The organism is Citrobacter freundii ATCC 8090 = MTCC 1658 = NBRC 12681 (assembly GCF_011064845.1).
GTDB classification, from domain to species: domain Bacteria; phylum Pseudomonadota; class Gammaproteobacteria; order Enterobacterales; family Enterobacteriaceae; genus Citrobacter; species Citrobacter freundii.
Genome location: NZ_CP049015.1, coordinates 3,098,571 through 3,156,241 on the forward strand (window position 1 = coordinate 3,098,571; position 57,671 = coordinate 3,156,241).

At 51.8% G+C, this 57,671-nt stretch carries 44 protein-coding genes and 1 pseudogene (2 of these 45 cut by a window edge); 27 read left to right on the plus strand and 18 right to left on the minus strand.

Annotated features, from left to right (window positions below; translation table 11 throughout):
* The 3 genes in view from wzc to G4551_RS15160 are tightly spaced (at most 5 nt apart) and all read right to left on the minus strand, a layout consistent with a single transcriptional unit that may run on beyond the window.
* A protein-coding gene (gene wzc, locus G4551_RS15150) for a tyrosine-protein kinase Wzc (protein WP_003841788.1) crosses the window boundary here: on the minus strand, window positions 1-1,032 show its 5' end (the start). It extends 1,131 nt beyond the left edge of the window; the window shows 1,032 of its 2,163 coding nt (coding positions 1-1,032); the start codon lies at window positions 1,030-1,032; the stop codon falls past the left edge of the window.
* Window positions 1,029-1,478, minus strand: a complete 450-nt coding sequence (gene wzb / locus G4551_RS15155; protein WP_003841786.1) for a low molecular weight protein-tyrosine-phosphatase Wzb — start codon at window positions 1,476-1,478, stop codon at window positions 1,029-1,031. Before wzb ends, wzc begins: the two co-directional genes overlap by 4 nt.
* A gap of 5 nt (window positions 1,479-1,483) precedes the next feature.
* Entirely contained in the window at window positions 1,484-2,623 is a 1,140-nt protein-coding gene (locus tag G4551_RS15160) for a polysaccharide export protein (RefSeq protein WP_003841784.1), read from the minus strand.
* Between the two features lie 655 nt (window positions 2,624-3,278).
* Here G4551_RS15160 and G4551_RS15165 point away from each other — a divergent pair.
* Complete coding sequence (locus G4551_RS15165) at window positions 3,279-4,862, plus strand: TerC family protein (protein WP_003841782.1); 1,584 nt, start codon at window positions 3,279-3,281, stop codon at window positions 4,860-4,862.
* 44 nt (window positions 4,863-4,906) lie between these two features.
* Here G4551_RS15165 and asmA read toward each other — a convergent pair whose 3' ends face one another.
* From asmA to udk, 3 genes are all read right to left on the minus strand, one after another.
* Window positions 4,907-6,760: an outer membrane assembly protein AsmA gene (asmA, locus tag G4551_RS15170; protein ID WP_003841780.1), complete on the minus strand. Its 1,854-nt coding sequence runs from the start codon at window positions 6,758-6,760 to the stop codon at window positions 4,907-4,909.
* Window positions 6,761-6,786: 26 nt separating this feature from the next.
* Entirely contained in the window at window positions 6,787-7,368 is a 582-nt protein-coding gene (gene dcd, locus G4551_RS15175; protein WP_003036774.1) for a dCTP deaminase, read from the minus strand.
* A 91-nt stretch (window positions 7,369-7,459) separates the two neighbouring features.
* On the minus strand, window positions 7,460-8,101 hold the full coding sequence (gene udk, locus G4551_RS15180) for a uridine kinase (protein WP_003841777.1): 642 nt from the start codon (window positions 8,099-8,101) through the stop codon (window positions 7,460-7,462).
* Window positions 8,102-8,416: 315 nt separating this feature from the next.
* Between udk and G4551_RS15185 the strand changes: the two genes are divergently transcribed.
* A complete protein-coding gene (locus tag G4551_RS15185; protein ID WP_003841774.1) occupies window positions 8,417-11,746 on the plus strand; it encodes a diguanylate cyclase in 3,330 nt (1,109 codons plus the stop codon).
* Here G4551_RS15185 and alkA read toward each other — a convergent pair.
* The gene (gene alkA, locus G4551_RS15190) at window positions 11,714-12,583 is read right to left on the minus strand and encodes a DNA-3-methyladenine glycosylase 2 (protein WP_003841772.1); all 870 of its coding nucleotides are present in this window, start codon (window positions 12,581-12,583) and stop codon (window positions 11,714-11,716) included. The genes G4551_RS15185 and alkA overlap by 33 nt on opposite strands.
* Before the next feature lie 136 nt (window positions 12,584-12,719).
* Between alkA and yegD the strand changes: the two genes are divergently transcribed.
* Window positions 12,720-14,072 (plus strand): molecular chaperone, encoded by a 1,353-nt coding sequence (yegD, locus tag G4551_RS15195; RefSeq protein ID WP_003841770.1) that lies wholly within the window; start codon window positions 12,720-12,722, stop codon window positions 14,070-14,072.
* Window positions 14,073-14,171: 99 nt separating this feature from the next.
* Here yegD and G4551_RS15200 read toward each other — a convergent pair whose 3' ends face one another.
* Window positions 14,172-14,231: a type I toxin-antitoxin system Ibs family toxin gene (locus tag G4551_RS15200; RefSeq protein ID WP_106672390.1), complete on the minus strand. Its 60-nt coding sequence runs from the start codon at window positions 14,229-14,231 to the stop codon at window positions 14,172-14,174.
* A 279-nt stretch (window positions 14,232-14,510) separates the two neighbouring features.
* Here G4551_RS15200 and G4551_RS15205 point away from each other — a divergent pair, with 279 nt between their 5' ends.
* From G4551_RS15205 to trhP, 8 genes are all read left to right on the plus strand, one after another.
* Window positions 14,511-15,758, plus strand: coding sequence for an MdtA/MuxA family multidrug efflux RND transporter periplasmic adaptor subunit (locus G4551_RS15205; RefSeq protein ID WP_003841769.1), 1,248 nt, complete (start codon window positions 14,511-14,513; stop codon window positions 15,756-15,758).
* Window positions 15,758-18,880, plus strand: a complete 3,123-nt coding sequence (locus G4551_RS15210; RefSeq protein ID WP_003841766.1) for an MdtB/MuxB family multidrug efflux RND transporter permease subunit — start codon at window positions 15,758-15,760, stop codon at window positions 18,878-18,880. The genes G4551_RS15205 and G4551_RS15210 overlap by 1 nt, the downstream gene beginning before the upstream one ends.
* Window positions 18,881-21,961 carry a multidrug efflux RND transporter permease subunit MdtC gene (gene mdtC / locus G4551_RS15215; RefSeq protein WP_003841765.1) on the plus strand — a complete coding sequence of 1,027 codons (3,081 nt, stop codon included), beginning with the start codon at window positions 18,881-18,883 and terminating at the stop codon, window positions 21,959-21,961. It abuts the gene before it with no gap.
* Window positions 21,958-23,370: an MFS transporter gene (mdtD, locus tag G4551_RS15220; protein WP_003841763.1), complete on the plus strand. Its 1,413-nt coding sequence runs from the start codon at window positions 21,958-21,960 to the stop codon at window positions 23,368-23,370. The genes mdtC and mdtD overlap by 4 nt, the downstream gene beginning before the upstream one ends.
* Window positions 23,370-24,773 (plus strand): envelope stress sensor histidine kinase BaeS, encoded by a 1,404-nt coding sequence (gene baeS, locus G4551_RS15225; protein ID WP_003841761.1) that lies wholly within the window; start codon window positions 23,370-23,372, stop codon window positions 24,771-24,773. Before mdtD ends, baeS begins: the two co-directional genes overlap by 1 nt.
* On the plus strand, window positions 24,770-25,492 hold the full coding sequence (gene baeR / locus G4551_RS15230) for an envelope stress response regulator BaeR (protein ID WP_003036797.1): 723 nt from the start codon (window positions 24,770-24,772) through the stop codon (window positions 25,490-25,492). Before baeS ends, baeR begins: the two co-directional genes overlap by 4 nt.
* A gap of 135 nt (window positions 25,493-25,627) precedes the next feature.
* Complete coding sequence (locus tag G4551_RS15235) at window positions 25,628-25,960, plus strand: YegP family protein (protein WP_003841759.1); 333 nt, start codon at window positions 25,628-25,630, stop codon at window positions 25,958-25,960.
* Window positions 25,961-26,119: 159 nt separating this feature from the next.
* Entirely contained in the window at window positions 26,120-27,481 is a 1,362-nt protein-coding gene (trhP, locus tag G4551_RS15240; RefSeq protein ID WP_003841757.1) for a prephenate-dependent tRNA uridine(34) hydroxylase TrhP, read from the plus strand.
* Between the two features lie 531 nt (window positions 27,482-28,012).
* Here trhP and G4551_RS23765 read toward each other — a convergent pair.
* Both G4551_RS23765 and G4551_RS15255 read right to left on the minus strand, forming a co-directional pair.
* A complete protein-coding gene (locus G4551_RS23765; protein ID WP_032941239.1) occupies window positions 28,013-30,784 on the minus strand; it encodes a hypothetical protein in 2,772 nt (923 codons plus the stop codon).
* A gap of 525 nt (window positions 30,785-31,309) precedes the next feature.
* A complete protein-coding gene (locus G4551_RS15255; protein ID WP_003840221.1) occupies window positions 31,310-31,804 on the minus strand; it encodes a replication endonuclease in 495 nt (164 codons plus the stop codon).
* A 27-nt stretch (window positions 31,805-31,831) separates the two neighbouring features.
* Between G4551_RS15255 and G4551_RS15260 the strand changes: the two are divergent.
* A pseudogene (locus tag G4551_RS15260) lies at window positions 31,832-32,104 on the plus strand (tyrosine-type recombinase/integrase); the annotation flags it as partial.
* Window positions 32,105-32,308: 204 nt separating this feature from the next.
* Here G4551_RS15260 and clpA read toward each other — a convergent pair.
* The gene (clpA, locus tag G4551_RS15265; protein ID WP_003036804.1) at window positions 32,309-34,585 is read right to left on the minus strand and encodes an ATP-dependent Clp protease ATP-binding subunit ClpA; all 2,277 of its coding nucleotides are present in this window, start codon (window positions 34,583-34,585) and stop codon (window positions 32,309-32,311) included.
* A 30-nt stretch (window positions 34,586-34,615) separates the two neighbouring features.
* Window positions 34,616-34,936, minus strand: a complete 321-nt coding sequence (gene clpS, locus G4551_RS15270; RefSeq protein ID WP_003036810.1) for an ATP-dependent Clp protease adapter ClpS — start codon at window positions 34,934-34,936, stop codon at window positions 34,616-34,618.
* A 323-nt stretch (window positions 34,937-35,259) separates the two neighbouring features.
* On the opposite strand from clpS, the gene cspD reads away from it, so the two are divergent.
* A complete protein-coding gene (cspD, locus tag G4551_RS15275; RefSeq protein ID WP_003036813.1) occupies window positions 35,260-35,484 on the plus strand; it encodes a cold shock-like protein CspD in 225 nt (74 codons plus the stop codon).
* A 74-nt stretch (window positions 35,485-35,558) separates the two neighbouring features.
* On the opposite strand, the gene macB is transcribed toward cspD, so the two are convergent.
* A complete protein-coding gene (gene macB, locus G4551_RS15280) occupies window positions 35,559-37,505 on the minus strand; it encodes a macrolide ABC transporter ATP-binding protein/permease MacB (protein ID WP_003840216.1) in 1,947 nt (648 codons plus the stop codon).
* On the minus strand, window positions 37,502-38,617 hold the full coding sequence (macA, locus tag G4551_RS15285) for a macrolide transporter subunit MacA (RefSeq protein ID WP_003036818.1): 1,116 nt from the start codon (window positions 38,615-38,617) through the stop codon (window positions 37,502-37,504). The genes macB and macA overlap by 4 nt, the downstream gene beginning before the upstream one ends.
* A 159-nt stretch (window positions 38,618-38,776) precedes the next feature.
* Here macA and G4551_RS15290 point away from each other — a divergent pair, with 159 nt between their 5' ends.
* A complete protein-coding gene (locus G4551_RS15290) occupies window positions 38,777-39,724 on the plus strand; it encodes a VirK/YbjX family protein (RefSeq protein WP_032941235.1) in 948 nt (315 codons plus the stop codon).
* Here G4551_RS15290 and G4551_RS15295 read toward each other — a convergent pair.
* Window positions 39,721-41,379, minus strand: coding sequence for an ATP-dependent endonuclease (locus G4551_RS15295; RefSeq protein ID WP_003840210.1), 1,659 nt, complete (start codon window positions 41,377-41,379; stop codon window positions 39,721-39,723). The genes G4551_RS15290 and G4551_RS15295 overlap by 4 nt on opposite strands.
* 371 nt (window positions 41,380-41,750) lie before the next feature.
* Between G4551_RS15295 and aqpZ the strand changes: the two genes are divergently transcribed.
* From aqpZ to G4551_RS15320, 5 genes are all read left to right on the plus strand, one after another.
* Window positions 41,751-42,446, plus strand: a complete 696-nt coding sequence (aqpZ, locus tag G4551_RS15300; protein ID WP_003840208.1) for an aquaporin Z — start codon at window positions 41,751-41,753, stop codon at window positions 42,444-42,446.
* A gap of 144 nt (window positions 42,447-42,590) precedes the next feature.
* Window positions 42,591-43,490: a LysO family transporter gene (locus G4551_RS15305; protein ID WP_003840206.1), complete on the plus strand. Its 900-nt coding sequence runs from the start codon at window positions 42,591-42,593 to the stop codon at window positions 43,488-43,490.
* Between the two features lie 155 nt (window positions 43,491-43,645).
* Window positions 43,646-45,298: a hydroxylamine reductase gene (gene hcp, locus G4551_RS15310; RefSeq protein WP_003840204.1), complete on the plus strand. Its 1,653-nt coding sequence runs from the start codon at window positions 43,646-43,648 to the stop codon at window positions 45,296-45,298.
* Between the two features lie 10 nt (window positions 45,299-45,308).
* Entirely contained in the window at window positions 45,309-46,277 is a 969-nt protein-coding gene (hcr, locus tag G4551_RS15315) for an NADH oxidoreductase (RefSeq protein WP_003027256.1), read from the plus strand.
* Between the two features lie 199 nt (window positions 46,278-46,476).
* The gene (locus G4551_RS15320; protein WP_003840200.1) at window positions 46,477-48,090 is read left to right on the plus strand and encodes an FAD-NAD(P)-binding protein; all 1,614 of its coding nucleotides are present in this window, start codon (window positions 46,477-46,479) and stop codon (window positions 48,088-48,090) included.
* Window positions 48,091-48,166: 76 nt separating this feature from the next.
* On the opposite strand, the gene G4551_RS15325 is transcribed toward G4551_RS15320, so the two are convergent.
* A complete protein-coding gene (locus G4551_RS15325; RefSeq protein WP_003840198.1) occupies window positions 48,167-48,601 on the minus strand; it encodes a DoxX family protein in 435 nt (144 codons plus the stop codon).
* A 153-nt stretch (window positions 48,602-48,754) separates the two neighbouring features.
* Between G4551_RS15325 and poxB the strand changes: the two genes are divergently transcribed.
* The 4 genes from poxB to G4551_RS15345 all read left to right on the plus strand — a co-directional run bounded on the left by poxB (window position 48,755) and on the right by G4551_RS15345 (window position 54,063).
* Entirely contained in the window at window positions 48,755-50,473 is a 1,719-nt protein-coding gene (gene poxB / locus G4551_RS15330; protein WP_003027264.1) for a ubiquinone-dependent pyruvate dehydrogenase, read from the plus strand.
* A 36-nt stretch (window positions 50,474-50,509) separates the two neighbouring features.
* Window positions 50,510-51,511: a low-specificity L-threonine aldolase gene (gene ltaE / locus G4551_RS15335; RefSeq protein WP_003840196.1), complete on the plus strand. Its 1,002-nt coding sequence runs from the start codon at window positions 50,510-50,512 to the stop codon at window positions 51,509-51,511.
* A 10-nt stretch (window positions 51,512-51,521) separates the two neighbouring features.
* Window positions 51,522-52,952, plus strand: coding sequence for an SDR family oxidoreductase (locus G4551_RS15340; RefSeq protein WP_003840194.1), 1,431 nt, complete (start codon window positions 51,522-51,524; stop codon window positions 52,950-52,952).
* 97 nt (window positions 52,953-53,049) lie between these two features.
* Window positions 53,050-54,063, plus strand: coding sequence for an NAD-dependent epimerase/dehydratase family protein (locus G4551_RS15345; protein ID WP_003840192.1), 1,014 nt, complete (start codon window positions 53,050-53,052; stop codon window positions 54,061-54,063).
* A gap of 105 nt (window positions 54,064-54,168) precedes the next feature.
* Here G4551_RS15345 and G4551_RS15350 read toward each other — a convergent pair whose 3' ends face one another.
* Together G4551_RS15350 and G4551_RS15355 are read right to left on the minus strand one after the other, a co-directional pair.
* Window positions 54,169-54,999: an N-acetylmuramoyl-L-alanine amidase gene (locus G4551_RS15350; RefSeq protein WP_003027275.1), complete on the minus strand. Its 831-nt coding sequence runs from the start codon at window positions 54,997-54,999 to the stop codon at window positions 54,169-54,171.
* Window positions 54,996-55,319, minus strand: coding sequence for a heavy metal-binding domain-containing protein (locus G4551_RS15355; RefSeq protein WP_001160725.1), 324 nt, complete (start codon window positions 55,317-55,319; stop codon window positions 54,996-54,998). Before G4551_RS15355 ends, G4551_RS15350 begins: the two co-directional genes overlap by 4 nt.
* A 126-nt stretch (window positions 55,320-55,445) precedes the next feature.
* Here G4551_RS15355 and G4551_RS15360 point away from each other — a divergent pair, with 126 nt between their 5' ends.
* The 4 genes from G4551_RS15360 to artQ form a co-directional block, all read left to right on the plus strand.
* Window positions 55,446-55,961: a lipoprotein gene (locus tag G4551_RS15360; RefSeq protein WP_003840189.1), complete on the plus strand. Its 516-nt coding sequence runs from the start codon at window positions 55,446-55,448 to the stop codon at window positions 55,959-55,961.
* 225 nt (window positions 55,962-56,186) lie between these two features.
* Window positions 56,187-56,915 carry an arginine ABC transporter ATP-binding protein ArtP gene (gene artP / locus G4551_RS15365; RefSeq protein WP_003027295.1) on the plus strand — a complete coding sequence of 243 codons (729 nt, stop codon included), beginning with the start codon at window positions 56,187-56,189 and terminating at the stop codon, window positions 56,913-56,915.
* 16 nt (window positions 56,916-56,931) lie between these two features.
* Window positions 56,932-57,663, plus strand: a complete 732-nt coding sequence (gene artI, locus G4551_RS15370) for an arginine ABC transporter substrate-binding protein ArtI (RefSeq protein WP_003027298.1) — start codon at window positions 56,932-56,934, stop codon at window positions 57,661-57,663.
* Window positions 57,664-57,669: 6 nt separating this feature from the next.
* Window positions 57,670-57,671, plus strand: partial view of an arginine ABC transporter permease ArtQ gene (gene artQ / locus G4551_RS15375; RefSeq protein WP_003027301.1) — a 2-nt sliver only. 715 nt of this gene lie beyond the right edge of the window; only 2 of the gene's 717 nt are visible here; its start codon straddles the right edge of the window (only 2 of its three bases are visible, at window positions 57,670-57,671); its stop codon lies off the right edge, out of view.

A 57,671-nucleotide genomic window follows, 5' to 3' on the forward strand; every position in this document is an offset into this window, starting at 1 on the left:
CAGCGTGCGGTACGCCGGGTGCGCTTTGGTGAACAGCTTGGAAATCTCCGCTTCTTTAAAGGTCAGTTCATTCAGCTGCGCGTCGATATTCACCATCGAATCCAGCACCGCTTTGGCTTCCAGCGGCAAATCCACGGAGTCTTTATCCTGACGGAAGGCGTTCAGCTTGTTTTCAGCAACATCCAGGTGGTTACGCACTTCGGGCAACTGCTTGGCCAGAAACGCCAGACTTTTGGCGGCCTCTTCGGATTTACGTTCCACGTTTTGTTGCAGATAGTTACGGGTAATACTGTCGAGGATCTGGCGGATTTGCTCGCGGTCTTCACCGGTAAAAGTCAGGCTCAATACACCGGTATCTTTGCCTGTTTCCGCCACCATCAGATTATTTTGCAGGGTGTTTATCATGCCCAGCGTGGAGAATTTACGGACGGTAAATTGGCTCTCCGGGCTGGCATGAATCGCCTCAACCAGCATCGTCACGCCATCGTGTTCCAACACCTTGCCGACTTGCCCCCGAACGCTAAAACCCCCGTCACTCACCAGTTGATAACTTTTGTCATTCAGCACATTGAGCGTGAAGGTCTGTTCATTCATTGCCTTTGGCAGCGTGAAGGTAGTCACATTAACCGTTTCGTTCTGACGGCCCATCAGCCGGTCCCAGCCCGCGCCAAAAATAGGGAACGTATCTTTGGTAACGCCGATATCGAGGTTGAGATCGTCTACCGTTTTCCCTAATACCAGTCGTGACTGAATGAGCTGAATTTCCGCTTCCGAGGCCGGGGGTTTGTTCGACAACGCCGAGCCAATATCCTGCACCAATGAATTTCCAGTATTTTGCTCAATTTGCACCAGCGCGTCCGCACTATAGATGGGGGTGGCGAACAGTGTGTAGACCGCGGCACACAATGCAAAAGCCGCGGTAATGCCAAGTACCCACCAGCGGGCTTCCACCACCGTTGCGACCAGACGACCAATATCGATTTCATCATTGCCCGTTACCGGCGCAGCAGACTGTTTTACTTTTTCTGTCATCGTTTTCCCTGCTCTGCGTTCAGTGCCTGAGCCCATTGGCGGGCAGACCGTTCAAGTAATGTGTACACCGCGTCAAACGCATCACGGCTTTTACGATATGGATCGGGAATTTCGCGCTCGCTGTCCCAGTGACCAAAAAGCATCACTTTGCCGCGCATCTCCGGCACCATTTCACACAGGGCAGAGATATGGCGCTTTTCCATGGCCAGGATCAGGTCATACTCCCGGCACATTTGTCCCGAGATCTGCCGGGCACAATGATTATCCAGTGACAGGTTGTGCGCCTGCGCCACACTAATGGCGCACGGATCCGCGCCTTTCCCCACCAGCGCCCCAAGACCGGCAGAAGAGACCGTCAACGCCGGGTGAAATTGCCTTAACAAGCGCTCTGCCGTCGGAGAACGGCAAATGTTCCCCACACAGACAACTAAGATTTTGTTAAACATGACGATTACCAGTTGTGAAGGTCGCTGGCCGTGTCCGTCATATAGCGAACACCGCTAATAGTCGGCAGCAACTGATTGATCAAACGGTTCCAGCGAGCAACCGGCGCAGTAGTGACGTACACCACATCGTATGGCTGGAGTCGGAATGATGTTGCCATCACCAGCGACGTCGCATCGGACATATCAAGCTGATAGATATTGGCGATCTTGCCGTTGTTCCCGCCCTCGCCTTTCAATGGCCGAATAACGAAAATACCGCTGGCATTGGAGGTGGTCAGGTCAATACCTTCGGCATTGCCCAGCGCTTCGGTAAGCGTCATGCCACTGAAGTCCATTTTGAGGGTGCTCTGTTTTTTCACTTCCCCCATTACAAAGACTTTCAGATCGTCATTACGCGGGACAAACAGAATGTCGCCCGGATAGAGCAGTCGGTTCTGGCTCAGGTCGCCATTTTGCATCAGTGCTTGCAGTGAAATGCGTTGCTCCTGCCCTTTATGAGTCAGCACAACGTTGCGCCAGTCTGCCGCTTCGGTGAGACCGCCAGCGGCGTTAATGGCATCGAGAATGGTAAGCGGCACGTTGGTGATGGCCTGCTGACCGGATTTGTTCACCTGTCCGGAGACATAGGCCTTCTGCGAGCGGAAAGCGGCGATATTAACGTCCACCTGCGGGTCAGCAATGTACTTCGCTAAGCGCCCGGTAATATCACTACGAATCTCTGCCAACGTTTTCCCTACCACGCTGACTTTGCCGATGTAGGGGTAAAACATCGTGCCATCAGGTTGCACCCAGTTACCGGTATCGCTTGAGCTACGGTACTGCCCGGCTGGTGTGGTGAGTTCAGGATGGTCCCAGACTGTCACATTCAGGACATCCCCCGGACCGACCCGGTACTGATACCCGGCAATCTCCTGGTCCAGCGACATATTAGGTTGTGCAACATTTGGTCGAGGACGTAATTGTTCTACCAGTCGTGGGGTGAGTGGATAAACATTCACCATGCGATCGATATCAAAATCAGCGTCCTGCTGTTTAATCACATCTTTGCCCATCGTAGACATATTGCTGCCCGGAAGCACGGTACAACCGTTTATCAAGATTACCGATACCAATACTGGTATCAATTTAAGTTTGGATTTCATCATTGATTATTTATCACTTTGGCAGAGTAATTATCACATGCAATCTAAATAGCGACTTCGCCTGTACGTATTTACCTTGCCGTTAATTGAAATGGAATTTAACTGGCATCAGTCCTAAAAAAATGAATTCATCTGCGGTCTCTTGACAGAATAATTTAGGCTTGTTTCAGGCGACCAGACACGCTACCGCCCCTGGCTTCACTAGCTACCAATGCACTGATTAATTTAAATTTTTATCTTCTCCTTTATTTTCATCACATTTACAGCGGCAACGCATCGGGAATACGTGCCACTGGTTAATGAGGAAATATTTATCTTTTGATTATTACCGCAAGAATTGTTGCAGCTAAGCGAATATCAGGCAAGAAAACAAACCACCAATACCAAGCTTTTAAGATTAATATTAAGCGTTGGATTTGTATATTTTTAGGATTTTATTGATGTTGACAATATTGATATAAAAACATCCCACCTGCGATATTTCCTAAATATATCTAGATTAATGAAATAATTTCCTGTAGTTACATTAAGGCTATTATCCTGCATCTGTTCTAATATAATCGACAGAGAAATCCCCTCTCGCCATTGCATTTTTCGCCAGTTTTACCCATGATCGAATTGTGACAATTGTCATACAACTATGGGTATAGCATTTACTATGGAATGGATTGCCGATCCGTCAATCTGGGCCGGACTGGTCACGTTAATCGTGATCGAACTTGTTCTTGGCATTGATAATCTTGTTTTTATTGCCATCCTCGCGGAGAAACTACCTCCTGCCCAGCGGGATAAGGCGCGTATTACCGGGCTACTGCTGGCGATGGTTATGCGCCTGCTGCTGCTGGCATCAATATCCTGGCTGGTAACACTGACCACGCCGCTGTTCAGCATTCGCGATCTCAGCTTCAGCGCCCGCGATCTGATCATGCTGTTCGGCGGTTTCTTCCTGCTGTTTAAAGCCACTATGGAGCTCAACGAACGGCTGGAAGGAAAAGACAGCGACAATCCCACCCAGCGTAAAGGCGCTAAGTTCTGGGGTGTGGTCGCGCAGATCGTGGTGCTGGACGCCATATTCTCTCTCGATTCCGTCATTACCGCTGTTGGGATGGTCGATCACCTGGCCGTGATGATGGCTGCGGTGATTATTGCCATCAGCCTGATGGTGCTGGCGAGCAAGTCGCTGACGCGCTTTGTCAACAGTCATCCAACTATCGTTATTCTGTGCCTGAGCTTCTTGCTGATGATTGGTTTTAGCCTGGTGGCCGAAGGGTTTGGTTTCCATATCCCGAAAGGTTACCTGTACGCGGCCATCGGCTTCTCGGTGATGATCGAAGCATTGAACCAGTTGGCTATTTTTAACCGTCGTCGCTTCCTCTCAGCCAACCATACTCTGCGCCAGCGCACCGCCGAAGCGGTAATGCGGCTGCTGAGCGGGCAAAAAGAAGATGCCGAACTGGATGCCGAAACCGCGGCAATGCTGGCGGACCATCATGAAGGTCAGATTTTCGCGCCTCAGGAGCGGAGGATGATTGAACGTGTGCTGAACCTTAATCAGCGTACCGTCAGCAGTATCATGACCTCGCGTCACGATATTGAACACATCGACCTCAATGCTCCCGAAGCAGAAATCCGCGCCTTACTGGAAAAAAACCAGCATACGCGTCTGGTGGTCACTGGCGAAGACGGGCAGGAAGAACTGCTTGGCGTGGTGCATGTCATCGATTTGCTGCAACAGTCTCTGCGCGGCGAGCCGCTCGACCTGCGCGTCCTGATTCGCCAGCCGCTGGTGTTCCCGGAAACTCTGCCGCTACTTCCGGCGCTTGAGCAGTTCCGAAACGCCCGGACGCACTTCGCGTTTGTAGCCGATGAATTTGGTTCCGTCGAAGGGATTGTGACGCTGAGTGATGTGATGGAAACCATCGCCGGCAATCTGCCAAACGAGGTAGAGGAAATCGACGCCCGCCATGATATTCAGAAAAACGCCGATGGTTCATGGACCGCTAACGGGCATATGCCGCTGGAAGACCTGGTGCAGTACGTCCCTATCCCATTAGATGAAAAACGTGAGTATCACACCATTGCCGGGCTTTTAATGGAATATTTGCAGCGCATCCCAAAAACCGGGGAGGAAGTCCAGGTTGGCGACTATCGGCTAAAAACCCTGCAGGTGGAAAATCATCGCGTGCAAAAAGTCCAGCTGATACCGCTACACAGTGAAGAAGAGATGGATTACGAGGTGTAAGTCACGAGCCGGATGGGGCATTAGCCACCATCCGGCAATATGAATCAGAGCTTATCCAGCAACTTTTTAACATCTTTGCCGTTGCGGGAATCTTTATTGCGATCGGCCCAGTCATTCAGGCGACGTTTTGCTTCATCCTGCAGATGTTTACGCAAAAGCTGATCAACTTGCAGACTGTAGTTCAGTGACTGCCATTGACCATAGACTCTGAGAGGAACCGGGGTGGCCTTCAGGAAATTAATCAACTTACTTTCGCCATCCCAACCGCCCAGCACGCGAATGTTAAACAGCGTGTCGCAATTCTGCTTCACCAGATCTAACGTTCCTTTGCCGGTCAGTGCCAACATAGCGGACTCCCCTACCATGTTATCCAGCGTCACCTCACCGTTATCCAGCGTCATATCGGTTACAAAACGATCCAGACGGGTCACGTTCTCCATATTTTGCTGGGCTTTAGCATCTCCACCGCTACGCTCGACGGCCTGCTGTATCATCTGCTGGAAGTTCATCCCTTCCATTCGCGTATCGTTCATTTCGACATGGGCCTGCCCTTGCCAGCTGTGACGAAACGCCTGGGCGTCAATATCCGAGCCGGAAAAATCCCCCGCCAACGACAGCTTGCCGATGAGTGCGATGGGGTAATCAAAGGCCTTCAGAATAGTGCCAATTTCAACACCTTCCAGGCGCGGATGAAATACCGCTCGCGGTTCTCCCTTTCTGGCATCCAGCGTACCGGGCAATGAGATCAGCCCGCCATCACTTTTTCCCTGCAACTGTGCAATGTTCAGTAAACCGAACCGGTTGTCTATTTTTGCCGAGACATTCTCAAACGCCATTTTCCGCCACAGCACCTTGTCAGCCTGCAAAGCGATGTCTGCCGAAAAACCCTTGAGTCCCTGATACGAAACAGCATCAACCTGGGAAGCAATAACGGGGCGCGCCAGCGTTGACTGACTCTGACCTTGCTGAACTTCACCTTTTGCTGTCACCGCTGCGTCATGTTGTACGAGCAGGTTATCCAGATTGAGCTGACCAAATTTTAGGTCAACGGCCCATTCCGGTTTTTCCAACAAGGCCACATGCGCTTGCCCGGAGAAAGAAGAGTCATTAGCGGTCAAATTTATCTGGCTAAATGAAAGCTGTTTTTTCTCTTCCAGCCATTGCGCCTGAAGATGTCCCTGACCGTTGATCCCCTGCGGCGGCAGATCGGCCCCCTGCAGTTGCCAGCTTAACTGTTCAATATTCGCAGATAAGTTGTGCGGATAATCGGAGGCATCGACCGTACCGTTAAAGGATAACGCGAGATCGCGCTGATCGCGGTTCACACGCCCGGAGAAATCAAACGTGCCGCGGTGCTGGCTATCTTGTTCCATCTCCAGACGAATATCGCGAACGGTAACCTGTTCATCGTCTTCATGTTGGAACACCAGAACACTGTCGGCAACACGCAGACGGGCGATATCAAACGACCATCCTTTGTCTTCCGCCAGATCGGGCAACATATTGTCTTTTGGGGCAACGGGTGCATCTTTGCCGCGTACCGCCTCAGTTTGCGGGGTCAATTGAATCACTGCGCCTTTGAGCATCACCTGCTTCACGCTGAGCTGGTGGCTCAACAGCGGCCACAATGCAACGTCGAGACGCATATTATCAGCACGAACCAGGGGTTCGCTGGCGCCTTCAGCCGTTAACATCACTCGCCCTGAGAGGATACTCAGTTGCGGCCATACGTGCCAACGCAGGGGGCCATCCAACTGCAGCTGATACCCGCTACGTACGGCAACCTGCTTGACCATATACGCGCGGAAATCATTCGGATTCACCAACAGTACTAACGCAGAAAAACCGGCCACCAGCACGACCAGAAGAATCATCAGCGTCGTCAGAAATCGTCTCATGCTATCCCCAATAGACTGATAAACACTCAGTCTTTATCGATCCGGCTGGCAACGGCGCCCTGCTGGTCGCGATATTTCGCATCCTGACGACGGTTGTAGGGTCGCGCTGCCGGACCGGAAAGCGGTTCGAAACTTAACGCGCCAATCGGCATCCCCGGACGCAGAGCCAGCGGTAATTTTCCGGAGTTGTAAAACTCCAGTACGATACAGCCAGACCAGCCCGGATCGATACGGTGAGCGGTGACGTGTACCATCAGTCCCAGACGAGCCAGCGAAGAACGGCCATCTAACCAACCGACGAGATCGGAAGGCAGTGTCACGGATTCGAATGTTACCGCCAGTGCAAGTTCCCCCGGATGCAGGAAAAAGGCTTCGCCGTCTTTGAGGACGATTTCATCACTCATCACGCGATCCAGCGCGGCGCTGACTTCATCTTTCGGTCCGCTTAAATCGATATACGCCGCCGTATGACCGCGGAACGTACGGAATTTGTTGCCAAGGCGCACATCTACCGTGGCGCCATTGATTCGCTCGACAGGAGGGCGTGGATTGATCGACAGGCGACCTTCATCCAACCAGGCTTCAATATCTCGGTCACATAAACGCATGGCACTTTCTCCTTTCGTGCTTCAAACCCTTAATGCCAGGTGCGTTAAGGGTGAACCAGGTTATCACTGAACGGTACACAATTCGCTGAACTTATTCAAAGAACTGACTGATTTTAGCCTTCAGAATATCGATGGCGATGCGGTTTTTACCCCCGCGCGGCACAATGATGTCGGCGTATTGTTTTGAAGGCTCAATAAATTGCAGGAACATTGGCCGGACGGTTTTCTGGTATTGCGCCATCACCGAATCCATTGAACGACCACGTTCGTTCACATCCCGCTTGATACGGCGCATCAGGCAAATATCCAACGGCGTATCAACAAAAATAGAGAAGTTCATCTCGTCACGCAAACGCGCATCCGTCAGCAGCAAAATGCCTTCCAGGATGATGACTTTCTTGGGTTCGATATGAATAGTGTCTTGCGTACGCGTGTGCTCAACATAGCTATATACCGGCAGCTCAATGGCGGAGCCGCGTTTCAGCGCTTGCAGATGTTGAAACAGCAGGCTGTGGTCCATCGCGTTCGGATGGTCGTAGTTGGTTTTTACACGTTCTTCCATCGACAGATGGCTTTGATCTTTGTAATAGCTGTCTTCGGGAATAACGCCAATATGTTCGTCACCGACTTGTTCACGCAATTCGCGATAAAGAGTACTGGCAATAAGGCTCTTGCCGGAAGCCGATGCGCCGGCAATGCCGATAATGACGCACTGATGGGACTGATCAGTCATAAATTTAGCGACCTGATTAACCTGGATGTAAGGAAGGGCGGCGCCGAAACGCCAAACGCGGCAATTATAGGGATTTCAGCGGCGCGATGCCACCCCAGGCTGCACCAATGCTGTCCCTGTCGCAAATTAAAATGGTCAGATTTAGAACAGCCGCTATATTTATTCACCTGCCTTAGGAATTAATAGCTTGGGAGTGTTAATTTATGAGCAGCTGGCGTATAAATTGTAAATTGTTTGTACTAGCATAATCCCAGATTAAATGTGATGCGTCCGGCATCTCTGCTGGGCGACAACGGCTATTTGGGTAGAGTGGTAATGAGTAAACAATCCCAACATGTTTTAGTTACCTTACCCCATCCTCTACTGCGCCTGGCCAGTTTAGGTCTGGTGGCTTTCATCTTTACGTTGTTTTCGCTGGAACTGTCACGTTACGGCGCACAGCTTGCACCGCTGTGGTTTCCAACCTCTATCATGATGGTGGCTTTTTACCGTCACGCTGGAAAGATGTGGCCTGGGATCGCGCTGGCTTGCTCATTCGGTAGCATCGGCGCCTCTTTACTCTTCTTCCCCGGACAGTCGCTTAATTTCTCCTATACGGTCATTAACATTATTGAGGCTGTTGTTGGCGCAATGTTATTGCGTAAACTGCTGCCCTGGTACAATCCCTTACAAAATCTTAACGACTGGGCGCGTCTGGCATTTGGCAGCGCGGTTGTTCCGCCACTGCTGGGCGGCGTATTGATGTGGATGTTGTTGCCGAAGGAAACTACGTTAAATACCTTTCTCATTTGGGTACTGTCAGAATCCATTGGCGCACTGGCGTTGGTGCCGTTAGGTTTGCTGTTTAAACCACATTACCTGCTGCGCCATCGCGACCCGCGATTATTGCTTGAGACCCTGATTACGCTTCTGGTGACCTTAACGTTCAGTTGGCTATCCATGATGTACATTCCATGGCCATTTACCTGCGTTATTGTCCTGCTGATGTGGAGCGCTGTCCGTCTGCCGCGTATGGAGGCGTTTTTAATATTCCTCAGCACCGTGATGATGGTTTCGCTGATGCTGGCCGCCGACCCTTCACTGCTTTACACCCCGAAACAGAACATGATGACGGACATCCCCTGGTTGCCGTTTTTGATGATCCTGTTGCCCGCCAACATGATGACCATGGTGATGTACGCGTTTCGAGCCGAACGCAAGAACATTTCAGAAAGCGAGTCACGCTTTCGCAACGCCATGGAATATTCCGCGATTGGCATGGCACTGGTTGGCACCGAGGGGCAATGGCTACAGGCCAATAAAGCCTTGTGCCAGTTTCTGGGCTATAGCCAGGAGGAGCTACGTTCGCTGACCTTCCAGCAGTTAACCTGGCCGGAAGATCTGAACAACGACCTTGAACAACTCAACATGCTGGCACGCGGAGAGATTAATAGCTATTCCATGGAAAAACGCTATTACACCCGCGCGGGCGACGTCGTCTGGGCGTTGCTGGCCGTTTCGCTGGTGCGTCATAGCGACAACACTCCACTCTACTTTATCGCGCAGGTTGAGGACATTAACGACCTGAAGCATACCGAGTGGATTAACAAACGGTTGATGGAACGCATTACCCTCGCCAATGAAGCCGGGGGTATTGGGATTTGGGAATGGGAACTGCAGCCTGACGTGATCAGTTGGGATAAACGGATGTTCGATCTGTATGAAGTTCCCGCACATATCAAACCCAGTTGGCAAGTCTGGTATGAGTGCGTTGTACCCGAAGATCGCGAGTACGCCGAAAATGTGATTCGTGATTCGCTGGCCGCGCGGGTTCCGTTTAAGCTTGAGTTTCGTATCGCAGTAAAAGATGGCATACGCCATATCCGCTCGTTGGCCAACCGGGTGCTGAATAAAGACGGTGAAGTTGAACGCTTACTTGGTATCAATATGGATATGACCGAAGTGAAGCAGCTTAACGAAGCGCTGTATCAGGAAAAAGAGCGCCTGCACATTACGCTGGACTCAATCGGCGAAGCGGTAATTTGTATTGATGTCTATATGAACGTGACCTTTATGAATCCGGTCGCTGAGAAAATGAGCGGCTGGCAGCAGGACAGTGCCATCGGCATTCCGCTATTGACGGTACTACATATTACTTTTGGCGAGAACGGTCCGCTGATGGAAAATATCTACAGTGCTGACATGTCGCGTACGGCAATCGAGCAGGAAGTGGTCCTGCATTGTCGTAACGGCAACAGTTATGACATTCAGTACAGCATCACGCCCCTCAGCACCCTTGACGGCGGTAGCATTGGTTCGGTGTTGGTTATTCAGGACGTCACAGAGTCACGGAAGATGCTCCGCCAGCTTAGCTACAGTGCCTCACATGATGACCTGACGCAGTTGGCAAACCGGGTCAGCTTCGAAAACCATCTAAAACAATTGCTGCATTCAGTACACGACACGCGCCAGTGCCATGTACTGGTTTTTATCGATTTGGATCGTTTTAAAGCGGTGAACGACAGCGCGGGTCATGCCGCCGGCGATGCCCTGCTGCGTGAACTCTCTGCGCTTATGCTCAGCATGTTGCGATCCAGCGATATGCTGGCGCGCCTTGGCGGCGACGAGTTTGGTCTGTTGCTGCCGGATTGTAATATCGAAAGCGCCCGCTTTATCTCAGGACGCATCATCAGTGCTATTAACAATTACCAATTTATGTGGGAAGGCCGTTTGCACCGTATTGGCGCCAGTGCGGGAATTACGCTGATTGATGAGAAAAACCATGTCGCGACTGACGTTATGTCTCAGGCCGATATCGCCTGCTACGCGGCGAAAAACAGCGGCCGTGGGCGAGTCTGTGTCTATGAGCCTCAGCAAAGCCAGGCCCATGCCGCGCGTAGCCAACTGTCATTGGATGAACAAAGACACACTATTACACACAACCCTATGCTGATGATCGCCAGAGGCGTTGCTTCTCCGCGTATACCGGAGACTTTTAGCTTCTGGATTATCTCGCTTCGCTTAGGCACCGCTGAGGGTGAAATCATTGAAGATCAAGCCTTCCATGCCGGGTTGGTCGATCCCACGTTGAGTCAGGCGCTCGATCGTCGGGTATTCGGCGAGTTCTTCCAGAGTGCTGCCCCGGCTGTCGCCAACAAGGGCCTCAGTATTGCCCTGCCCCTTTCCGCCGCCGGCCTGCTCAACACAGAACTGGTAGATGAGCTGCTAGAGCACTTGCAACGCAGCCCGCTACCGCCACGATTGCTGCATCTGACCGTTCCATCAAGTGTCATCAAAACAAGCCCAACGCAGGCGGTATCCGCCCTGCATCGACTGCGGCAGTACGGTTGTCGAATTGTGTTAAGTCAGGTTGGTCGCGACTTAGAGCTTTTTGACAACCTGAAATATCACATTGTCGATTACCTGTTACTCGACAGCGAGCTAAGTGCCAGCGCTCCCGGCAACTTGATCGACGAAATGTGGGTGTCCATTATCCAGGGTCATGCTCAGCGCCTGGACATTAAAACCATCGCCGGTCCGGTGCAACTGCCGCTCATCATGGATACGCTTTCTGGCATCGGTATTGATATGATTTATGGCGATATTATTGCCGACGCCCAACCGCTGGATCTGCTACTGAATACCAGCAATTTCGCCATCAACTGACGGTTGCCAACCATCCGTATACCAGATATGCAACAGCGCATAGGAGCGCCAGGGTTTCCAGCGCTCTGCATACCGCCGGATCTGGGCTGGTGTCATGCCGGGAAAACGCTGCTTAATCAGATAATCATCCGGCAGAAAAACGTCCTTCGCCTGCCAGCCGCGCAGCGCAAAGTAGTTGGCGGTCCATCGCCCTATCCCGGGAAATGTTTGTAGCTGCTTAACGCCTTGTTCGATATCGGCAGGGGCTGTTGTCGCGAGCGTTCCTTCAAGGGTTGCATGAGCAAGGTGAATCAACGCTTCAGCGCGTTTGAGCGGCATTCCTAACGTTTTCAGGTGCAGCGGATCGGCGTTGGCAAGCTCTTCTGGAGAGGGAAAACACACATACTCGGGCGCATCCTCCAGTGTATTGCCATAAGCGTGCGCTACTTTCGCTGTCAGTTTCGCGGCCATCGCCACGCTGACTAACTGTCCTAAAATCGCCCGTACCCCTTGCTCAAAAGCATCGACACATCCCGGCAGGCGCAATCCCGGACGCGCCGCGCCGAGGTTACCCAGCGCGCCGACAATTTGCTGCGGGCAACATGAAAGATCGAACAAGCGCGTTATTTTTGCCAGGCACTCGGAGGCTACAGGCTGTAACCCTGAGCTCAACGTCACGTGTAGCACATTGGCGTGCAGATCCGGGACAACGCTCACCAGACCACGATGCTCCCCTACGGACAGACTTCGGACATAACTCAGTTCTTCTACGGTTTCGACACCTTCAACCGCACGGGCGGCAAGAAATCCCAGCATCCAGGGCCAGTCATAAGGCGGTTGCCAGCTCAGCGTGAACATTCGGTTTTCCTTTTAAAGCAAACTTACAGCATAAACGGTATTCAATCAGTACGCCTTGCTTTCATATTCCAGTTGTCGGGCCGTCAACTATTCGTTAAAGTCACGCCCCTTCTTCACTGGCATGGGGATTTTTACGGTGTTTATTGGTTTTGACTACGGTACGGCAAACTGTTCAGTGGCCGTTATGCGTGATGGGCAGCCCCACCTGCTCAAAATGGAAAATAACAGCACGCTGCTACCCTCAATGCTGTGTGCACCAACGCGCGAAGCGGTTAGCGAGTGGCTGTATCGCCATCACGACGTTCCAACCACGGACGATGAAACACAGGCGCTGCTTCGCCGTGCGATGCGCTACAATCGCGAAGAGGACATCGACGTTAACGCCAACAGCGTGCAGTTCGGTCTGACATCGCTGGGTCAGTATATTGAAGACCCGGAAGAGGTGTACTTCGTTAAATCGCCAAAATCATTTTTGGGTGCCAGCGGTCTGAAGCCGCAGCAAGTTGCGCTTTTTGAAGATCTGGTCTGTGCAATGATGCTGCACATTCGCAACCAGGCGCAAAGCCAATTGCCGGAAGCTATCACTCAGGCCGTAATTGGTCGCCCCATCAACTTCCAGGGATTAGGTGGCGATGACGCCAACATCCAGGCGCAGGGGATTCTTGAACGTGCGGCCAAACGTGCCGGTTTTCAGGATGTCGTCTTCCAGTACGAGCCGGTAGCAGCGGGGCTGGATTACGAAGCCACACTGCAGGATGAGAAACGCGTGCTGGTGGTAGATATTGGCGGGGGTACGACCGACTGTTCACTGCTGCTGATGGGGCCGCAATGGCATCAGCGCGCCGATCGCGAAAACAGCCTGCTGGGACACAGTGGCTGCCGTGTAGGCGGGAACGATCTGGATATCGCGCTGGCGTTTAAACACCTGATGCCGCTGCTAGGTATGGGCGGTGAGACTGAAAAAGGGATCGCCTTACCGATTCTCCCCTGGTGGAACGCGGTCGCGATCAACGATGTTCCCGCGCAAAGTGATTTCTACAGCAGCGCCAACGGTCGTTTACTGAACGATCTTGTCCGCGACGCGAAAGAAGCCGATAAAGTAGCCTTGCTGCTCAAAGTCTGGCGCGAGCGTCTGAGCTATCGCCTGGTGCGCAGCGCAGAAGAGAGCAAGATCGCGCTTTCCGACCAGACCATTGTAACGGCGGCGATACCGTTTATCAGCGACACGCTGGCAACCGATATTAGTCAACATGGATTGGAGGCCGCGCTCAATCAGCCCCTGGCGCGCATTCTGGAGCAGGTCCAACTGGCGCTGGACAACGCGCAGGAAAAACCGGACGTGATTTATCTGACCGGCGGCAGCGCGCGTTCACCGCTGATTAAAAAAGCCCTCGCCCAGCAGCTTCCTGGGATCCCTATCGCGGGTGGCGATGACTTCGGTTCTGTCACCGCCGGTCTGGCCCGCTGGGCTGACGTTGTTTTCCGCTAAGCCGCTCGCAAGCTGAAAGGTGTGCGTATTGACATCACCGTTGCTGTGGCTTATTTTCAGGAGTGAGGGTTAGGGAAGGTTTCCCCTCCCCCTGGTGTCTTAGTAAGCCGGTAAGCTAATGACTAAGAGTATCACCAGTATGATGACGTACTTCATCATAACCCTTTCCTTATTTTGGCCCCTTCCTCGGGAGGGGGCTTTCCCGTTCCAGCGTCCCGCTGAAATCTCTGGCTTACCTCCTTTTGCCTTGACCGCACTCTAACGCACAATGACGCATTCGCTATTTTCGCCGCAAATTGTTGCGTAACGCCTCGCAAAGCCGCGTCAGCATTCAGACGAATCCCGACAGTGTTTCATAATTCCTCCATTTTTCTCCCTTGTTCGCTGGCTAAACTAGTATCATTCCGCGAATCGTTTCAGGATGAGAAACTCATAACAATGAAAGGCAGTAATAAATCCCGCTGGGTGATAGCAATCGTGATCGTCGTGGCCGCCGTCGCCGCCATCTGGTTCTGGCAAAGCCACAGCGCTTCCCAGGAAACCGCACCGGGCGCTACCAAACCAGCGCAGCACACGCCTGGGTCGGCACGCCGTGGAATGCGCTCCGGACCGTTGGCTCCCGTGCAGGCTGCCACCGCCACCGAGGAAGCCGTTCCACGTTACCTGACAGGGCTGGGTACCATTACTGCCGCCAATACCGCCACGGTACGTAGCCGGGTGGACGGTCAGCTCATTGCCTTACACTTTGAGGAAGGACAACAGGTAAAAGCCGGCGACCTGCTGGCAGAGATAGATCCCAGCCAGTTCAAAGTCGCTCTGGCTCAGGCGCAGGGACAACTGGCAAAAGATAAAGCCACGCTGGCGAATGCCCGTCGCGATCTTGCCCGCTATCAACAGTTGGTTAAAACCAATCTGGTCTCCCGCCAGGAGCTGGATGCCCAGCAGGCGCTGGTCAATGAGACGTTAGGCACAATCAAAGCGGATGAAGCCAGTGTCGCCAGCGCTCAGTTGCAGCTCGACTGGAGTCGGATAACCGCACCTGTCGATGGTCGTGTCGGCCTGAAGCAGGTCGATGTCGGTAACCAAATTTCCAGCGGCGATACCACCGGGATCGTCGTCATTACGCAAACTCATCCCATCGACCTGATATTTACTTTGCCTGAAAACGACATTGCTACCGTGTTGCAGGCACAAAAATCGGGGAGCCAGCTGAAGGTCGAAGCCTGGGACCGAACCAATTCACAAAAACTGAGTGAAGGCGTCCTGCTCAGTCTCGACAATCAGATTGATGCCACTACAGGAACCATCAAAGTTAAAGCCCGTTTTAACAATCAGGATGATGCGTTATTCCCTAACCAGTTCGTCAACGCCCGCATGCTGGTCGACACACAGCAAAATGCCGTTGTGATCCCAACAGCAGCCCTGCAGATGGGCAACGAAGGGCACTTTGTCTGGGTACTGAACAGCGACAATAAAGTGAGCAAGCATCTGGTTAAACCGGGTATTCAGGACAGCCAAAAAGTGGTGATCGCCGCTGGGTTGTCCGCAGGCGATCGGGTCGTGACTGACGGTATTGACCGTCTGACGGAAGGCGCAAAAGTCGAAGTCGTTGAGGCGCACGACGCCTCTGTTTCCGATGAGAAAACAGCGCCACGCGGATACGGCAAAAAAGGAGCCAACTCCTGATGCAGGTGTTACCTCCGGACAACACAGGCGGACCATCGCGCCTGTTCATTCTGCGCCCCGTCGCCACTACGCTGCTGATGGTCGCGATTTTGCTTGCCGGTATTATCGGTTATCGCTTCCTGCCAATCGCCGCCTTACCTGAAGTGGATTACCCCACGATTCAGGTCGTTACGCTCTACCCTGGCGCCAGCCCGGACGTCATGACCTCGGCGGTAACCGCGCCGCTTGAACGTCAGTTTGGCCAGATGTCTGGCTTAAAACAGATGTCATCACAAAGCTCCGGTGGCGCATCGGTCGTTACGTTACAGTTTCAACTGACGCTCCCGCTGGATGTTGCCGAGCAAGAAGTTCAGGCCGCGATTAACGCCGCCACCAATTTATTACCTAGCGATCTACCTAACCCTCCGGTCTACAGCAAGGTAAACCCGGCAGATCCGCCGATCATGACGCTGGCAGTCACTTCCAGCGCCATGCCGATGACGCAGGTGGAAGATATGGTCGAAACCCGCGTCGCGCAGAAAATCTCTCAGGTATCCGGCGTGGGTCTGGTAACACTTTCCGGTGGGCAACGTCCGGCGGTCCGCGTGAAACTTAACGCTCAGGCCATTGCCGCACTCGGTCTGACCAGCGAAACCATCCGTACGGCCATTACCAGTGCCAACGTCAATTCAGCAAAAGGGAGTCTTGATGGCCCAACGCGCGCCGTTACCCTTTCAGCTAACGACCAGATGCAGTCCGCAGATGAATATCGTCAGCTCATTATTGCCTATAAAAACGGTGCACCGGTTCGTCTGGGCGATGTCGCTACCGTCGAACAAGGAGCAGAAAACAGCTGGCTGGGTGCATGGGCAAATAAGCAACAAGCTATAGTGATGAATGTGCAGCGCCAGCCTGGGGCGAACATCATCGCCACGGCAGACAGTATCCGCCAGATGCTGCCACAGCTCACCGAAAGCCTGCCCAAATCGGTTAAGGTCAGCGTACTTTCCGATCGCACCACCAATATTCGTGCCTCTGTTGCAGACACCCAGTTCGAGTTGATGCTGGCGATAGCGCTGGTGGTGATGATTATCTACCTGTTTCTGCGCAATGTTCCGGCGACGATTATTCCTGCAGTCGCCGTACCGTTGTCGTTAATCGGCACCTTCGCGGTGATGGTATTTCTTGATTTCTCCATCAACAACCTGACCTTAATGGCGCTAACCATCGCGACAGGCTTTGTTGTGGATGACGCTATCGTGGTTATCGAGAATATTTCACGCTATATCGAAAAAGGCGAAAAACCGCTGACTGCTGCCCTGAAGGGCGCAGGCGAGATTGGTTTTACCATCATCTCTCTGACGTTTTCATTGATTGCGGTATTGATCCCACTGCTATTCATGGGCGATATCGTCGGGCGCTTGTTCCGTGAATTCGCCGTTACGCTGGCGGTGGCGATTCTGATTTCCGCCGTTGTCTCGCTCACTCTTACGCCGATGATGTGCGCGCGTATGCTGAATCAGGCCTCATTGCGTAAGCAGAATCGCTTCTCCCGCGCCTCAGAGCGAGTGTTTGATCGCGTCATAGCCGGGTACGGTCATTGGCTGGCAAAAGTACTTAACCACCCGTGGCTGACGCTGAGCGTAGCGCTCGGCACGTTGGCATTGAGCGTCATGCTATGGGTTTTTATCCCCAAAGGTTTCTTCCCAATCCAGGACAACGGCATTATCCAGGGTACGCTACAGGCACCGCAGTCCAGCTCATTCGCCAGCATGGCCGAGCGCCAGCGTCAGGTATCAGATGTCATCCTTAAAGATCCGGCGGTAGAGAGCCTGACCGCTTTTGTCGGTGTGGATGGTACTAATCCGGCATTGAACAGCGCGCGTTTGCAAATCAACCTTAAACCGCTGGATGAACGTGACGATCGGGTGCAGAAAGTGATTGCGCGCTTACAGGACGCGGTTGACAGGGTTCCCGGAGTTGACCTTTATCTTCAGCCCACTCAGGATCTGACGATTGATACTCAGGTGAGCCGGACGCAATATCAATTCACGCTGCAAGCGACATCCCTTGATGCCCTCAGCACCTGGGTTCCACAGCTGTTAGCAAAACTACAGCAGCTACCGCAACTGTCCGACGTCAGCAGCGACTGGCAGGACAAAGGGCTGGTAGCGTATGTGAACGTCAATCGCGACAGCGCAAGCCGTTTGGGCATCAGCATGTCAGATGTCGACAACGCCCTGTACAACGCCTTCGGCCAGCGTTTGATTTCGACTATTTACACCCAGGCAAATCAATATCGCGTGGTGTTAGAACATAACACCAACAATACGCCGGGGCTTGCGGCACTGGATACAATACGTCTGACCAGTAGCGACGGTGGCATAGTACCGCTCAGCGCGATCGCCAGTATTGAACAGCGTTTTGCCCCGCTGTCGATTAACCACCTCGATCAGTTCCCGGTCACCACCATCTCGTTCAACGTGCCAGACGAACATTCGCTGGGTGATGCGGTACAGGCGATTCTGGATGCCGAAAAAACGCTTAACCTGCCCGCAAATATTACTACCCAGTTCCAGGGTAGCACGCTCGCCTTCCAGGCCGCGCTGGGAAATACCATCTGGTTGATTGTGGCTGCGGTTGTCGCGATGTATATCGTCCTCGGCGTGCTGTATGAGAGCTTTATTCACCCAATTACTATTCTCTCCACGCTGCCGACGGCGGGCGTCGGGGCACTGCTGGCGTTAATGATTGCCGGCAGCGAACTGGACGTCATCGCGATTATTGGCATTATTTTGCTCATCGGTATCGTCAAGAAAAACGCCATCATGATGATCGACTTTGCCCTTGCCGCGGAGCGCGAACAAGGCATGGCGCCGCGCGATGCTATTTTCCAGGCCTGTCTGCTGCGTTTCCGCCCAATTCTGATGACTACGCTGGCGGCACTGCTCGGCGCGTTGCCGCTGATGTTAAGTACCGGTGTGGGCGCAGAGTTACGCCGTCCGTTAGGCATTGGCATGGTCGGTGGACTGCTTGTGAGTCAGGTATTAACCCTGTTTACCACTCCGGTAATTTATCTGCTGTTTGACCGTCTGTCGCTGTATGTGAAAAGCCGTTTCCCGCGTCAGGAAGAGGAAGCGTAAATGAAATTTTTCGCGCTTTTCATTCATCGGCCGGTGGCGACCATTCTCATTTCGGTGGCTATCACCCTGTGCGGTATTCTGGGCTTTCGTCTGCTGCCGGTCGCTCCGCTGCCGCAGGTGGATTTTCCGGTGATTATGGTCAGCGCATCATTACCCGGTGCCTCCCCTGAAACGATGGCGTCTTCGGTCGCAACTCCGCTGGAGCGCTCGCTGGGCCGCATCGCGGGCGTAAACGAAATGACTTCGAGTAGTTCGCTTGGCAGTACGCGTATTATTCTCGAATTCAAATTCGACCGTGACATCAATGGCGCGGCGCGGGACGTTCAGGCCGCGATTAACGCCGCGCAAAGCCTGCTGCCCAGCGGGATGCCGAGCCGACCAACGTATCGCAAAGCTAACCCTTCCGATGCGCCAATCATGATCCTGACGCTGACGTCGGACACTTACTCGCAGGGTGAACTGTACGATTTCGCATCAACACAACTGGCGCAGACCATCGCGCAAATCGACGGTGTGGGCGACGTGGACGTTGGAGGCAGTTCTCTGCCTGCCGTGCGGGTAGGACTCAACCCGCAGGCGCTGTTTAACCAGGGCGTGTCGCTGGACGACGTGCGTAGCGCGATCGACAATGCCAACGTGCGTAAGCCGCAGGGTGCTATCGAGAATGATACCCATCGCTGGCAGGTACAAACTAACGATGAGCTGAAAACCGCCGCCGAATATCAACCTATTATCATCCACTATAACAACGGCTCAGCGGTGCGACTGGGTGATGTTGCGTCTATAACCGACTCTGTACAGGACGTTCGTAACGCGGGGATGACCAACGCCAAACCGGCCATTCTGCTGATGATCCGCAAGCTACCGGAAGCCAATATTATTCAGACGGTAGATAGCATTCGCGCCAAATTACCGGAGTTACAAACGCTGGTCCCGGCCGCCATCGATCTGCAAATCGCCCAGGACCGTTCACCGACCATTCGCGCTTCACTAGAGGAAGTCGAACAGACGCTGATTATCTCCGTGGCGCTGGTTATCCTGGTGGTCTTTGTTTTCCTGCGATCCGGGCGTGCGACTCTGATCCCCGCGGTAGCGGTTCCGGTCTCGCTGATCGGTACCTTTGCCGCCATGTATCTGTGCGGATTCAGCCTGAACAACCTGTCGTTGATGGCGTTAACCATTGCCACGGGATTTGTCGTAGATGACGCCATCGTGGTGCTGGAAAATATTGCCCGCCACCTGGAAGCAGGAATGAAGCCACTCCAGGCGGCGTTACAGGGTACGCGCGAAGTGGGATTCACCGTGCTTTCCATGAGCCTGTCGCTGGTGGCGGTATTCCTGCCGCTGCTGTTAATGGGCGGATTGCCTGGACGCCTGCTGCGCGAATTTGCCGTCACGCTGTCGGTTGCCATCGGTATCTCGCTGCTGGTGTCGCTGACATTAACGCCAATGATGTGCGGCTGGATGCTTAAATCCAGCGCCCCGCGTGAACAGTCGCGTAAACGGGGATTTGGTCGCGTGCTGGTAGCGCTGCAGCAAAGCTACGGCACTTCACTTAAATGGGTACTGCGCCACACGCGACTGGTGGGCGTGGTATTACTCGGCACCATTGCGCTGAATATCTGGCTTTATATTTCCATCCCCAAAACCTTCTTCCCGGAGCAGGATACGGGCGTATTGATGGGAGGGATCCAGGCTGACCAGAGCATCTCTTTCCAGGCGATGCGCGGTAAACTGCAGGATTTTATGAAGATCATCCGCGACGATCCGGCGGTGAACAATGTCACCGGCTTTACCGGTGGGTCACGGGTTAACAGCGGGATGATGTTTATTACCCTCAAGCCACGCGATGAGCGCCGTGAAACCGCTCAGCAGGTGATCGACCGCCTGCGCGTTGCGCTTTCAAAAGAACCAGGTGCGAATCTGTTTCTGATGGCGGTGCAGGACATCCGCGTTGGCGGACGCCAGGCCAACGCCAGCTATCAATACACATTGCTGTCCGACGATCTGGCGGCGCTGCGTGAGTGGGAACCGAAGATCCGTAAGGCGCTTGCCGCCCTGCCCCAACTGGCGGACGTCAACTCCGATCAGCAGGACAATGGCGCGGAGATGAATCTGATTTACGATCGCGACACCATGTCTCGTCTTGGGATCGACGTGGCAGCCGCCAATAGCCTGCTGAATAACGCCTTTGGTCAGCGACAAATTTCAACCATCTATCAGCCGATGAACCAGTACAAAGTGGTGATGGAGGTCGATCGACGTTACACCCAGGACATCAGCGCGCTGGACAAAATGTTCGTCATCAACAATGAAGGTAAGGCGATCCCGTTATCGTACTTTGCCAAATGGCAGCCAGCGAATGCGCCACTGTCGGTAAACCATCAGGGATTATCTGCCGCCTCAACCGTGTCGTTTAACCTGCCGACAGGTTCTTCACTGTCAGAAGCGACAGAGGCCATCAACAGAACCATGACCCAGCTAGGCGTCCCCTCCACGGTTCGTGGCAGCTTTGCCGGTACCGCCCAGGTATTTCAGGACACGATGAACTCGCAGGTGATCCTGATAATCGCCGCCATCGCCACCGTCTATATCGTGCTGGGTATGCTGTATGAAAGCTATGTACATCCGCTGACCATTCTCTCCACGCTACCTTCGGCAGGGGTCGGGGCTCTGCTGGCGCTGGAGCTGTTCAATGCCCCGTTCAGCCTAATCGCCCTGATAGGGATCATGCTATTAATTGGAATTGTGAAGAAAAACGCCATCATGATGGTCGATTTTGCGCTGGAAGCGCAGAGAAACGGTAAGCTGCAGCCGGAAGAAGCTATTTTCCAGGCCTGCCTGTTGCGCTTTCGCCCAATAATGATGACCACGCTGGCGGCGTTGTTTGGCGCACTGCCGTTGGTGTTATCCGCAGGGGATGGCTCCGAGCTGCGCCAGCCGTTGGGGATAACCATTGTCGGTGGACTGGTCGTGAGCCAGCTCCTGACGCTGTACACCACGCCTGTGGTCTATCTCTTTTTCGACCGTCTGCGTCTGCGTTTTTCGCGTAAAAACAGCAAACCGGTAGCAGAGTTATGACAGAACTTCCCGACAGCACCCGCTGGCAACTTTGGATTGTGGCATTTGGTTTTTTTATGCAGTCGCTGGATACCACCATCGTTAATACCGCGCTTCCCTCGATGGCGGCAAGCCTCAGGGAAAGCCCGTTACACATGCATATGGTCATAGTGTCATATGTACTAACCGTTGCCGTGATGCTGCCCGCCAGCGGATGGCTGGCGGACAAAGTTGGCGTGCGTAATATCTTCTTCACCGCCATTATCCTGTTTACGCTTGGCTCGCTGTTTTGCGCCGGGTCCAGCACGCTCAACGAGCTGGTGATGGCGCGCGTCTTACAAGGCGTTGGCGGTGCGATGATGGTGCCAGTCGGCAGGCTGACGGTGATGAAAATCGTCCCGCGTGAGCAATATATGGCGGCGATGACGTTTGTCACTTTACCCGGTCAAATCGGCCCGCTGCTGGGCCCAGCGTTAGGCGGGATTCTGGTTGAATACGCCTCCTGGCACTGGATCTTTTTGATTAACATTCCGGTAGGCATTGTCGGCGCGATAGCGACGTTAATGTTGATGCCCAACTACACCATGCAAACCCGACGCTTCGACCTCTCCGGATTCGCGATGCTGGCGGTCGGTATGGCGGTTCTGACGCTGGCGCTCGATGGCAGCAAAGGAACCGGACTCTCCAGTATCACGCTGGCGGCGTTGGTCATCTGCGGGGTGCTGGCTATTGCGCTGTATCTGAAACACGCCCATCGAAATCCCCGCGCGCTGTTTAGCCTGAATCTGTTTCGCACATCGACCTTCTCGCTAGGTCTGTTCGGCAGTTTTGCCGGACGCATCGGCAGCGGTATGCTGCCGTTTATGACGCCGGTGTTTTTACAGATTGGCCTCGGTTTTTCACCGTTTCATGCCGGACTGATGATGATCCCGATGGTGCTGGGCAGTATGGGCATGAAGCGCATTGTGGTGCAGGTCGTTAACCGCTTTGGTTACCGTCGCGTACTGATTACCACCACGCTTGGCCTGTCGCTGGTCAGTCTGTTGCTAATGACCACGGCACTGCTGGGCTGGTATTACGCCCTGCCCTTCGTGCTGTTTTTACAGGGAATGGTCAACTCAACGCGCTTTTCATCCATGAATACCCTGACGTTAAAAGATCTGCCTGACGATCTCGCCAGCAGCGGCAACAGCTTGCTGTCGATGATCATGCAGCTGTCGATGAGTATCGGGGTGACCATCGCGGGCCTGCTGTTAGGCATGTTTGGCCAGCAGCATATCGCCATCGACAGCGGTAGTACGCATAGCGTCTTTATGTATACCTGGTTGTGCATTGCATTCATTATTGCGCTGCCCGCCATTATTTTTGCCCGCGTGCCGAACGACACGCAAACCAATGCGGTGATTTCACGACGCAAAAGGAGCACCTGATGAAGTTCTGGCGGCCCGGTATCACCGGCAAACTGTTTCTGGCGATTTTCGCCACCTGCATTGTGTTGCTGATCAGCATGCACTGGGCCGTACGCATAAGCTTCGAACGCGGTTTTATCGACTATATTAAGCACGGTAACGAACAGCGGCTGCAAATGCTCAGCGACGCGTTAAGCGAGCAGTACGCGCAGCACGGCAACTGGCGATTCTTACGCAATAACGATCGTTTCGTTTTCCAGATCCTGCGCTCTTTTGAACACGACAACGACGATGATAAACCGGGTCCAGGCATGCCGCCACACGGCTGGCGTACACAGTTTTGGGTTGTCGATCAAAATGCCCACGTACTGGTCGGCCCGCGGGCTCCTGTCCCCCGCGACGGTATGCGCCATCCCATCCGCGTCAACGGTAGCGAAGTGGGTGCTGTGATTGCCTCTCCGGTGGAGCGTTTAACGCGTAATACCGATATCAATTTCGACATGCAGCAAAGACGTTCCAGCTGGCTTATCGTCGCGCTCTCCACGATTCTGGCTGCGCTGGCAACGTTTACGCTGGCGCGCAGCCTGCTGGCCCCGGTTAAACGGTTGGTGGAAGGCACGCACAAACTGGCGGCGGGCGATTTCACCACTCGCGTTACGCCAACCAGTACGGATGAGCTAGGCAAGCTGGCGCAGGACTTCAACCAGCTCGCCAGTACGTTGGAAAAAAACCAGCAGATGCGTCGTGACTTTATGGCCGACATTTCTCACGAACTGCGCACGCCGTTGGCGGTGTTGCGCGGTGAACTGGAGGCCATTCAGGATGGTGTCCGCCAGTTCACGCCCGACTCCGTTGCCTCTTTGCAGGCTGAAGTGGGTACGCTCACCAAACTGGTTGACGACCTTCATCAGCTCTCCATGTCAGATGAAGGTGCGCTGGCCTATCAGAAATCATCGCTGGATCTTATCCCGCTGCTTGAGGTGGCAAGCGGCGCATTTCGTGAACGCTTTGCCAGTCGTGGACTAACGCTTCAACTCTCGCTCCCGGACAGCATGACGGTATTTGGCGACAGGGATCGTCTGATGCAGTTGTTCAACAATCTGCTGGAAAACAGTCTGCGTTATACCGACAGCGGTGGCGGGCTGCACATCAGCGCCGAACAACGCGAACGTATGGTGTTATTAACCTTCGCAGATTCCGCTCCCGGCGTAAGTGACGAGCAGTTACAGAAGCTGTTTGAACGATTTTATCGCACCGAAGGCTCGCGTAACCGCGCCAGCGGAGGTTCCGGACTGGGGCTGGCGATTTGCGTCAATATCGTACAAGCGCATAATGGTCTGATCCGCGCCGCCCATTCGCCTTTTGGTGGGGTTAGCATTACAGTAGAGTTACCGCTGGAACGCGATTTACAGAGAGATGTATGACTGAGTTACCCATTGATGAAAACACGCCGCGTATTCTGATCGTGGAAGACGAACCCAAGCTGGGGCAACTGCTCATCGACTACCTGCGGGCAGCGAGCTACGCTCCTACGCTCATCAGCCACGGCGACCTGGTTCTGCCTTACGTGCGCCAAACACCGCCCGATCTGATCTTGTTGGATCTGATGCTGCCCGGTACCGATGGTCTGACCCTGTGTCGGGAAATCCGCCGCTTCTCAGAAGTCCCCATCATGATGGTAACCGCTAAAATCGAAGAGATTGATCGCCTGCTGGGGCTGGAGATCGGTGCAGATGATTATATTTGTAAACCGTACAGCCCGCGCGAAGTCGTCGCGCGCGTTAAAACGATCCTGCGCCGATGCAAACCGCAGCGCGAACTACAACAAATGGATGCAGAAAGCCCGCTTATCGTCGATGAAGGCCGTTTTCAGGCCTCCTGGCGTGGGAAGATGCTCGATTTAACGCCCGCCGAATTCCGCTTACTTAAAACGTTGTCACATGAGCCGGGAAAAGTATTCTCCCGAGAACAATTACTTAACCATCTCTATGACGATTATCGCGTCGTTACCGACCGCACCATCGACAGCCATATTAAGAACCTGCGACGCAAGCTGGAGTCACTGGATGCTGAGCAGTCGTTTATCCGCGCGGTCTATGGCGTGGGGTATCGCTGGGAAGCCGACGCCTGCCGAATTGCTTAAACACTCCTGCCCTTCAGGGCCCGCTGCTCCATGGGGCCCTGGTGACTAGCAACTCTCCAAATATCGCTCATACTCTTTCTGACAACACTGTCGTCAATAACTGTTTGATCTAAAACTTTTAATCAAGGAGTTCATATGGCTGGTTGGTTTGAATTAAGTAAAAGTAGCGATGATCAGTACCGCTTTGTTCTTAAAGCTGGGAACGGGGAAATAATCCTTACTAGCGAGCTTTACACTACCAAAGGCGCTGCGGAAAAAGGGATCGCATCTGTCCAGGCTAACAGCCCTCTGGATGAGCGTTATGAGAAAAAAACAGCGGCTAATGGAAAATTACATTTCAACCTGAAAGCTGCAAACCACCAGATTATTGGTAGCAGTCAACTGTATGCGAATGAACAGTCACGCGAGACCGGTATTACTTCGGTTAAGACCAATGGTGTCAGTCAGACGATAAAAGATAAGACCTGATAATTACTCGCTCAGCCGGGTAACGCAACGCTGTCGCCCGGCGTTTTTCTTTACCTGCCTTCCCTGCAGCGCTACAATGCCCGCCCTTAATATGGGGGCACTCCCCTAACCGCCTCATTGAGTGAGGCGAGTCTGACCTGTCATCAGAACGAGAAAATTATGTTTAAACCGGAACTCCTTTCCCCGGCGGGAACGCTGAAAAACATGCGTTACGCTTTCGCCTATGGCGCAGACGCTGTGTATGCGGGCCAACCGCGTTACTCACTGCGCGTACGCAACAACGAATTCAACCACGAAAACCTGCAGCTCGGTATTAATGAAGCCCATGAATTGGGTAAAAAATTCTATGTGGTGGTTAACATTGCCCCACATAATGCCAAGCTGAAGACCTTCATTCGTGATCTGAAACCGGTGGTGGAAATGGGGCCGGATGCACTGATCATGTCAGACCCTGGTCTGATTATGCTGGTGCGCGAAAACTTCCCTGACATGGACATTCACCTTTCGGTACAGGCTAACGCCGTAAACTGGGCGACGGTGAAATTCTGGAAGCAGATGGGGCTGACCCGCGTGATCCTCTCCCGTGAGCTGTCGCTGGAAGAGATTGAAGAGATCCGCACCCAGGTGCCGGATATGGAGCTTGAGATCTTCGTTCACGGCGCGCTGTGCATGGCTTACTCCGGCCGTTGCCTGCTCTCTGGCTACATCAACAAGCGTGACCCAAACCAGGGTACCTGTACCAATGCCTGCCGCTGGGAATACAACGTGCAGGAAGGGAAAGAAGATGTAGTGGGCAATATCGTGCATAAGTACGAGCCTATCCCGGTACAAAACGTCGAACCCACGCTGGGTATTGGCGCACCAACAGACAAAGTCTTTATGATTGAGGAAGCCCAGCGCCCGGGTGAGTACATGACCGCATTCGAAGACGAACACGGCACTTACATCATGAACTCGAAGGATTTGCGTGCCATTGCCCACGTTGAGCGCCTGACGCAGATGGGCGTGCATTCCCTGAAGATCGAAGGCCGCACCAAGTCGTACTATTACTGTGCACGTACCGCGCAGGTCTATCGTAAAGCCATTGATGATGCCGCAGCCGGTAAACCGTTCGACCCGCAACTGCTGGAAACGCTGGAAGGCCTGGCGCATCGTGGTTACACCGAAGGGTTCCTGCGCCGCCATACACATGACGACTATCAGAACTACGAATACGGCTTCTCTGTTTCCGAGCGTCAGCAGTTTGTCGGCGAATTCACCGGCGAACGTAAAGGTGAACTGGCGGCCGTGCTGGTAAAAAACAAATTCACCGTCGGCGACAGCCTGGAGCTGATGACCCCACAGGGCAACATCAACTTTACTCTCGAGCAGATGGAAAACGCGAAAGGCGAAGCCATGCCAGTTGCGCCGGGCGATGGTTACACCGTGTGGATGCCTGTGCCAGAGGATATCGAGCTGAATTATGCATTGTTGATGCGTAATTTTGCCAGCGAGTCCACACGAAACCCGCATGCTAAGTAGTTAATTACGGTTATTTTTCAGCGTTCGGAAGATTCTTAGAAATCGATCACATACCGTTTCGCTCATTAAGGGTATTATCCCCTCCGCTGAAAAACATAACCCATAAATGCTAGCTGTACCAGGAACCACCTCCTTAGCCTGCGTAATCTCCCTTACGCAGGCTTATTTTTTGCCTGTAATCTACTGAAATAAATGGATTTGTTTCTTACAATGTCCACACATTGACCACATCAAACAAACCCCGTCCACAAACGGGGTTTTTTAATACTTTCCCCTCCCCCTTCGCTGTAGATCCTTTTATTAAAACTTCATGCATCATTTTGCAAAACCCAGAGCACAGCAAACCAGCCGCCAGCCCGCGCCGCGCAAGACTTCGTCACATCCGCGACCCAAAATTACTGGATGCCACCTAATCATTTTAATCGTCACGGAAACTAAAACGATCCTTTTAAAAACATCATGTTATCCAGTTAGTTAGCAACTGGCTGCACGGTGACGTTTGCAAAGTGCTGCAAATTTTAAATAACATAGTTATGATATGTTCTGAGAACCATCCAAAACGGTTTCTTTATCAAAGGATAAATGTACTCTACGATCGCTCAATGCTGCGAGTTCTCTGCATTTGTCTATCGAGAGAAAGTAAAAATTATATTTTGTCTTTTCAATTAATTCTAAATTAACCCTCAATGACATTAGGGCATATAAAAAGGGATTTTCATCTTCAAAGACATTTGCACCACCGATTGACTCTATATTTTTATCAGTAATTTTCTCAATCATTATGTCAAACAAAGTCCTTCCTTTTCTGAATAAAAATTCATTTTCAAAATCCATATAATAAAGACCTGCATCACCTAGCTCTAAAACACCTTCACTATCAGTCATTCTCAAACCTTTACAATAACGATATACACCAGATTCATTTTCTATTTTATTTTTAATTGTTATTAATTTATGAGTTGGCAATTCATCTAGGTTGTTTATTTTCAGAATATTTTTAGGCTTCGATTTTATCTTATTCAAAATCACTTTAATCCAATTATAAATGCCTTTTTCGGCGTAAATCCCACCACTCATTGAGTAATGAACTCCATCAATGGATTTCAGCACTTCTCTTTTATTTATAATATAAAATAAAGTATCGCTAGCTATGGTATTAGACACCGGAAGTTCATTTACATCCAGAATCTTATCTAAATATCTCTTAAAATAAACCGCCACTTCATTTTTATATTTTTGAACTAAGTCATCATTCAACTCAGATTCAATAATATATTTTGAAAGCAAGCTATTTTTCTCATGAATTATACGTTCAACAGTTTCAGAAATAACTTCCCCATTTGCTTTATCAGAACTACCTTCTTTTACTGCTTCAAGCATCCTTATAAAATGATCGCTCCTCAGATATGTTATTATTGATTGCAACTGGTGAGTTGTAATTCCTGTTTTTTCTAAAAAATCTTTTTTATCTCGTATGAAAATTGGATTGAATTTATTATTATTGAATGGAGATTGTGTCATAAGAAATGCTATAGCTCTATAAGTATCATTACTTATAGATATGGATGTTACTTCATAATCAGGAATTTCCCTTAGAATTCTACTCGCATCAAAGTCGGGTTCATTTGGTATTATAAAAAGTGCATCATAGGTTCCTTCTTTATAGTATACATCCTCAAGGAACGCCGCATTACACCATGATTCCAAGTAATTACACAGGTTATTAAACTCATCTTTTTCTTGCTTAATATTATCTAAAAGATAGCTCAAGCGAATCAAAATTAACGTCACTATGCTTTTTACGAACTGAACCATTTTACTTTCAATTACACTTAATGATTCTCCGTCATTAGCATGCTCAAGATAACGTAACTCATTAGTTAAGAATTTTGTATTCAACTCAAACGCCATATAATTTTTAGCCATCAAATTTTGACGAACTGTATATAAATACAAATCAAGAATGCTAAAATCATCATCTCCAAATCCATATCTTGCACGATGATGAAGAGATTGAGATATTAGGCGATAAAATTCGTAAAAATAATCATTAGTATAAAGATATCTACCAAGATTTATAATCGAGCCCATTACCTCACTTGCTATCTTAAAATTATTCCTTAAGAGTATCTCTGTTGAGACTTTCTCAAAAAATGCAGCCAAAATAGCATAATCTATGTTATTTTTTTTATTTGAATATCCAAATGAATGATCCAAAGCATTTATAGTTCTAACCACATGATTTTTATCCGTGAGCGTTAGTAAAGATTTAACACCAAAATCAATTCCTGACTCACTACCTTTTAATAAGCTGCTCCTGATATTTTGTACTACTGCTTGTTCATACTTTTGGTACAAAGCAATTTCAACAGGATTTACTTTCTTTGTCTGCAAAGCTTTTTTGAGCATATTTTCAATCTGAAAAATAATTTTTTCATCAAGAGGTCTTTCTTTCTCAAACTCAATACTAAATGAAGAATTTGATATATTTTGGTAGAAATCAAGGCTCATGCGCAAAACTATTTTAGAGTTACCAATGCTGTCTTTAATTACGCTATTAATCTCATTTAGACATACAGGACAGAAACCACTTAACACCAGTTTACTTTTTTCAGGAAAAACTTCTAGTGATCGCTGATCCATTGTTAAAAAATCGACAGGCCACCCACTTTCAATATGACTCAATGCTTCACAACATAGATTAAAACTATTAGTTACCTCCTGCTGATGGAGATTAAAATAATAATAGCGTTCCCCTGTAGACTTCAATTCTGCAAACAAATAGTCTGTTATAACTGTTGGGTTTTCTGTAACGTCATATAATTTTAAGTACATTAACCCATAACTTAAAATAAAGAATAGTGATACGGCAATTGAAATGATGTAAGCAATTATCCCTCCACCACAAGCTAAAAGGACAATCCCACATAACAAGCTAAAGATAGAATTTAAACTGAAATTCAAAAAATTATTCCGACGTAAAAGCAATGACTTACATATATCCTTAAACCCCGCCTCTGAGTAACTTGACACCTGACTAACAAACATCCCCATAAAAGTTATAGATAAAGCTGCAATAGTTCCATGAATACCTAATACTCCTGCCCAAACACTAGTCGTCCAATTAAGCTTAGTATCATTAAAGAAAGACGGTGTGAGGAATAGATACTCAGGCATTGAATCAAATAAGTTAGAATTAAAAACCCCATAGATCCCCAAAGCCATTACCGTTAGATATAAAAAAATAATTAAAGCCATTTTCTTATCTAACCAAGATAAGATTCGCCACCTTTCAAAACCCATTACATAATATCCTTTGCAATTTTAAACATATAATGCCGCTATGTAATTAAATAAAGCCCATTATTTATTATACATCACGCTTTCATCGCAGTTAAATCATGCATAAAATATCCTTTTTCACTCTCCTCCCCTCAAAAATACTTATCCCTTCAGCACGCTTACACCAAACAACTTGTACCTGGCTACTCGACCTGCTTTCTTCAACATCTCGGTATAATAGCCGAATGGGTCATGCGTAATCTCCTTGCTGTCAATATTATAATGTAGTTCCATGCGTTGCCAAAAATTGACAACTCTGCGGTCAGTACTGTTATCTTTTTGGCGTCTCAGCTTTCCACATCTAGTGGCAGCGATAATAAAACCATCAATACGTAAATGCCCGCCACGTGCAAGGTGTAACAACATACTGGTATTGAATTCCATGCCTACTGACCTAGCGAAATCATTCAATATATTAATTCGTTCTGCTGGAGGTGGAGCTGGCCCAGTAACAGCAGGTGTAGCCCTTTCCTGTTGTTGCAGCTCCTAAGCAACTTTCAGATAGCTCTCCACCCTAGCCTGTTCAATATCATCATTATCATAGGTCATAATAGCATTAGCTAGGGCCTCAAACTCGTAAGCAGGCGATTTTTTGCGTTCCGATTTGTAGTTTCGGATACTTTCATTGAGCCTTTTTTGCTGCTCACATGTCAATTGACCAATTTCATACTGTTCAGGATCACTTGGTTGTGAATTACCATCTCTTGAATTTGTATGTTTATTAACCTCAGTACAGTTATTGGCACGCGCCCTTAAGATCAACAGCAAGGTCAACGGCCTTGCCTGTAATGGTCTGCCGTTCTCGTCGTCTGTTTCACCGTCGAGCGCGTAACCATCAATATTCTTGCTGATGTACTTCACCACATAACCGGTGGCGCTTCCGATTTCATGATCGATAGGCTTCATTTCGAAACGTGGGCGAATGCCATACTTACCCTGCAATTCGTCCTCATCTTCGCGGGTGGCGTATTCCTTCATCACTTCAAACAATTCAGTTGAATGTTCCAGTACCCGAAGTTCAGGCGAACAATGAAAGATGTAAAACCAGATCTACCGGACGGGCAAGCAACTCACGCATTGCGTCACAGTTTTGCTACCCACTTTATGATTAACGGCGGGAGTATCATCACCTTGCAGAGAATACTGGGACATTCACGGATAGAGCAGACAATGGTCTATGCGCACTTTGCCCCGGAGTATCTTCAGGATGTTGTTTCACTCAATCCGCTACGTGGTGGTGTTGACTCCCGGAGTGTCCACACAGTGTCCACAGTAGGGTAGTTTATTATGGCTTTCAGTAGTCTTGCGTGCCGCGCAAACCCGCATTGCACCGCTGAAAGCCTATGTTACCTACCCTGAAAAACGCCCTTACGCAGGCTTATTTTTTGCCTGCCATTTAAACTCTCCGAATCTCCCCAATTCAAATCTTTACTTTCAGGCGAAAAAAAACCGGGCATTACGCCCGGCTCATTAGGTGATTAAAGATTAATGTGCTGCTTCTGGCTTGTGCTTTTGTGCACTCTGGAAACCATAGGTCAGCTCATTTTTCTCTTTATCCAGCGCAACGGTCACTTGGCCACCATCCACAAGCGAACCGAACAGAAGTTCGTTAGCCAATGGTTTTTTCAGGTTATCCTGGACAACACGCGTCATTGGGCGTGCGCCCATTGCGCGGTCATAGCCTTTCTCTGCCAGCCAGTCACGAGCTTCCTGACTCACTTCAAGAGAGACACCTTTCTGATCCAGCTGAACCTGAAGCTCGACGATAAACTTATCAACAACCTGATGAATCACCTCGGTAGAGAGATGATCGAACCAGATAATGTTGTCGAGACGGTTACGGAATTCCGGCGTAAACACTTTTTTGATTTCGCCCATCGCATCAGTACTGTTGTCCTGATGAATCAACCCAATCGATTTACGCTCAGTTTCACGTACACCAGCGTTGGTGGTCATGACCAGTACCACGTTACGGAAATCCGCTTTACGCCCGTTATTGTCGGTCAGCGTGCCGTTATCCATCACCTGCAGCAACAGGTTAAAGACATCCGGGTGCGCTTTTTCGATTTCATCCAGCAGCAGTACCGCATGCGGATGCTTAATAACAGCATCAGTCAGCAAACCGCCCTGGTCAAAACCGACATATCCTGGAGGCGCACCAATCAGACGGCTGACCGTGTGGCGTTCCATATACTCGGACATATCAAAACGCAGCAGTTCAATGCCGAGGGCTTTGGAGAGCTGCACCGTGACTTCGGTCTTACCAACACCAGTTGGTCCGGCAAACAGGAACGAACCGACCGGCTTATGCTCGTGTCCCAGACCGGCACGGCTCATTTTGATCGCTTCAGTCAGCGCCTCAATGGCTTTATCCTGTCCGAATACCAGCATTTTCAGACGGTTGCCCAAGTTTTTCAGCGTGTCGCGATCGCTCTGCGATACGCTCTTCTCCGGGATCCGCGCAATGCGGGCCACCACGGACTCAATATCCGCCACGTTGACGGTTTTCTTGCGCTTACTGACCGGCATCAGACGCGCACGCGCGCCCGCCTCATCAATCACGTCAATCGCTTTATCCGGCAGATGACGATCGTTAATGTATTTCACCGCCAGTTCGACCGCTGCACGCACCGCTTTGGCGGTATAGCGGACGTCATGGTGCGCTTCGTATTTCGGCTTCAGACCATTGATTATCTGCACGGTCTCTTCTACCGATGGCTCAGTGACATCGATTTTCTGGAAACGGCGCGCTAACGCACGGTCCTTTTCAAAGATATTGCTGAATTCCTGATAGGTTGTGGAGCCTATAACACGGATCTTACCGCTGGAGAGCAGCGGCTTGATCAGGTTAGCCGCATCCACCTGGCCGCCCGATGCCGCACCCGCACCGATAATGGTGTGGATCTCATCGATAAACAGAATGCTGTTAGTATCCTGTTCCAGCTGTTTCAGCAGCGCCTTAAAGCGTTTCTCAAAATCACCGCGATATTTAGTGCCTGCCAGCAGCGAGCCGATATCCAGGGAGTAAAGGGTACAATCAGCCATGATTTCAGGCACATCACCCTGGACGATACGCCAGGCGAGGCCTTCGGCAATGGCGGTTTTACCGACACCGGACTCTCCCACCAGCAGCGGGTTGTTTTTTCTGCGACGGCACAGTACCTGAATGGCGCGCTCCAGCTCTTTGTCCCGGCCAATGAGCGGATCAATTCCGCCCACTCGGGCAAGCTGGTTAAGGTTAGTCGTGAAGTTCTCCATACGGTCCTCCCCGCCAGCTTGCTCTTCGTTATTTGGCTGATTCCCAGAGTCAGAAGACTGGCTGGGTTCGTCTTTACGCGTGCCATGAGAGATAAAATTCACCACATCAAGACGACTTACTTCATGCTTACGCAGCAGATAAGCCGCCTGAGATTCCTGCTCGCTGAAGATAGCAACCAGCACATTTGCGCCGGTAACTTCATTGCGTCCGGAGGACTGAACATGAAAGACCGCACGTTGCAGTACACGCTGAAAACTCAACGTCGGCTGCGTGTCGCGCTCTTCCTCACTGGCAGGCAATACAGGTGTGGTCTGTTCAATGAAGGCTTCGAGTTCCTGACGGAGCGCCACCAGATCCACAGAACACGCTTCCAGCGCTTCGCGGGCCGACGGGTTACTGAGCAACGCCAGTAACAAGTGCTCGACGGTCATAAACTCATGTCGGTGCTCGCGCGCTCTGGCGAAAGCCATGTTTAAACTGAGTTCCAGTTCTTGATTGAGCATAGGCACCTCCCCCAATGTTTATGCCTGCATTCAGGCTTTTTCCAGCGTACACAGCAACGGATGCTCGTTCTCCCTCGCATATTTGTTCACCATCGCTACTTTGGTTTCAGCCACTTCGGCAGTAAACACGCCGCAAATCGCTTTGCCTTGATAGTGAACTGCAAGCATCAGTTGCGTTGCACGTTCTACATCATAAGAAAAGAATTTTTGTAACACGTCAATAACAAACTCCATCGGAGTGTAATCATCATTGACTAATATCACTTTATACATAGATGGCGGTTTTAGCGCGTCGCGCAATTTGTCTTCCGCCAGCAGATCGAAATCCAGCCAGTCGTTCGTCTTACCCATTGTCAGTCGTCATCTTCAGTTACGGTTTCCGGCAGAAAATCTTGCCGCTGACAAGCAGCCTATGCGCACAATCAATCTACCTCAAGTATTAGATAACTATCATCTATTAGTGCCATCCGCGACATCTGTCACATAACCGACAATAGCGTTAACTGCTTCAAATTTTGATGCATTTTTACCCTATTCTGTCTGCCTGGCGCTTGACGCCCCGCCTGATTTCTCTAAATTGTAGTTTCGAGAGTTGGCGAGGTTTTGAACAGCCCCCACTCCGCCACCGGTTCATTCCATCTTACTTATATAAGATTTACGAAGGATGTCGAAGTATGGAAACGGGTACTGTTAAGTGGTTCAACAACGCCAAAGGGTTTGGTTTCATTTGCCCCGAAGGCGGCGGCGAAGATATTTTCGCCCATTATTCCACCATTCAGATGGATGGTTACAGAACGCTAAAAGCCGGACAGTCTGTCCAGTTTGATGTCCACCAGGGGCCAAAAGGCAATCATGCCAGTGTCATCGTGCCTGTCATTGAAGCAGAAGCTGTCGCATAGCTCTTCTGTCTCATTGTGTACATCCTGCAGTCAAAATGCCAGCCTTTGCGGCTGGCATTTTTATCTCTGTGGCATTATTCCCGCGCCAGAGCATCTACTGGATCCAGACGTGCCGCATTCCGCGCCGGTAGCCAGCCAAACAACACCCCAGTTGCAGTCGAACACAGGAACGCCGTCAACAGCGCGACGGGTGAGAATCCAATTTCCCAGCCCGGCAGGAATAGCTGAAGTGTAAAGGCGATCAGCATCGACAGGCTAATGCCCAACGCGCCGCCAACCAGACACACTAACACCGCTTCAATTAAGAACTGTTGCAGCACATCACTGGCACGCGCGCCTACCGCCATACGAATGCCAATCTCACGCGTTCGTTCGGTTACCGAAACCAGCATAATATTCATCACGCCAATCCCACCAACCACCAGCGAAATCACCGCCACCAGCGTCAGGAAGAGTTGTAATGTACGTGTGGTCTTTTCAGCGGTTTTCAAGACACCGTCCATATTCCAGGTGAAGAAATCCTTCTTACCGTGGCGCAACGTCAACAGTCGGGTCAGTTGCTGTTCGGCCTGGGCACTGTCAAAACCATCCTTTACTCGCACGGTGATCGAGTTCAGCCACGACTGCCCCATAATTCGTCCGGACATGGTGCTGTAGGGCAGCCAGACCCGCAGGATCTTGCTACTGCCGAACATCGACTGTTTCTCTTCTGCAACGCCAATTACCGTGGCCGGCATATTTCCCACCAGCACGACTTCGCCGACAACTTTCGCTTTATTGGGGAACAACTGGCGCCGGGTATTACTGTCGAGCACCACCACCTGAGCGCGCCCCGCCAGTTGCTCGGCGTTAAAGGTGGTCCCTTCGCTAAATGTCATGCCATAGACGTTGAAATAGTCGCCGCTAACGCCGTTAGCACTGGCAGCAACGTCGATATTGCCATAGCGTAACCGCAGGTTCTTCGACACTGCAGGTGTTACCGAACTGACCCAGGGCTGCTTCTGTAGCGCCGTCAAATCGTCATACTTCAATGCCTGTTGATATTGCGGATCGTCGTCGCCGAAATCTTTGCCAGGATAGATATCAATGGTGTTAGTACCAATAGCGCGAATATCTGCCAGTACCAGTTGTTTAGCCGCATCGCCTACCACCACGATCGACACCACAGAAGCAATACCGATGATGATCCCAAGCATGGTGAGTAGCGTTCGCATCTTATTCGCAGCCATTGCCAGCCAGGCCATGGTAAGCGCTTCACGAAAACCGCTGACAAACTGGCTCCAGCCGGATGCCGTTTTCACCGTTGGCTCCGCGATATCGCGTCCGCCAGAAGGTTTCTGTGGCGGCGGATTGCGCACAATCTCGCCGTCACGAATTTCAATGACCCGCTCGGCCTGTGCGGCAACCTGCGGGTCGTGCGTGACGATAATTACCGTGTGTCCGCGATCGCGCAGCTGATGCAAAATCGCCATCACCTCTTCGCCGGAATGGCTATCCAGTGCACCGGTGGGTTCGTCGGCAAGAATAACCTGTCCCCCGTTCATCAGTGCACGTGCGATACTGACCCGCTGCTGCTGACCACCGGAAAGTTGAGAAGGTTGATAATCAACCCTGTCGCCCAGCCCCAGCCGCTGGAGTAATTCCTGCGCACGCGCCAGGCGCTGCTTACGCTCGGTGCCAGCGTAGACCGCAGGCACCTCGACATTTTGCGCCGCGGTTAAATGTGACAGCAAATGATAGCGCTGGAAGATAAAGCCGAAATGCTCACGGCGCAGCTGTGCCAGCGCATCGCTATCCAGCGTGGAAACATCCCGTCCGGCAACCCGATACGTACCGCTGGTAGGTTTGTCCAGACAGCCGAGAATGTTCATCAGCGTCGATTTACCCGAACCCGACGCCCCGACAATCGCCACCATTTCCCCGGCCTGAATGCTCAAGGATACGTCCTTCAACACCTCAACCTGGCCTTCACCTGAGGGATAGCTGCGGCGGATATGGCTCAGTTCAAGCAATGCTGTCATTTTGCAGCTCCAGCGTTGCCCTCGCCTGTAATGACTTCATCCCCCTCTTCCAGCCCTTTCACAATCTCCACATCGGTGTCATTCCGCGCGCCGATAACCACTTCACGTTCGCGGGTTTCGCCGTTACGCAGTAGCCTGACGTTATAGCGGTTGTTACCAATAGGATCGCCCAGTGCCGACAGCGGGATCGTCAGAACATTTTTGACATCAGTGAGCTGGATATGGACCTGCGCGGTCATATCCAGACGCAGGATCCCTTTCGGATTGGGAACTTCGAAGCGGGCATAGTAGAAAATCGCATCATTCACTTTCTCTGGCGTCGGAAGAACATCTTTCAGCGTGCCTTCGTAGCGCGTCTGCGGATCGCCCAGTACGGTAAACCAGGCTTTTTGCCCAGGTTGCAGGTGAATTACATCAGCCTCAGAAACTTGCGCTTTTACCAGCATGGTGCTCATATCCGCCAGCGTCAAAATATTAGGTGCCTGCTGAGCGGCAATAACGGTTTGCCCTTGCAGGGTAGTAATTTGCGTTACTTCGCCTGCCATTGGCGCGACAATGCGGGTGTAATCAAGGTTGGTTTTTGCCGTATCGAGAGAAGCCTGATTACGTTTAATTTGCGCGTCAATTGTGCCAATTTGCGCCTGTTTGACCGCCATTTCGGTGGCCGCCGTGTCGAGATCCTGCTGTGAAACGGCCTGGGTTTTTGCCAGCTGTTGCTGACGGGAAAGCGTCACCCGCGCCAGTTTCCACTCAGCTTCTGCCTGTAAACGCTGGGCGCGCAATTCCATTAGCGTCGCTTCAACCTCTTTGATTTGGTTTTGCGCCTGTTCAGGATCGATTACGCCGAGCAACTGATCTTTTTTGACTTTATCGCCAATCGCGACCGACAGCGTTTTTAACTGCCCGCTGACCTGCGCCCCGACGTCAACTTTACGCAGCGCATCCAGTTTACCGGTAGCCAGCACGCTTTGCTGCAGATCGCCCGGACGAACAATTAATGTTTGATACTGAGGTAAAGGCGCATTAAGCGTTCGCCAAAGTGCAATTACCGCCACAATAAGGATGATGGCGAATAGAAAATAGCGTTTTTTGATTTTTCCCTTGAGCTTCATAAATGTCCCAATTCCCCCAATACGTCCACCAGAGTGGAGTGCTAAACATCAACGTTAAATAAATCGCCGTTGAAAAGCGCAAGAATAACAGAGTTATTGATGAATGGTTAAGATCCGCTGTGCTGAAATTAGTACCAGGGTATCAATCGGATTTATATTATGAGTCAACTAACTGAAAGCACTTTTCTTTCCACCAAACCCGTCACCAGCTTTGGTCTTTTTTACAGCCTGAGCAGCGGCCATTTACGTCCCGCACATTGCTGGGATAAGCGTAGCTTTCGTCGTAAGTTTATCTGGCGCTCACTCTTGATACCTCGCCTCACCCAGGAATGGATGACAGAACTGGCCCAATGGCCGGATCTTGAAAACCTGCTATCCCACCAACCCCGACTGCCGGTGCGTTTGCATCGTCCTTACCTTGCCGCAAACTTCACCCGTAAAATGCGTTTAGACGCGGTGCGTTTTCATTATAATGTTATCCGCCATGCATTTTTACCCGCAGAATTTAACGCCTTATTAAGCAATGACGGCTTACAACTGGCGCAAATTGAAGGCAAAGATGGCGATATATTTACCGTAACCATGATGATGTTCCCGGTGCTGGATAAAGAGGGAGAGAGCACTATTCAGGTGCAAAATGGCGACGGCGACGTACTGACTAAAATGACGTTTACGTTCTGCGAATATAATGGCAAAAGTACATTATTTATTGGCGGTGTACAGGGCAATGCGCAACTTCCTCACGAAGCAATCCAAAAAGCGACCAAGTCCTGTCACGGGATATTCCCAAAACGTATTGTAATGGAAGCCATTTGCCGGTTAGCAGAACGATTGAATATCGATAATGTTATGGCAGTCAGCAATGAACAGCATATCTTTCGCAGCCAACGCTACCACGATAAAAATAAGGTAATTCATTCCGACTACAACGCATTTTGGGAATCGGTTGGCGGCGAGTGCGACAGACACGAGTACTATCATATTCCGCGCACGCTGGCGCGAAAAAGCGAGGCGGATATTGCCAGCAAAAAACGCGCAGAATACCGCCGCCGCTATCAGCTACTGGACAGCATCCATTCGCAGCTGTCGTCGATGTTTCACCACTAATCCGCTCTGCCGCGTGCCAGCCACAGCACGCGGGAAAACATTTTTCGCAGCAGCGTTGGCACTGCGTCAACGCCGCGCCGCCCGGCTTCCATCGCTACCTCAATGGCTAAATCCGGTTTTGACGAACGATGTATCGCCTTGGAGATAATTTTTCGCATGTTCATGGGCACGTTCTCCGGGATTTGCGCCACCCGGTGAAAGACATCAGCAAACCCCTGGCGATACATAAAGTGTTCCATATCCAGCGCGGGGAGCATGGTTAAATGATCGCGTTCTTCCTCTCTGTCGTTATTCAACAAACCGCGCACCGTGGCCGCATACTTTTTCCCGGCTTCATCACCATCGACCAACACATGCCACTCGATACCCATCCGGCGGGCGAATTTAACCAGCGGCTTAAGACCGGACTGGGCGAATTCAATAACTTTAATCCCTTCTGCATCAAAGTGATGTCCGCACTGACGGGCCAGTTCGTTAATAACCCAGGTTTCCGTTTCGCCTTCTACCAGCAACCAGCAGCGGGCAAACAACGATGACGCACGATTAAAACGAATATGAAATGCGATTCGCCGACCATCTTCTGCACTGATCCCACCCGGCCCCAGCCGCCAGGCGGCGACGCGGGATGATTCACGAACCAGACGAACAACATGTTCCACGGGCGTAAGGGACAACAGCTCACCGGAATTGGTTGTCGCCACTCGCTGCAGAGGCAGTAAATTCAACAAGTGCCAGGCCACCGACAGCATGATGGGATGTAAACGCGTTTCCGGATCTTCCACCAGCAATAAAGGTCGGGCGTCTTTATCCAGCCTCAGCGTGCCTTTGGCCTGCAACAGGGTCGAAAACAGGCCCAACAGAATAACCCGGTGCGTACGTCCGCCGGGTTTATCAATCATGCGGTTAATAATGTCCAGATAGCGCCAGCTCCGTTGTTCGTTATTGGAGCGACGGCGCATCAGACGGTAGCGGGACTGGCCAGCCCCTTGCTCGGAAAAATAGTGCTCCAACAACTGCACCATGGCCGATAACCCCTGGCGGATCTGTCCGTCGGTCAGGTTTTGCGGTCGGGTAGCCAGCTCACGCGCCAGAAAATCCAGTTGGCGGGCGGTGACTTCGACGTCCGCCGAATCCGGCACGGTACCGTTGCGGATCCGGCGCATAAATCGCGCGTCGCGCAGACGCAGTACCGGCATCAGGCGCACAAGATGCCGCGCCTGATCGTTAATGTCATCGAGAGGTAATGGATGGCCGTCGCCGTCAAGAAAACTGCGCAAGGTCAGAACGCTACCGTCATCCGCACACTCGCCTTCCAGACGATAAAAAATGCGGTGATAGCCATCCTGGCACGGCGTCCAGCTGGCTTCCAGAGGGCGATAGCGACGTACCCGGTGACGCCCCGGCTGGGATTCACGAAACGTCAGGATAATGTGCAGGTGGTGTTCCCGGCCCTGTATGTCGCCCGGCGGGAACCAGAAATCCTCGCGGACAAAATGATACAAGTCTGGCTCCGGCGACAGCAGCAGGGTTAAGGCATCCAGCAGACTGGATTTACCCCACGCGTTCTCCCCAATCAGCACGTTGCTCTGCTCCAGCATCAACGACAGACGGTTAATACCACGAAATCCAACAATCTCAACGCGTTCGAGAATCATATAGCCTCCGGAAATGCTAACTTTTTCCTTCAAGTTATCAGGAGTATAACGGCAAGCGGGGGCTCAGGACACCCGATATCAATCTGGCGTGAATCGCAAAAGCAAAAAAAATAAGAATATTCTTCTTATGTTTTCTCCTGAATATAATTTCAGAACTTAATCATCGTCCTTTCGCTAATTGGACTATGCTTCATTCACCCAAGATTCAAAAAGGAATCGCAACATATTGCCTTAAATCAAATTTTTTCATCAATTTAACTGGCGAAGGGATGATATTTTTTTCTAAAATACCCGCTCTTTCATCATCGTCCCTTTTAGCGATGAATTACCGGGCAAGGAATACGAACCCGGAACTTTTAATTGAGGTGGTTATGTTCAGGAAATTAGCAGCTGAATTCTTCGGTACGTTTTGGCTCGTTTTTGGTGGGTGCGGTAGTGCAGTGCTGGCAGCCGCATTCCCGGAATTGGGAATTGGATTTGCCGGTGTCGCGCTGGCATTCGGCCTGACCGTATTAACCATGGCATTCGCCGTGGGTCATATTTCAGGTGGGCATTTTAACCCGGCGGTAACCTTCGGTTTATGGGCTGGCGGTCGTTTCCCGGCAAAAGATGTTATTGGTTACGTTATTGCTCAGGTTGTAGGCGGTATTGTTGCAGCAGCGGCACTGTATCTTATTGCCAGCGGTAAAGCGGGTTTTGATGCAACGGCCAGTGGTTTTGCATCAAACGGCTTTGGTGAACATTCACCAGGCGGTTATTCCATGCTTTCTGCCGTCGTCATTGAAATTATTCTGACCGCAGGCTTCTTATTAGTGATCCACGGCGCGACCGATAAACATGCTCCGGCAGGTTTTGCACCTATCGCAATTGGTCTGGCGTTAACTTTGATCCACTTGATCAGTATTCCAGTCACCAACACCTCCGTAAACCCGGCACGTAGTACCGCAGTAGCCATTTTCCAGGGCGGCTGGGCATTGCAACAATTGTGGTTCTTCTGGGTTATGCCGATTATCGGTGGGGTACTCGGCGGCCTTATTTACCGCACTCTGCTGGAAAAACGCGATTAATCGCTAACAAAAAAGGCCTGGCGCAAGTCAGGTCTTTTTTATCCTCTCTATATTTCCTTTTATTTGCAACTTTACTCCCCTCTTTGCTTTGAGTAGTGTGTGCTAGCGCATTTCGTCTTACTTCTCAGCAAGGATCTGGTTTTCATGTTTTCAGGGCTGTTAATCATTCTGGTTCCCCTTATTGTGGGCTACCTTATTCCGCTCCGGCACAGGACTGCATTACAACTTATCAATCGCCTGTTGAGCTGGATCGTCTACCTTATTCTCTTTTTTATGGGTATTAGCCTGGCGTTTCTGGATAATCTCGCCAGCAACCTGTTAGCTATTCTTCATTATTCTGCGGTCAGCGTGACGGTCATTATACTGTGTAATATTGCGGCGCTGTTCTGGCTGGAGCGTTCGCTGCCCTGGAGACACAACCACAAGCAAGAAAAACTCCCCTCGCGAATTGCAATGGCGCTTGAGTCGCTCCAGCTTTGCGGCGTCGTCGTCATCGGTTTCCTGCTCGGCCTCACTGGGCTTCCCATTCTGCAGCATGCCACCGAAGCCAGCGAATATACGTTAATCTTTTTACTGTTCCTGGTGGGGATCCAACTGCGCAACAGCGGTATGACCTTAAAGCAAATTGTGCTGAACCGTCGGGGGATGATCGTAGCCATCGTCGTCGTCGCCAGTTCGATGCTGGCGGGGGTTATCAATGCATTGATCCTCGGTCTGCCGCTGAAAACCGCGCTGGCGATGGCATCAGGTTTTGGCTGGTATTCCCTGTCCGGTATTCTGTTGACCGAATCGTTCGGACCCGTAATTGGTAGTGCCGCCTTCTTTAACGACCTGGCCCGTGAACTGATCGCCATTATGTTGATTCCAGGAATGGTGGGCCGCAGCCGCTCTACCGCGCTGGGATTATGCGGCGCGACATCAATGGATTTCACCCTGCCCGTTTTACAACGCAGCGGCGGCCTGGAAATGGTCCCGGCAGCCATCGTCCACGGCTTTATTTTGAGTCTGTTAGTGCCTCTGCTGATGGCGTTTTTCTCCGCCTGACGCTCGGGCAAATACCTCTCTGGCGGTAGTCAGCTACCGCCAAAATTGCGCTAAATCAATCTCCCTGCAAGTAGTAGCAGAAATCCCTTTTATCCCTACGCGCACAGGCATAATCTTAAACATGTATATTAAATATAACTTTAAAAGGTGTGACCATGTTTTGTGTGCAATGTGAACAAACCATCCGTACTCCGGCAGGAAACGGCTGCTCTTACGCGCAGGGTATGTGCGGTAAAACGGCTGAAACCTCCGATTTGCAGGATCTGCTGATTGCTTCCCTACAAGGTCTGTCTGCATGGGCTGTTAAAGCACGTGAATACGGCATCATCGACCATGAGGTTGATAACTTTGCGCCGCGTGCGTTCTTCTCCACGCTGACTAACGTAAACTTCGATTCCCCGCGTATTGTTGGCTATGCCCGTGAAGCTATCGCCATGCGAGACGCCCTGAAAGCACAATGCCTGAACATCGACGCGAACGCAGCTGTCACCAACCCGATGGCCGATCTGCAACTGGTCAGCGACGATCTGGGCGACCTGCAACGTCAGGCCGCTGAATTCACCCCGAATAAAGACAAAGCGACCATCGGCGATAATATCCTCGGCCTGCGTCTGCTGTGTCTGTACGGCTTGAAAGGTGCGGCAGCTTACATGGAGCACGCCCACGTTCTTGGTCAGTACGACAACGATATCTATGCTCAGTACCACAAAATCATGGCGTGGCTGGGTACCTGGCCTTCCGATATGAACGCTCTGCTGGAGTGTTCAATGGAAATCGGCCAAATGAACTTCAAAGTGATGAGCATTCTGGACGCCGGTGAAACCACTAAATACGGTCACCCGACCCCGACTCAGGTCAACGTAAAAGCAACCGAAGGTAAGTGCATCCTGATCTCCGGTCACGACCTGAAAGATTTGTACAACCTGCTTGAGCAGACTGAAGGCACCGGTGTTAACGTTTATACCCACGGTGAAATGCTGCCAGCACACGGCTATCCGGAACTGCGTAAGTTCAAACACCTAATCGGTAACTACGGCAGCGGCTGGCAGAACCAGCAGGTTGAATTCGCCCGCTTCCCTGGCCCAATCGTGATGACTTCTAACTGCATCATCGACCCAACCGTTGGCGCCTACGACGACCGTATCTGGACCCGTAGCATCGTCGGCTGGCCGGGCGTGAGCCACCTTGAAGGTGACGATTTCGGTCCGGTTATCGCACAGGCGCAGCAGATGGCTGGCTTCCCGTACAGTGAAATTCCGCACCTGATCACCGTAGGTTTCGGTCGTCAGACCCTGCTGGGCGCTGCTGATACCCTGATCGACCTGGTGAGCCGCGAAAAACTGCGTCACATCTTCCTGGTTGGCGGTTGTGACGGCGCACGTGGTGAACGTAACTACTTCACCGACTTCGCCACCAGCGTACCAGACGACTGCCTGATTCTGACCCTTGCTTGCGGTAAATACCGTTTCAACAAACTGGAATTCGGCGATATCGAAGGTCTGCCGCGTCTGGTCGATGCCGGTCAGTGTAACGATGCCTACTCTGCCATTATCCTGGCGGTCACCCTGGCAGAGAAACTGGGCTGTGGCGTGAACGATCTGCCGCTGTCTCTGGTGCTCTCCTGGTTCGAACAGAAAGCGATTGTTATTCTGCTGACCCTGCTGTCTCTGGGCGTGAAAAACATCGTCACTGGCCCGACTGCGCCTGGTTTCTTCACACCGGATTTGCTGGCAGTTCTCAACGAGAAATTTGGTCTGCGTTCCGTGACCACCGTTGAAGAAGACATGAAGCAACTGCTGAGCGCGTAAGGAGTAAAGAATGACAATGCCAACTCATCAGTGCCCATGGCGGATGCAGGTTCACCACATCCATCAGGAAACGCCGGATGTATGGACAATTTCGTTGCTGTGCCACGATTATTATCCTTACCGCGCCGGGCAGTATGCACTGGTCAGCGTACGTAATTCAGCGGATACGCTGCGTGCTTACACCATTTCCTCAACACCGGGCGTTAGCGAGTACATTACGTTGACCATCCGCCGGATTGACGATGGCGCAGGTTCACAGTGGCTAACCCGCGACGTGAAGCGCGGCGACTATATCTGGCTGTCCGATGCCATGGGTGAGTTCACCTGTGAAGATAAAGCGGAAGACAAGTTCCTGATGCTGGCCGCAGGCTGTGGCGTTACGCCAATCATGTCAATGCGTCGCTGGTTGGCAAAGTACCGCCCGCAAGCGGATGTACAGGTAATCTTTAACGTTCGCTCGCCGCAAGATGTCATTTTTGCCGACGAGTGGCGTGAATATCCGGTGACATTAGTTGCTGAAAACAATGCCACCGAAGGTTTTGTTTCTGGCCGACTGACTACCGAACTGCTGAAAAGCGTACCGGATCTGACCTCGCGTACAGTGATGACCTGTGGCCCGGCACCGTATATGGATCTGGTCGAGAAAGAAGTCAAAGCACTGGGTGTGACGCGCTTCTTTAAAGAGCAGTTCTTCACACCTGTTGCCGAAGCCGCCACCAGTGGTCTGAAGTTTACTAAGCTACAGCCGGCGAAAGAGTTCTATGCGCCGGTGGGCAGTACGCTGCTGGAAGCGCTGGAAAGCAACAAGGTTCCGGTTGTCGCCGCATGCCGTGCAGGCGTTTGCGGCTGCTGCAAAACCAAAGTGGTTGACGGTAACTACACGGTCAGCAGCACCATGACGCTGACCGACGCAGAAATCGCTGAAGGTTATGTGCTGGCCTGTTCCTGCCATCCGCAGGGTGATTTAGTGCTGGCGTAATTGGCCGGTATCTGATGTGCAAAAGGCTGCCTGGCTGTACCGGGTGGCCTTTTTTATGCTCTCAGGCGCTGCAAAATTCTGATATTTTCACTCTCCCCGGCAAAATACCTCCTTCCCCCGTAAATTATCGACCACACTTACCCTTCGCAGATTAAGCATAATCCAGGACTACCACGTCGAACTTTCTACAAGGATCCCCATGAAAAAAGTGGCCATTGTCGGCGTCGGTCCCACCGGCATTTATACGTTTCATGCCCTGGTTGAGCGCGGTGAACCGCTGGAAATAGAGCTTTATGAGCAAGCTGAACAGGCGGGCGTTGGCATGCCTTATAACAGCGACAACAACGCAGACTTCATGCTGGCAAATATAGCCAGCATAGAGATCCCACCGATTTATATCAGTTATCTGACGTGGCTACAGAATCAAAGTGATGACTATCTGGCGCAGTTTCGGATTGAACGTAATTCTTTGCATGAACGGCAATTTTTGCCCCGCGTGATCCTCGGTGACTATTATCGCGATCGTTTATTCGCTATCGTCGAGAAAGCGCGAGGCTCAGGCTTCGCGATTAGCATAAACGAATCAAGCGAAGTCACCGACCTGTGCGCAAACCCGAATGGGGTCTCTCTGTGGATCAATCATGCTTCACAGCCTGTCGAGGTGGACTTCGCCGCTATTGCCACTGGTCATCTGTGGCCTGAAACGGATGTACAGACACGGAGGTTTTTTCCCAGCCCGTGGACAGGTCTAATGGACGTCCAGATTAGCGCTTGCCGGGTAGGAATTCTCGGCACCTCGCTCAGCGCGATTGACGCAGCGATGGCCGTGGCCTGCCAACACGGTGCCTTCACCACCGGGGCTGATAACGCACTCCAGTTTATCTGTAAATCCGACAGCCAAAGCCTGAAGCTGACCCTAATGTCGCGCAGCGGTGTGCTGCCTGAAGCGGATTTTTACTGCCCTCTGCCCTATGAATCGTTGAACATCGCAACGCCTGAAGCAATTGAAGACGTCATTGTCCATGGGCAAAAAGGATTACTGGACCGCATTTTCCGGATTATTGTACAACAACTGCAAGATGCAGCCCCGCAATGGAGCCAAGAGATAGCACTTGAGACGCTCAACGCCGATACATTCCCCGAGGCCTACTTTGCCGACAGGCTTGAGCACGATCCTTTTGAATGGGCGAAGCGCAACCTGATTGAAGTTGAACGCAACAAACAGGAACAGCGTACCGTCGCGTGGCGCTATACACTGCTGCGGCTACACGAGGTAATCGAAGAGATCGTCCCACATCTTGATCCGTCTGATGAAAAGCGCTTTAAGCGTGGACTGGCGCGCGTGTTTATCGACAATTATGCGGCAATCCCGTCTGAATCAGTCCGCCGACTGCTGGCGCTGCACGACGCCGGGCTGATTGAGATCCTCACACTTGGTGCGGATTATGAGCGTACGAATGAGCAGGAAATGACGGTAATTTACCACCACGGTCGACGCAGCGAATTCGATGTGTTTATTGACGCCCGAGGGCAACGGGCATTGCAGAGCAAAGATGTCCCTTTCCCAACGCTACGCGATCAACTGCTGGCCTGTGGCGATGAGATCCCGGATATCGGCGAAGATTACACGCTGCAAGCGCCGGAAAACGCCCGCAATCGCATCGCTTTTGGCGGGCTGCCGTGGTTGATGCACGATCGTCCGTTTATTCAGGGACTGGTTGTCAGTGCTGAAATAGGCGCCGCGATGGCAAGGGCATTGACGCAGCGAGCGCTGAGACGTCGGCACAAACTATGGAACAGTGATGACATATAGATTAGCGACAGATTGAACGACGAGGCGGGCAAACCGTTAGCGCACCCCCGCCTCGGTATTGACTCTCAAATGGTAACTATCGCCAGGCAGAATTTCCTGCAACGGAGTAACGCCCCGCCCCCAAAAACGCCACGGCCAGCGCGCCGATGAAGAAATACACCAGACTTTCAATCGCCCATGCACCGGTTTTATCCAGTGTCCAGGTTTCGCCCATCCCGACCATCAGCCATGCCACAACCATCGTAAACGCCAGCCCCAACGCCGCCGGACGCGTCAGGATGCCTAGAATAATCAGACACGGCGCTACAACCTCTCCCAGCAGAACGCCGTACGCAATAAAGCCCGGGAAACCTTTCGCTATCAACATGCCGCTGATGCCATCAATACCAGCAAACAGTTTATGCAGCCCATGAAACAGCATCAGCCCACCGACGGCAAGGCGTAACAAAAACTTGCCAAAATCTTCGTGAGTCAGTACCCGGTTAACTGAATTTAATAGTTTTATAACCATTTGAATTTATTCCTTGTTTCACCATGTCCAATAACAAACTACGCTTAATACAGGTTAAATGAAACCTGCCGGAAATAAGGGGGAAATGAGAAGCATAACGATTATCTTCATCTAAACTTGTAACCGGTATCACATTAGAGGAGAAGGAAAACCATGAAACAAACGGTTGCCGCTTTTATTGCTAAAACACTCGAACAGGCTGGCGTAAAACGCATTTGGGGTGTAACGGGTGACTCGCTAAATGGTCTGAGTGATAGTCTGAATCGTATGGGAACAATTGACTGGATGCCAACCCGTCATGAAGAGGTTGCGGCCTTCGCCGCGGGCGCTGAAGCGCAGTTGACGGGCGAGCTGGCCGTCTGCGCAGGCTCGTGTGGGCCTGGCAACCTGCACCTGATTAACGGCCTGTTTGATTGCCACCGCAACCACGTTCCGGTGCTGGCAATCGCCGCGCATATTCCATCCAGTGAAATAGGCAGCGGTTATTTTCAGGAGACCCACCCGCAAGAGTTGTTCCGTGAATGTAGCCACTATTGCGAGCTGGTCTCCAGCCCTGAGCAGATCCCCCAGGTGCTGGCTATAGCTATGCGTAAAGCGGTGCTCAACCGTGGCGTCTCCGTGGTGGTATTACCCGGCGACGTGGCGCTGAAGCCCGCCCCTGAAAGCGCCACCACGCACTGGTATCATGCGCCGCTCCCGGTAGTCACCCCGGAAGAGGAAGAGCTGAGAAAACTGGCGCAACTGCTGCGCTACTCCAGCAACATCGCCCTGATGTGCGGCAGCGGCTGCGCCGGTGCGCATAAAGAGCTGGTTGAGTTTGCGGCTAAAATTAAAGCCCCGATCGTGCACGCTCTGCGCGGGAAAGAGCATGTTGAGTACGATAACCCCTATGACGTGGGTATGACCGGGCTGATTGGCTTTTCATCCGGCTTCCATACCATGATGAATGCCGACACGCTGATCCTGCTCGGCACCCAGTTCCCCTATCGCCCGTTCTACCCCACCGACGCCAAAATTATTCAGATTGATATCAATCCGGCGAGTATTGGCGCGCACAGTAAAGTTGATATGGCGCTGGTAGGCGATATTAAATCCACGTTACGTGCCCTACTACCTCTGGTGGAAGAGAAAACCGAGCGGCAGTTCCTGGACAAAGCACTGGAGCACTACCGCGAGGCGCGCAAAGGGCTGGATGATTTAGCCAAACCCAGCGATAAAGCCATTCACCCGCAATATCTGGCGCAACAGATCAGCCACTTTGCCGCTGACGATGCCATCTTTACCTGCGACGTTGGCACGCCAACGGTGTGGGCAGCACGCTATCTGAAAATGAACGGCAAACGTCGCCTGCTCGGATCGTTTAACCACGGGTCGATGGCTAATGCCATGCCGCAGGCACTCGGCGCACAAGCGACCGAACCAGGACGTCAGGTTGTGGCAATGTGCGGTGACGGCGGCTTTAGCATGCTGATGGGCGATTTTCTGTCGGTGGTACAAATGAAGTTACCGGTGAAGATTATTGTCTTCAACAACAGCGTGCTGGGATTTGTGGCGATGGAGATGAAAGCTGGTGGTTATCTGACTGACGGCACCGAACTGCACGACACGAATTTCGCGCGGATTGCCGAGGCCTGTGGCATCACGGGCATTCGCGTGGAGAAATCTTCAGAGGTTGATGAGGCGCTGCAAAGGGCGATGTCAATTGACGGTCCGGTGCTGGTCGATGTGGTGGTGGCGAAAGAAGAGCTGGCGATCCCGCCGCAGATCAAGCTCGAACAAGCCAAAGGTTTTAGCCTGTATATGCTGCGCGCAATCATCAGCGGACGCGGTGATGAAGTGATCGAACTGGCGAAAACTAACTGGCTCAGGTAAAACAGAGGGCATTACCTCACTTAAAAAGGAATGCCCGTGATTGATTTACGCAGTGATACTGTCACCCGACCCAGTCGCGCCATGCTCGAAGAGATGATGGCCGCCCCGGTCGGGGACGACGTCTACGGTGATGATCCTACCGTTAATGCCCTCCAGCAATACGCGGCCGAGCTTTCTGGCAAAGAAGCCGCCATTTTCTTACCTACCGGCACTCAGGCGAACCTGGTTGCACTGCTCAGCCATTGTCAGCGCGGCGAAGAGTATATCGCCGGTCAGGGCGCGCATAACTATCTCTACGAAGCGGGTGGCGCAGCGGTGCTCGGCAGCATTCAACCGCAACCCATCGATGCCGCGCCGGATGGCTCCCTGCCGCTGGACAAAGTGGCAGCAAAAATCAAAGCAGACGATATCCATTTTGCCCGCACCCGTCTGCTCAGTCTGGAAAACACGCATAACGGAAAAGTGCTGCCGCGCGAGTATCTGAAAGAGGCCTGGGAATTCACCCGGGAGCGCAATCTTGCCCTGCACGTCGACGGCGCGCGTATTTTTAACGCCATCGTCGCCTATGGCTGTGAGCTTAAAGATGTCACGCAATACTGCGACTCGTTCACCATTTGTCTTTCCAAAGGTCTGGGAACGCCGGTAGGCTCGCTGCTGGTCGGCAGCCACGAGTACATCAAGCGTGCCATTCGCTGGCGCAAAATGACCGGCGGCGGCATGCGCCAGGCGGGTATTTTGGCGGCGGCCGGACTGTATGCGCTGAAAAATAACGTGGCGCGTTTGCAGGAAGACCATGACAACGCCGCCTGGATGGCGGAGCAACTGCGCGAAGCAGGGGCGGACGTCATGCGCCACGACACCAACATGCTGTTTGTGCGCGTTGGCGAAGAGCACGCGGCCGCGCTGGGTGAATATATGAAAGCGCAGGGTGTGCTGATTAACGCCTCCCCGATTGTGCGCCTGGTGATGCATCTTGACGTATCACGTGAACAACTTGCTGAAGTCGTCGCCCACTGGCGCACTTTTTTAACCCAATAAGGAGATGGGCGTGCCGCAACGGATTTTGGTTCTTGGCGCCAGTGGCTACATTGGTCAGCATTTGGTACAGGCGCTCAGTCAGCAAGGGCATCAGGTGTTGGCTGCGGCACGTCGCATTGAACGACTGGAAAAGCAGCAACTGGCCAACGTCAGTTGCCATAAGGTCGATTTGAATTGGCCAGATAACCTCACCCCGCTACTGGTGGGTGTTGATACGGTTTATTACCTGGTCCATGGCATGGGTGAAGGCGGTGATTTTATCGCCCACGAACGTCAGGTGGCGATGAACGTCCGCGATGCACTGCGTAATACAGCGGTCAAACAGCTTATTTTCCTGAGCTCATTACAGGCTCCCCGGCATGAACAATCCGATCATCTGCGTGCGCGACAGATAACCGCAGATACTCTGCGTGAATCAGGCGTGCCAATGACGGAATTGCGTGCGGGCATTATCGTGGGGGCAGGTTCCGCTGCCTTTGAAGTGATGCGCGACATGGTCTACAACCTGCCGGTACTCACCCCTCCGCGCTGGGTGCGCTCACGTACCACACCCATCGCGCTGGAGAATTTGATGTACTACCTGGTGGCGTTGTTGGATCATCCCACGCAACATCACCGCGTACTCGAAGCAGCCGGCCCGCAGGTGTTGAGCTATCAGGAACAGTTCGAGCATTTTATGGCGGTCAGCGGTAAACATCGCCTGCTCATCCCCATCCCCTTCCCTACCCGCTGGATTTCGGTCTGGTTTTTAAACGTCATTACGTCAGTGCCGCCAACCACGGCCAAGGCGCTGATCCAGGGCTTAAAACACGACCTGCTGGCCGATGACACCGAACTACGTGCGCTGATCCCGCAAAAGCTGATTGCCTTTGATGACGCGGTGCGCAGTACGTTGAAGGAAGAAGAAAAGCTGGTCAACTCCAGCGACTGGGGTTACGACGCACAGGCGTTTGCCCGCTGGCGTCCAGAATATGGCTATTTCGCCAAACAAGCTGGCTTTAGCGTTGAAACCGCCGCCAGCAAAAAAGCACTGTGGCAGGTAGTGAATCGACTCGGCGGCAAAGAAGGCTATTTCTTTGGCAATATTCTATGGAAGACGCGCGCGGCGTTGGACCTGCTGGTCGGCCATAAGCTGGCAAAAGGTCGTCCCGAACACCCACTATTGCAAGTTGGCGACACCGTTGATAGCTGGAAAGTCATCATCGTTGAGCCGGAGAAACAGCTGACGCTGCTGTTTGGGATGAAAGCGCCGGGATTGGGTCGCCTGAGTTTCACACTGGAAGATAAAGGCGATCATCGACGCATTGATGTACGCGCCTGGTGGCATCCACACGGTATGCCTGGCCTCTTCTACTGGCTGTTGATGATCCCCGCCCACCTGTTCATTTTCAGGGGGATGGCGAAGCGTATAGCCAAACTTGCAGAACAAATCACAGACTAATGATAAAAAGAGCCTGTATTCTTTCATGTTTCCCATTGCATACAGGCGTATTTCACGGAAGAATGCGCACGACGTTTTTTAAACACAGTGGATTGATATGAAGGTACTGGTTACCGGAGCCACCAGCGGCTTGGGCCGAAACGCGGTTGAGTTTTTATGCAGCAAAGGCGTCAGCGTCAGAGCCACCGGTCGCAACGAAGCGATGGGCAAGCTGCTGGAGAAAATGGGCGCAGAATTTGTGCATGCGGATTTGACCGAGCTGGTTTCTTCGCAAGCAAAAGTGATGCTTGCCGGCATCGACACGCTGTGGCACTGCTCCAGTTTTACCTCACCGTGGGGAACTCAGGAAGCCTTCGATCTGGCCAACGTTCGCGCAACTCGCCGTCTGGGCGAGTGGGCCGTAGCCTGGGGCGTTCGCAACTTCATTCATATCTCCTCGCCGTCGCTCTATTTTGATTATCACCACCATCGCGATATCAAAGAGGACTTTCGCCCGCACCGCTTCGCCAATGAATTTGCCCGCAGCAAAGCAGCTGGCGAAGACGTGATCGCGTTGCTGGCGCAGGCCAACCCGCAGACGCGTTTTACGGTATTGCGTCCGCAAAGCCTGTTCGGACCACACGATAAGGTCTTTATCCCGCGCCTGGCCCATATGATGTACCACTATGGCAGCATCCTGTTGCCGCACGGCGGAAGTGCGCTGGTAGATATGACCTACTACGAAAATGCAGTGCACGCGATGTGGCTGGCAAGTCAGCAAGCCTGCGATAAGCTGCCGTCAGGTCGCGCGTACAACATTACCAACGGCGAGCATCGCACTCTGCGCAGCATTGTGCAGAAACTCATCGACGAGCTGAATATTGATTGTCGGATCCGCTCCGTTCCCTACCCGATGCTGGACATGATTGCCCGCAGCATGGAGCGCTTAGGCAATAAATCGGCAAAAGAGCCAAAGCTGACGCATTACGGCGTCTCGAAGCTAAATTTTGATTTTACGCTGGATACTACCCGCGCTCAGGAAGAGTTGGGTTATCAGCCCATTGTGACGCTGGATGCAGGGATTGAACGTACCGCGGCCTGGCTGCGCGACCACGGTAAGCTGCCGCGTTAACCATTGCCGGATGGCGGCGCAAGCGCCTTATCCGGCCTACAAAATCCAGCCTAAATTAGCCGTAGGCCTGATAAGCGAAGCACCATCAGGCATTGGTGTTCTGCGTTAACCCTGCCCGTATTTTTCCAGTAACGCTTCGGCAATCGCCTGAGTTTCCGCATCCGCCACGCCGTTCCACAGCGTCGGGCGGAAGTGCATCTGGAAGGCCATAATCACCCGCTGCTGTTCGCGCGGCGTCATATCAGATTTTATCTCATAGCCGTAACGCGACAGCAGATCGAGTAAAGATTCGGTTGCTACCGGCGTATGAGGTGCTCGCCCGGCAAGATAAAACGCTACGCGCTGAGTGTCCGGCCACGCGCCAATTCCCTGTTCGGCCAGCACTTTCCATGGGAAAAGCGGTCCAGGATCGTCCTTACGTTGCGGCGCGATGTCCGCATGGGCTACCACGTTCTGCGGTTTTATGTCGTAGCGGGCGATAATATCTTTCGCCAATGGGATCAGCGCCTGAATCTGCGCGGGTTCAAACGGCGCAAAATATTTTATCCCTGCCGATTTTTGCCAGCCGCGGTTTTCCAGCTCAATGCCAATTGAGGTATCGTTAATACGCGTAGCGCCACGCCAGAAGCTAATCCCCGCATGCCAGGCCAGATCTTTTTCCGGCACCAGTTGCCAGATACGCGGTTTGCCGTGGTAGAGCGGCGGCACAGCCGGGATCAAATAGTGCGAGCTGACGTTTTTATCGGTCAGCGTAGCCAGAGAAGAGTCAAAATCATCGGCCGTGTAATGGATAACCAGCACTTTAATGCGTGGATAAGCAGCCTGTGCCTGACGGCGGGTATCTAACTGATACCCGTCTTTGTCGACAATCCCTTTTTCGCCAGCACATCCCACCAGCAACAGCGTAAATGCCAGCAGACACAACAGACGCTTCATCGGCGAGTTTTCACCGCGGTACCGCTGACGCTCACCATTAGCATACTGCCGTCTTTGCCCACGGTTTCGTAATCAATATCAATACCGACCACCGCATCAGCACCCAGCGCTTTGGCCTGTTCGCCCAACTCCTGGAAAGCAATTTCACGCGCTTTACGCAGCTCTTTTTCATACGCGCCGGAGCGACCGCCGACAATATCGCGAATGCCGGCGAAAAAATCGCGGAAGATATTCGCGCCTAAAATGGCTTCGCCAGTCACAACACCGCAGTATTCCACGATGCTCTGCCCTTCCAGCGTAGGGGTAGTCGAAAACTGCATGGTTAATCTCCTTTTTGCGCTAAGAGCACGATCTCAAAAGCATTATCGAACCGATCCACTATCATTGAAAGGATATATTCTATCAACGTAGAACACTAATAGTAGAAAGCTAATAAGGAAATCATTATGCGCTACTCGAAACTCTCTCTGCTGGTTCCCTGTGCACTCCTTCTCAGCGCCTGTACGACCGTGACGCCGGTCTATAAAGATAACGGCACGCGTAGCGGTTCATGCGTAGAAGGCGGGCCAGACAGCGTGGCTCAACAATTCTATGATTACCGTATTCAGCATCGAAACAATGATCTTACCCCACTTCGTCCATACCTTAGCGACAACCTGGCTAAACTGCTGACCGACGCCAGCCGCGATAATGCATACCGCGACCTGTTTAACAGCGATCCGTTCTCCAGTCGGGCTACGTTACCGGACAGTGCCAGCGTCGCCAGCGCATCGACTATTCCGAATAGTGATGCACGCAACATTCCGCTACGCGTAGAGCTGAAACAGGGTGACCAGAGCTGGCGTGATGAAGTGCTGATGATCCGCGAAGGCCAGTGCTGGGTCGTTGATGATGTCCGCTATCTGGGCGGCAGCGTACACGCGCCAGCCGGGACGTTGCGCCAGTCTGTCGAAAACCGTTAATCGCGCCATTTACTCGCCCAAATCATAACCCCCATTAATTGTCTGGCATTCTGCATAGAATGCCGACAATTATTCTTGCCCACTGGTGGCCCCGCTATTTTGTGCTATGTTTAGAGAAGAATGCGGTTTGCATTTAACTTTTAACGCATAAATATTGCATAACTATTCTGTCAAAGGTAGTATCTGCGGCTTCAATAGCTATCAGACTGCCAGTATCGAGTGTCAATGAGTATTCAATTAAACGGCATTAACTGCTTCTACGGCGCACATCAGGCGCTGTTCGATATCACGCTGGATTGCCCTCAGGGTGAAACACTGGTGTTACTTGGCCCAAGTGGAGCCGGGAAAAGCTCGCTACTGCGCGTACTCAACCTGCTTGAGATGCCGCGCTCGGGCACGCTCTCTATTGCGGGTAACCGTTTCGACTTCACGAAAACCCCGTCAGATAAAGCCATTCGGGATCTGCGTCAAAACGTGGGCATGGTCTTCCAGCAATATAATCTTTGGCCGCATCTCACGGTGGTGCAGAACCTGATTGAAGCGCCCTGCCGCGTACTAGGTCTGACAAAAGAGCAAGCGATGGCGCGTGCCGAGAAACTGCTGGAACGACTGCGTCTGAAGCCGTACAGCGATCGCTATCCACTGCATCTGTCCGGCGGCCAGCAGCAGCGTGTGGCCATTGCCCGCGCGTTGATGATGGAACCACAGGTGCTGCTGTTTGATGAGCCTACCGCAGCGCTTGACCCGGAAATCACCGCCCAAATCGTCAGCATCATTCGTGAGCTGGCGGAAACCAATATTACTCAGGTGATCGTCACCCACGAAGTGGAAGTTGCTCGTAAAACGGCCAGTCGCGTGGTGTACATGGAAAACGGTCATATCGTCGAGTTTGGGGATGCGAGCTGCTTTGCCAACCCGCAAACCGAAGCGTTTAAAAACTATCTTTCTCACTAAGATTCGGGACAATACAATGAAAAAAGTTCTGATTGCCGCGCTAATCGCAGGTTTTAGCCTTTCCGCTACCGCAGCCCAAACCATTCGTTTCGCCACCGAAGCGTCTTATCCTCCGTTTGAATCGATCGATGCTAACAACAAGATCGTAGGGTTTGACGTTGATCTGGCGAATGCGCTGTGTAAAGAGATTGACGCTACCTGTACCTTCACCAATCAGGCCTTCGACAGCCTGATCCCGAGCCTGAAATTCCGTCGTTTTGACGCGGTGATGGCCGGTATGGACATCACGCCTGAGCGTGAAAAACAGGTTCTGTTCACCACCCCTTACTACGACAACTCTGCGCTGTTTGTTGGCCAACAGGGTAAATACACCAGCATTGATCAGCTGAAAGGCAAAAAAGTCGGCGTTCAAAACGGAACGACGCACCAGAAATTCATCATGGATAAACATCCGGAAGTGACTACCGTGCCGTATGACAGCTATCAGAATGCCAAACTCGATCTGCAAAACGGTCGTATTGACGGCGTCTTTGGTGATACCGCAGTAGTGACAGAGTGGCTGAAAGACAATCCAAAACTGGCCGCGGTTGGCGACAAAGTCACGGATAAAGATTACTTCGGTACTGGTCTGGGCATCGCTGTGCGCCAGGGCAATACCGAGCTGCAGCAGAAATTTAACGCTGCGCTGGAAAAAGTGAAGAAAGATGGGACTTACGAGACCATCTACAACAAATGGTTCCAGAAGTAATATTTGAT

Excerpts from the sequence above, each read along its gene's own strand:
- hcr (WP_003027256.1), top strand. The coding sequence starts at position 45,309 with ATGACAATGCCAACTCATCAGTGCCCATGGCGGATGCAGGTTCACCAC.
- G4551_RS15345 (WP_003840192.1), top strand. The coding sequence starts at position 53,050 with ATGAAGGTACTGGTTACCGGAGCCACCAGCGGCTTGGGCCGAAACGCG.
- G4551_RS15290 (WP_032941235.1), top strand. The coding sequence starts at position 38,777 with ATGAGTCAACTAACTGAAAGCACTTTTCTTTCCACCAAACCCGTCACC.
- baeR (WP_003036797.1), top strand. The coding sequence starts at position 24,770 with ATGACTGAGTTACCCATTGATGAAAACACGCCGCGTATTCTGATCGTG.
- clpA (WP_003036804.1), bottom strand. The coding sequence starts at position 34,585 with ATGCTCAATCAAGAACTGGAACTCAGTTTAAACATGGCTTTCGCCAGA.
- G4551_RS15235 (WP_003841759.1), top strand. The coding sequence starts at position 25,628 with ATGGCTGGTTGGTTTGAATTAAGTAAAAGTAGCGATGATCAGTACCGC.
- G4551_RS15320 (WP_003840200.1), top strand. The coding sequence starts at position 46,477 with ATGAAAAAAGTGGCCATTGTCGGCGTCGGTCCCACCGGCATTTATACG.
- dcd (WP_003036774.1), bottom strand. The coding sequence starts at position 7,368 with ATGCGTTTATGTGACCGAGATATTGAAGCCTGGTTGGATGAAGGTCGC.
- poxB (WP_003027264.1), top strand. The coding sequence starts at position 48,755 with ATGAAACAAACGGTTGCCGCTTTTATTGCTAAAACACTCGAACAGGCT.
- trhP (WP_003841757.1), top strand. The coding sequence starts at position 26,120 with ATGTTTAAACCGGAACTCCTTTCCCCGGCGGGAACGCTGAAAAACATG.
- alkA (WP_003841772.1), bottom strand. The coding sequence starts at position 12,583 with ATGTTCACGCTGAGCTGGCAACCGCCTTATGACTGGCCCTGGATGCTG.
- G4551_RS15165 (WP_003841782.1), top strand. The coding sequence starts at position 3,279 with ATGGAATGGATTGCCGATCCGTCAATCTGGGCCGGACTGGTCACGTTA.
- G4551_RS15305 (WP_003840206.1), top strand. The coding sequence starts at position 42,591 with ATGTTTTCAGGGCTGTTAATCATTCTGGTTCCCCTTATTGTGGGCTAC.
- artP (WP_003027295.1), top strand. The coding sequence starts at position 56,187 with ATGAGTATTCAATTAAACGGCATTAACTGCTTCTACGGCGCACATCAG.
- macA (WP_003036818.1), bottom strand. The coding sequence starts at position 38,617 with ATGAAGCTCAAGGGAAAAATCAAAAAACGCTATTTTCTATTCGCCATC.
- G4551_RS15205 (WP_003841769.1), top strand. The coding sequence starts at position 14,511 with ATGAAAGGCAGTAATAAATCCCGCTGGGTGATAGCAATCGTGATCGTC.
- wzb (WP_003841786.1), bottom strand. The coding sequence starts at position 1,478 with ATGTTTAACAAAATCTTAGTTGTCTGTGTGGGGAACATTTGCCGTTCT.
- G4551_RS15355 (WP_001160725.1), bottom strand. The coding sequence starts at position 55,319 with ATGCAGTTTTCGACTACCCCTACGCTGGAAGGGCAGAGCATCGTGGAA.
- G4551_RS15325 (WP_003840198.1), bottom strand. The coding sequence starts at position 48,601 with ATGGTTATAAAACTATTAAATTCAGTTAACCGGGTACTGACTCACGAA.
- asmA (WP_003841780.1), bottom strand. The coding sequence starts at position 6,760 with ATGAGACGATTTCTGACGACGCTGATGATTCTTCTGGTCGTGCTGGTG.
- macB (WP_003840216.1), bottom strand. The coding sequence starts at position 37,505 with ATGACAGCATTGCTTGAACTGAGCCATATCCGCCGCAGCTATCCCTCA.
- G4551_RS15185 (WP_003841774.1), top strand. The coding sequence starts at position 8,417 with ATGAGTAAACAATCCCAACATGTTTTAGTTACCTTACCCCATCCTCTA.
- aqpZ (WP_003840208.1), top strand. The coding sequence starts at position 41,751 with ATGTTCAGGAAATTAGCAGCTGAATTCTTCGGTACGTTTTGGCTCGTT.
- G4551_RS15210 (WP_003841766.1), top strand. The coding sequence starts at position 15,758 with ATGCAGGTGTTACCTCCGGACAACACAGGCGGACCATCGCGCCTGTTC.
- baeS (WP_003841761.1), top strand. The coding sequence starts at position 23,370 with ATGAAGTTCTGGCGGCCCGGTATCACCGGCAAACTGTTTCTGGCGATT.
- G4551_RS15160 (WP_003841784.1), bottom strand. The coding sequence starts at position 2,623 with ATGATGAAATCCAAACTTAAATTGATACCAGTATTGGTATCGGTAATC.
- G4551_RS15350 (WP_003027275.1), bottom strand. The coding sequence starts at position 54,999 with ATGAAGCGTCTGTTGTGTCTGCTGGCATTTACGCTGTTGCTGGTGGGA.
- G4551_RS23765 (WP_032941239.1), bottom strand. The coding sequence starts at position 30,784 with ATGGGTTTTGAAAGGTGGCGAATCTTATCTTGGTTAGATAAGAAAATG.
- G4551_RS15360 (WP_003840189.1), top strand. The coding sequence starts at position 55,446 with ATGCGCTACTCGAAACTCTCTCTGCTGGTTCCCTGTGCACTCCTTCTC.
- mdtD (WP_003841763.1), top strand. The coding sequence starts at position 21,958 with ATGACAGAACTTCCCGACAGCACCCGCTGGCAACTTTGGATTGTGGCA.
- udk (WP_003841777.1), bottom strand. The coding sequence starts at position 8,101 with ATGACTGATCAGTCCCATCAGTGCGTCATTATCGGCATTGCCGGCGCA.
- G4551_RS15295 (WP_003840210.1), bottom strand. The coding sequence starts at position 41,379 with ATGATTCTCGAACGCGTTGAGATTGTTGGATTTCGTGGTATTAACCGT.
- cspD (WP_003036813.1), top strand. The coding sequence starts at position 35,260 with ATGGAAACGGGTACTGTTAAGTGGTTCAACAACGCCAAAGGGTTTGGT.
- clpS (WP_003036810.1), bottom strand. The coding sequence starts at position 34,936 with ATGGGTAAGACGAACGACTGGCTGGATTTCGATCTGCTGGCGGAAGAC.
- artI (WP_003027298.1), top strand. The coding sequence starts at position 56,932 with ATGAAAAAAGTTCTGATTGCCGCGCTAATCGCAGGTTTTAGCCTTTCC.
- mdtC (WP_003841765.1), top strand. The coding sequence starts at position 18,881 with ATGAAATTTTTCGCGCTTTTCATTCATCGGCCGGTGGCGACCATTCTC.
- hcp (WP_003840204.1), top strand. The coding sequence starts at position 43,646 with ATGTTTTGTGTGCAATGTGAACAAACCATCCGTACTCCGGCAGGAAAC.